Here is a 56,726-nt window from a genome sequence, read left to right on the forward strand (position 1 = left end):
GGGTGAACGGTGTCGTGCGTCTCGGGCTCAGTCCGTTCGTCTGCCGGCGGTTGGTCTCCCGTCGCAGGGCTGTCCCCTGGAGTGTCGGTGGGTGGGACGGGTAGCGCGCGGGTGGCGTCGGTCGGCTCGGGTGGGGGCTGTTCGTTGGCTGGGAGGGGGTGTGCCGGTGCCTGGTCTTTCGCTGGGGTGTCGGCGGGCAGGGCGTCCAGGGTTTGGGTGGGGTCGTTCGGCTCAGGGGTGGGTTGAACGGTGGGGTCGGGTTCGCCTGTTGGGGCTTCGGGCGTGTCCGGGAGGACTGTTAGGGGACGGGTGGTGTCCTCGGGGCGGAGGGACGGAGGGGCGGACGGGACATCGTCCATGGGGGTGAGTGGGCGGGTGGTGTCGGTGGGGGGTTGGGCCGGGGGAGTCGGCTCGGCTGTGGTGGCGTCTGCGGGAGGCGGGGGGGAGGCGGTGTCGTTCGCCGGGGTGGGGGTGTCCTGGGTGGGGAGGGTGAGGTCGTGGCAGAGGGCGGGGGCGGTTGCCAGGCAGCGTCCGAAGGTGCTGTGTTGCAGACGGTCGGTGGCGGTCTCGACCAGGGTGGGGTCGAGGTCCTGGAGGTGGGCGTACTCGGGATGGTCTTCGGCGAGGTGTGGGGGGCGGCCCTGGCCGTCGGCGACCAGGAGCCAGTGGCGGGTGCGGACGGCGCCGATGAGGAGGTCGGCGTCGCCGAGCCGGTCGGCGTCCACGACGATCAGGGTGTCGAAGACGGTGCCCCGGGAGTAGTGGCTGCGGCCGAAGCTCGGCGGGGTGCCGTGGACGAGGTCGGCGGACTCCAGGTCGGCGGCCAGTTCCTCGATCCGGGCCATGGCCTCGGCGCGGTGCCGGGACAGCAGGTCCATGGGGACCTCGTCCAGGTCCGTGCCGCAGATCCGCTGGACGTGCCTGCGGGAGCGGGCCTCCGCCTCGTCGAAGGCGCGCAGCTCGGCTTCGAGGTTGGCGATCTGTGTGGTGGTGTCGGCGCGGTGGCGTTCCAGCTCGGCGTCGAGGGCCGACCGGTGGTTGCGGGCCTCGGCGGCCTCGGCGTCGGCGCGTTCCCTCCCGGCAGTGGCCTCGTCGTGGACGTGCCGGGCGGCGGCGGCGTGCTGCTCGGCCTCGGTGGCGGCCTGACCGGCCTGCCGGGCGGTGGTGGCACTTCGGTCGGCGTGACCGACCGCCTCGGCGGCCTCCCGGGCCAGCCGCTGGGCCTCGGCGTAGGCGGTGTCCCGCTCGGCGGTGAGGGTGGCGAGCCGCCCGCCGAGCCGTTCCTGGGTCTGGGTGAGGGTCACCAGTTCGTGTTCGGCGTCGGCCATGAACCTGGCCAGCCCGGCCCGCAGCGCTTCGGCCTGCTGGTGCGCCTGGACGGCGACGTGGGCGCGCTCGGCGGCGTCCTCGGCCTCGCGGCGGCGCGACTTGACCAGCTGACGGGCCTCCTCGACCTCGGGCGGCGGCGCGGCCACGTGCAGTCGCTGCCCCCAGGTGAGCTTGCGGCGCTGGGCGGCGTAGCCGGACTCGGCGGCGGCCAGCCGGTAGTAGCTGGCGTGCTGGGCGGCGGTGGCGTCGGCGGCGGCGGCCGACAGCTGTTCGGTCTCGCGGGTGGCCACGGGGAGGGTCTCCCGGGCCCGGGTGAGCTCGTCGGTGAGCGTCGCCTCGCGGTCGCGGGCAGCCTGCAGCTCCTGCTCGCAGTGCAGGGTCTGCTGGGCGAGGTCCCGGTGGCGGGCCTCGGCGGTGTCGGCCGCGCGGGTGCGCGCGTCGGCGTCACGGGCCGACGCGTCCGCGATGTCCTGCACCTCGCGCCAGGTGGCCCGGGCGCGGTCGGCCTCTTCGGTGCGCCGGGCGCGGTCCCGTTCCGCCCGTTCCAGCCGCTCGCGGGCCTCCGCCGCCTGCTCGTCGGCGGTCTCGATCCGCCGGTCGACGGCCTCGATCGCCGCCACCAGCCGCTGTTCCTCGGCGGCCAGTTCGGCGCGGCGCCGTACGCCGTGGGCCCGCAGGTCCTCCAGCGCGGTCAGGTCGCGGGGCCACTGCTCCAGCCACAGCAGTTCCCGGCGCAGCCGTTTGAGATCGTCGAGCGGGTCGGGTACGGCGCCGTCGCCGGGCGGCTCGGCCCGGAGCGTCTTGATCTCCGGCATCTCGCGCAGCGCGTCCAGCAGCGCGGCCACGGCCTGCGGATCGGGCGCCAGCAGCAGTGTGCGCCGGCCGTCGGCGGCCAGCCGCCGGACGATCTCTGCGAGCGCCGCCGTCCGCTCCGGCCCGTCCGCCGCCCGCACCAGGCAGGCGTGCGGGCTGTCGAGGGCCGCCTGAACGATCTCCTCAGGGGAGGACGGGACCGGCTCAGTGACCTCCGGCCCGGTCTCGGCGGGAGCGGGCGCGGCGTTGCGGTAGTCCTCGTAGAAGAGGGCGCGCGGGTCGTCGGGGACGGCCGGGGTGGCGATCGTGCCGGTGGGGCCGGTGCGCCGGGTCAGCTCGGCCGGATCGACCAGCAGCCGGGCCAGGTCGGTCCAGTCGCCGACGCCCTGCTCCTCCAGCAGGGCGCGGACGGCCTCCAGCCGGGGCGCCGCCGTCGCGGCCGACGAGCCCACAGCCGAACCCGTCTCCTCCAGCCGTTCCAGCAGCGCGGCCACCGGCAGGTAGGCGGCCATGACACGGTCGCGCAGCGGGGATGACGGGCCCGCGGCCTCCTGTGGTGGCCGGCCGCCGAACGGTCCGTCCGACTCTGCTGGGTGGTGCGCCGTCTCCATGGTTCCCCTCGGCCGCGGGTCGCTTTCCGCATCTGCATTCCCGCCAGGACCAGCGTCTCACGCCTGAGACCCGTCACCGCAGGAAGACCATCATGATCGACTCAGGAACGTCCCGGTGCACGCACCCCGGGCCTTTCCCGCGCCCGGCGCCCGTTCCCTGAGCCGAAGGGCGGGGTTCCACGCTTCCGAAAGCCGATGAACCGGACGGCGTTCTCGGAGCGTCTGACAGGACGATCCGCCGAAGCCGGCGCCGACGACGGTCGGGGGAGAGCCGGTGGCGACAGAGGTGAAGCATGCGCGTTGCGGCAGGCCGTCCGCGGCTCCGTCGTCGTCTTGTGGTGCCCGGTGTGCTCCTCATGGCGCTCACCGGCGCCTGCTCCAGCTTCGCGGCCGACGACCGGCCGGTCTCGCCCTCCGCGTCCGCCCCGGTGGTACGGACCGACAGGGAGCCGATCGCCCGGCGCTTCCCCGCGCTGGGCGACTTCCGGCAGGTTCACTGGCTGGGCGGGGTCGTCGGTGGGGCTCCCAGCGCCCGGGACACCGTCCCCGGCCCGTCCACCTACTGGATCCACGCCGTCGTCGTGCCGGACGAGGCCGGGTACCGGCGCATCGTGACCCGGTTCACCTGGAACGAGGCGCCGCGTCCCGAGGTCGACGAGCCGCTGGCGGCGAAGGTCGATCTCTCCGGCGAGTGGGCCACCGGCCCGGACTACTGGACGCACCTGGCCCCGGGCCCCGGCTACACCGGAACCGTCCACCTCAACCGGACCCACCGCTACCTCTACCTGACGGTCACCATCGACTGACCGCTCCCGGCGGACGCGGCGGGGGACGGGCCGCGGCTCAGCTCAGGTGCTTGAGGCGGGGCCACAGGACGGCCCAGGGTTCGCGCTGGCCGCGGCAGACCCAGACCGGCAGGCCCTGCTCGTCGTTGTCGAGACCGACGCCGTTGTCGATGCGGCCGGCGACCGTGACCTCGGTCCAGTGGCGCTGGAGCGCGGCGGAGCCTTCGGGGCCGACGACGATGACCGGCCCGCCCGTGTCGGCGGGACGGCCGAAGTACCAGTAGCCGTTGTGGGCGCTGTAGGGGCGGGGCAGCCCGAGGTCCGGGCCGTACAGGTCGAGCGCACCCGCTTCCCCGTAGTTGGCCGTGAGGATGATCGCGCGGGAACGTTCGTCCGGGGGCAGTGAACGGTGCACCCGGGCCACCTCGGCGGCGAACCGGGGCCAGCCCACGGTCTCCGAGGCGTCGGCGTTGATGGCGGGCTGGGGAGTGTCGGCGAGTCGGTCGACCGGATAGACGGGCAGCGTCGTCGCCACGGTGACCACCGCAGTGATCGCGTAGGCGGGCACGGAGACCGCCCAGCCCCAGCCGCGCGGCGCCCCCCGGCGTTCGACCTCGACCGCGCCCGCCGCCCACAGGGCCGCCCACAGCCCCGCCAGGTAGTACGGCTTCCCTGCGGTGACCAGGAAGAGGGCGCACAGCAGCAGGTACCCGTAGCCGAGGAAGCGGTGGCGGGCCAGGTCGGGTGAGCGCAGCAGCCGCCACAGCCCGTAGATCCACAGCCAGGACAGCACGACCCCGGTGAGGAGCAGCTGGAAGGGCACGAAACCCGCCCGGCCGCCGAAGTCACCCTCCTCCGCGATCCGCTCGGACATCTCCAGTTGCGGCCAGCCGTGCCGCGCCTGCCACAACAGGCCCGGCACGGCGGCCAGGACGAGCACGGCCGCGCCGGCGAACAGCATCGGGCGGCGCAGGAAGTCGCGGGGACCGGCCAGCAGCAGCCCGGCGACCAGCGCGGCGAGCAGCATCCCGGCCAGGTACTTGACGTTCACCGCCAGCCCGGCCACCGCGCCGATGGCCAGGAGCAGCCGCTGGTCCCGGGTACGGACCCAGCGGACCGCCAGCCAGGCCACCACCGTCGACAGCAGCACGTCGAACGTGGCCGTGGACAGCAGGTGCCCGATGGCGACGGCGAACGGGCACACCGCGTAGGCCCCGGCGGTCAGCAGCTGGGCGCGCTTGGCGCCGCCCAGCTCCCGCGCGGTGAGCGCGGCGACGACCACGCCCGCTGCCGCCGCCAGCGCGGACGGCACGCGCAGCATCACCAGGGAGTCCCCGAAGACGGCGGTGATGGCCCGGGCGAGCAGCGGCACCAGCGGCGGCTGGTCGGGATACCCCCAGTCGAGGTGCCGTGCGGCGACACGGAAGTACAGCTCGTCACGGTGGTAGCCGTACCGGGCGCTGAAGACCAGCAGCACGGCCCCGAGCGTGCCCGCAATGAGCAGGACGGGTCTCCACGCGACCGCGGGCGGAGCGCCGGTGGGCTGGGACTCCTGCTCGGATGAGCCGGACTCCACCGGCGTCGGGGGGATCATGCCCGCACCCTAATCCCGGCCTGGTATCCCGTCACGGCTCCTGCCGGAACCGGCCGGTCCCGGACACCGGCCGGTTGGCGGCCCGTAACTGATGGGGACCGACGTCCTCGGTCCGATACGTTCCCGGTATGTCTCGACCAGCCGAAACCGGTCCGGGTCCGGTGACCGCGGACGATCTCGACCTTGCCGTGCAACTGACCGTGGCCGCTCTGCGGGAGACGCCGCCGGAGGCATGGGAGCGCACGGCCGGTTCGCTGGAGTGGGACTGCTGGGAGACCGTCGAGCATCTCATCGACGACCTGTTCTCTTACGCCGTCCGACTGGGTCCCCGCACTCCGCCCTTGGACGGCCGGGTGCCCTTCGCGCGGGAAAGGCGGCGGCCCGGCGGTCCCGCGAACTCCGTCCACGTTGACCGTACGGCGGATCCCGCCGGGCTGTTGCAGGCGCTGGAGGCCAGCGGCGCGCTGCTGGTCGCTATGGTGCGCACGACGCCACCGCAAACCCGCGCGTATCACGTCTACGGAGTCTCAGACCCCGAGGGCTTCGCGGCGATGGGGATCGTGGAGTCCCTGGTGCACACCCACGACCTGGCCGAGGGGCTCGGGCTCACGTGGGACCCGCCCGCCGACCTGTGCTCGCGGGCGCTCGCCCGGCTGTTCCCGGATGCCCCGCAGACCACCGACCCCTGGCCCACCCTGCTGTGGGCCACCGGACGAGCCGAACTCCCCGGCCACCCCCGCCGCACCACCTGGCGCTGGAACGGCATACCGCACTCAGAGCGCACAGCGCCCTAGCCGTGCTGTCCCGGGACGTCGGTGACGACGTGAGCTAGGTTCCGTCGCGGTCGCCGAGGCGTTTGGCGGCGTCGCCGGCGCGGTGGAGGGCGGACTCGACCTCGGCGGCGTCGTCGCTGAGCTCCTCGATGCGTTCGGTGGCCAGCTCGTGGACGGCGGTGCGGGCGTGCAGTTCCTCGTACGCCTCGTTCCGGCGTTCCAGCTCCATGATCTCGGCGCTGTTGTCCGGAGGAGACGGCACAGGCCGCACCTGCGGAGACGACGCGCCACAGTTGCTTCAGAGCAGGTGAGACAACGACGTCCCCCCAGCATGGGGGCGAAGCAGAGCACAGGGAAAGCCCGGCGAGGCCCCGCCCCAGCACGGGGGTCACACAGGGGCGGGGCCCGGCGCCACGATGTCTCCGTCGAGGACGTGGCGCTCCGGGCACGCCATGGACCGTGCCCAGTACTTCCTACAGCGTCGGATGGCTCCGGTTTGTCACACTCCTGCGCATATCGCCGTACCGTCACCGTTTCGCCGCAGTTCAGAGCCCGTACCGGCCATCCGGGAACGCCGGGAGGAGAGCCCGGTCACTGGGTGACCGGCCGGCCGTCCCCGTTGAGCTTCACCCAGACTTCCTCCCGCCACACCCGCAGCGACCGGGGCGCCTCGATGCCGAGCCGTACCGAGTTTCCGGCGATCTGGAGCACCTGGACGACGATGTCGTCGCCCAGCATGAGCTTCTCGCCTGACTTGCGGGAGAGGACGAGCACGGTGCTTTCTCCTTGAGCGGCCGGTGGAAGCGACGCCCGCCCCGGCCCTGCGGGGCGGACGTTCGTCGGTCCCCTTGAGGATGCCCGTCCACCGGCCCGGCGTCCTGCCCGTCCGGCGATCCCGTCCGGCGGCCGTTCCCGCCACCGGCGAGCTATGTCCCGGTCTGTGGCGATTCGCTGGTTTTGGGGTCCGTCCGGCCCGGGGTCAGTCGCCGCGCCACCAGCGGGTGACGGACGCGACCAGCCGCCGCAGCCCGGACGGCTGCGCCACCGGGGCGTGCGCGGCTCTGGAGTCGGGCATCGGGGTGACGGGCCGCGCGTTGTGCTCCTGCTTCGGGGCCTCGGGGGTGTGGACGGGCGGGAAGCGGACCGGCATGGACACCGGGGCCCGGTGGAACATGCCCGGACGCCACTCCAGCTCCTCCACCGGGACGGCCAGCTCCATGTCGGGAAGGCCGTCGAGCAGCTTCTCCAGCGCGATCGAGGCGATCAGCCGCCCCTCCTCCCGGACCGGGCACAGGTGGGGGCCCGCCCCCCACGCCAGGTGGGCCCGGTTGCCCACGCGCTGCTCGCCGGCCTTGGACGGGTCGGTGTTGGCGGCGGCGAAGCTGATCACCACGGGCCGGTCGGCGGGCAGCAGATGACCGGCCAGCTCCACGTCACGGACCGGGTAGCGGGCCGCGTAGTTGGCGATCGGCGGGTCCGTCCACAGCACCTCGTCCAGCGCGTCCTCGATCGGCACGCTGCCGCCGGACAGGTCACCGGCGAACCGGTCGTCCGACAGCAGCAGCCGCAGCGCGCCCGAGATCAGGTTGCCCGCCGGCTCGATGCCCCCGCCCAGCAGCACCGTCAGCTGGTGCGCCATCTCCTCGTCGGTCAGCCGCGCCGGGTGGGCCATCAGCCAGGAGGTGATGTCCTCACCGGGCCGCGCGCGCTTGTGGGCGACCAGCTCCATGATGCCCTCGGCCAGCTCGGCGTTGGCCTTCTCCGCGTCGATGGCCTCGAAGATGCCGCTCATGCCGGAGACGATCTTCTCGGAGATGTCGGACGGGCAGCCGAACAGCTCCATGAACACCAGCACCGGCAGCGCCATGGCGTACTCGCCCTGGATGTCGGCCTGGCCGTGCGGGCCGATCCACTGCAGCAGGGTGTCGGCGCTGCGCTCGACGTACCGGCGCAGGGTGGCGGTGTCGAGCCGGGCGAACGAGTCGAGAATCGCGCCCCGCAGCCGCGCGTGCACGGTGCCGTCGGCGAACAGCGCGTTGGGCCGGTAGCCCATCATCGGCAGCACCGGGCAGTCCGGCGGCACCGTCTTTTGCCACTCGCTCGGGTTGTTGAGGAACGTGCGGTCGTCGCGCAGCATCTCCAGCACGGCGTCGTACCCGATGGCGAGCGTGGCCGGGACGCCGGGGGCGATCTCCACCGGCGCGAACTGCCCGTGCTCGCGCAGCCGGGCGTAGGTGCCGTGCGGGTCGGCGGCGAACTCGTGCCCGTACATCTTGACGAGGCCGTGCGCGGGACAGCCCGGGGGTGGGGCGGGCTCGGTGGACTCTGCGGTCATGCGTACTCCTGGCCGGGGGTGAGGAGATGGTCGACGAGAGCGATCAGCGCCCGGGTCGCCGAGATCGGATCGCGGGCGTCGCAGGTGACCAGCGGGGTGGAGGGGAGCAGGTCCAGGGCCTCGCGGACCTCCTGCAGCGGGTACACGGGGGCGCTGTCGAACTGGTTGACGGCCACCGCGTACGTCAGGCCATGGGTCTCTAGCAGGTCCATGACCTCGAAGGAGTGCTCCAGGCGGTTGGGATCCACCAGCACCAGCGCGCCCAGCGCGCCCCGGGCCAGGTCCTCCCACAGCCGCTTGAAACGGCTCTGGCCGGGCGTGCCGAACAGGTACAGCACGAGTTCGTCGCTGAGCGTCAGCCGGCCGAAGTCCATGGCCACGGTGGTGGTGGTCTTGTCGGGGGTCCCGGCCAGGTCGTCCACCAGAGCGCCGGCCTGTGTCATCCGCTCCTCGGTGCGCAGCGGCCGGATCTCCGACAGGGTGCCCACGAACGTGGTCTTGCCGACCGCGAAGTGACCCACCACCAGCAGCTTGACCGCGGTGCGCACGGTGTCGCGCACATAACGCCGGTCAGAGGCGAGCACGGAGTCCATCGAGCACCTCCCTCAACAGGCGTTCGTGGGCGGACCGGTCGGCGGGATCGGCCGGGGCGTTCGCCCGGGTGGTGATGTGGCCGCTGTCCACCAGGTCCGACAGCAGCACCTTGGCCACGCTGGGCGGCAGGTCCAGATGCCCGGCGACCTCGGCCACCGACAGCGCGCCGCCCTGGCACAACGTCACGATCCGGCGCTTTTCCGGGGTCAGCGGGCCCACCCCGCCGCTGGTGGCGATCACCAGCGTGACCAGGTCGAAGATGTTGCGGCTCGGCCGTGCCCGGCCGGCGGTCACCACGTGCGGGCGGACCAGCGCCTTGCGGTTGCGCGGCGGGGTCATCGACCGGCGCCTCGCCGCGGCGGGCTGGTCAGCTCCTTGCCCAGCCGCTGGACCAGCTCCTGCAGCCGGAAGGAGACCGCCTCCATGTCCACCTGCGGGGTGGCCGACACCGCCAGGTAGGCGCCGGGCCCGGCGGCGACCAGGAAGACATAGCCGTCGTCGAACTCGGTCACCGTCTGCCGCCAGGCGGAGTCGGCACCCCCGCAGAACTCGGCGGTGCTGCGGGCCAGCGACTGCAGGCCCGACATGCCCGCCGCCTGCCGTTCGGCCTCGTCCCGGCTGATCCGCTCGGAGTGGGCCATCAGCAGCCCGTCGGCCGACAGCAGGATCGCCTGCCGGGTCTCGGGCATGCGCAGCGCGTCGTCGAGCATCCACCCGAGCCTGTTGTCCATCGCTTCGGTCATGACCGCTCGTTCCCTTCGATGTCGGACGCGGGTTCGGTGGCGTTGCCGGGGTCGGCCCCCGCGGCGGCGGCGCGCCCGGACCGGGTGCCGCGCTGCCAGGCGCCCAGCCCTGCGGCCACCTCCTTGGGAGGGCGGGCGGGCCGGGCGGCCGCCGGGCCGGCCGGGTCGGCGGAGGCGTCGCGGGCGGCGTCCATCCGGCGCCGCCGGGGCAGCGGGCCGGGCGCCGAACGGGTCGCCGGGACGGTCTTGGGCTCGGCCGGCGCCGCGGGGGCGGCGTCCTGTCCGTCGTCGACCTTGGTCAGCAGGTCGTTGGGCACGAACACGACCGCGCGGACGCCGCCGTAGGGGGAGCGGGTGTCCACCGACACCGTGAACCCGTAGCGGGCGGCCAGCACGCCCACGGCGGCGAAGCCGATCCGCGGCGGGTCGCCCAGCCTGGCGATGTCCCCCAGGTCGCGGCCGGACAGCAGCGCGGAGGCCCGCTGGATCTCCTCGGAGTTCATCGCGACCCCGGCATCGTCGATCATGATGGCGACCCCGTTGTGCGCGAGCTGGAAGTTCACCTCCACCGGGGTGTTGGGCTGGGAGTGGCGGGCGGCGTTGTCCAGCAGCTCGGCCACGGCCAGCACCACCGGCTCCACGGCCCGGCCGACGATCGCCACGCTCACCTCGGAGCTGACCTGGACCCGCAGGTAGTCGCGGATCCGGGAGGTGGCGCCGCGTACCACGTCCACCACCGGGGCGGCCGAGCGCTGCTGGCCGGGCCAGGAGCCGAACAGCACGGCGGTGGCCTGCGCCCGCCGGCCGAGCTGGGCGTTCATGTGGTCGATCCGCAGCAGGCCGGCCAGCACCTCGGGGTCGTCGTGCCGCTGCTGCATGTCGGAGATCGCCAGCTGCTGCTCGTTGGCCAGGCTCTGCACGGTGCGCATCATCGCCTTGAGGGTGCCCTTGGCCGACTGCTCGGCATTGGCCTTGGCGCTCTCCACGGCCTCGGTGAACAGTCTCATGACCGCGGTCATGGTCTTGTCGAGCCCGGTCGCGGCGATGCGCCGCTCGTCCAGCGGGCCCGACACGGTGACCGGCCGGCCCTCCAGCCGGTCGCGCAGCTGTGGCAGCCGGACGGCGGCCAGATGCCGCAACTCCTCCTCCTGGAGCCGCAGTACGTCGGCCAGTTCGGCGTTCCGCCGCCTGAGACGGTCGGTGACGTTGCGCTGGCGTGCCAGCAGGAGCGCGGTGACGACGAGGCCGGCGCCCAGACAGGCCAGCGTCGCCGACAGCAGGAATTGCCCCATCACATCCTCGCGTACGGGGGAACGGACGATCGCGGTGCGGAGGTCGGTATGGACGATATGGAGATGACTGATGGCATGACTGCCCTCACCTGCCCGTGTGGTGTGGATCACGGACAGTAGGTGGTGATTATGCCGGGTTCTGTGGCCATGGGGGGCTTATCCGCCATGTGTCGCCGGATCGGACCGACGAACCCCTCGCCCGCGGGCCCGCTCCAAGATCCTTTTCCGAGGGTGGGCGCGACGGCTCAGGCCGAGTCGCGCACCACCAGCTCCGTCGGCAGGATCACCGGCTCGCCGGGCCGCTCGTCCCGCGGGGCCAGCAGGATGCGGACGATCTCCTTGGCGACCTCGGCGATCGGGTGATGCACCGTGGTCAGCGGCGGGTCGGCGAACCGGGCCGCCTCGATGTCGTCGAACCCCACCACGGCCACGTCGTCGGGCACCCGGCGGCCCGCCCGGCGCAGCGTGTGCATGGCGCCGATCGCCATCAGGTCCGAGGCGGCGAACACCGCGTCCAGGCCGGGATCGTCCTCCAGCAACTGCCGCATCGCCGCCGCCCCCGACTCGCGGGTGAAGTCGCCCATCGCCACCAGCGACCGGCGGTCGGTGCCGGAGACCACCTCGCGGTAGCCGGCCAGTCGGTCCAGCCCGGCGGTCATGTCGGGCGGCCCGGCGATGGTGGCGATCCGCCGCCGCCCCTGGGCGACCAGGTACCGCACCGCCGCCCGCGCGCCGCCGACGTTGTCGCAGTCGCAGTAGGGCGGCCGCACCGTCGACACCGGGCGGCCGTGCGAGATCACCGGGACGCCGGTCCGTGACAGCGCGGCCGGCAGCGGGTCCGAGCCGTGCAGGGACAGCAGGATGACGCCGTCCACGTGGCCGCCGGCGACGTACCGCTCGACCCGGGTCTGCCCGGCGGGCGAGGAGGCCAGCATCAGCACCAGCTGCTTGCCGGCGTTCTCCAGCTCCTGGCTGACGGTGCGCACGACGATGGAGAAGAACGGGTCGTCGGAGAAGACCCGTGCGGCCGGCTCGGAGACCACCAGGGCGATGGAGTCGGTACGCTGGGTGACCAGGCTGCGGGCCGCTGAGTTCGGTACGTAGCCCAGCTCGTCGATGGCCCGCAGCACGGCGTCGCGGATCTGCGCGTTCACCGTCGCCGAGCCGTTGACCACCCGCGACACCGTGGCCCGGGAGACCCCCGCCCGGGCCGCGACAGCCTCCAGCGTGGGCCGTCTCATGCCGTGTTACCCCCCAGCCCGTTGCGGGCGATGACGTCGCGGAACCAGTGGGCGCTGTCCTTGGGCAGCCGGCGCTGGTCGACGTAGTCCACGTAGACGAGGCCGAACCGCTTGCCGTAGCCCTCGGCCCACTCGAAGTTGTCCAGCAGCGACCATACGAGGTAGCCGCGCAGGTCCACCCCGGCGGCCAGCGCGGCGTGCGCGGCCCGCAGGTGCCCGTCCAGGTAGCCGATCCGGAACGGGTCGCGCACCCGCCCGTCCGGGCCGGGCACGTCGTCGAACGCGGCGCCGTTCTCGGTGACGATGAGGGGGACGCCCGGGTAGTCGCGGTCCAGCCGGACCAGCAGCTCGGTCAGCCCGTCCGGGTCGATCGGCCAGCCCATGGCCGTCAGCGGCGGCTCGGCGGGCAGGAACGCGATGCCCCGCGAACCGGGGAAGGCGGGGTTCTCCGGGGCGCCGGGGGAGGCCGCCACATAGGTGGGGTTGTAGTAGTTGATGCCCAACAGGTCGATCGGCTCGGAGATCACCGCCAGGTCACCGGCGGCGATATGGCCGAGCCCGGCCGCGCGGTCGACCTGCTCCAGCACCGGCCCGGGGTAGCGTCCGCGCAGCACCGGGTCCAGGAACTGCCGGTTGAGCAGCGCGTCCACCAGGTCGGCGGCGGCGTCGGCCGCGTCGCCCGGGGCGCCGGGGGTCGGCACCGGCGCCAGGTTGAGGGTCAGCGAGATCTGGCGGGCACCGCCCTCCCGCAGGACGCCGGTGGCCAGGCCGTGCGCCAGCAGCAGGTGGTGCGCGGCGCGGAAGGCGTCGCGGGCCGAGGTGCGGCCGGGGGCGTGCACACCCGACCCGTAGCCGAGGAACGCCGCCACCCACGGCTCGTTGACCGTCGTCCAGGTGGCGACCCGGTCGGCCAGGAGGTCGTGCACCACGCCAGCGTATTCGGCGAAGCGCAGGGCGGTGTCGCGCTCGGTCCAGCCGCCGCGGTCCTCCAGCGCCTGCGGCAGATCCCAGTGGTAGAGGGTGGCGTACGGGGTGATCCCGGCCTCCAGCAGCTCGTCCACGAGCCGGTCGTAGAAGGCCAGGCCGCGCGGGTTGACCGGGCCCGCGCCGTCCGGCCGCACCCGCGGCCACGACACCGAGAACCGGTAGGCCGGCAGCCCCAACTCGGCCATCAGCGCGATGTCGTCGCGGTGGCGGTGGTAGTGGTCGCAGGCCACGTCGCCGGTGTCCCCGCCGGCGACCGCGCCCGGCCGCCGGGCGAAGGTGTCCCAGATCGACGGTCCCCGGCCGTCCTCGCGCGCCGCGCCCTCGATCTGGTACGCCGCGGTGGCGGCGCCCCACACGAAGCCGGGCGGGAAGAGCAGCGGTCGGTCGCCGGCCTCGATCGTGGTGGCCGTCATGCCTGAGCTCCCTCCGATAGGACGTGCCGGGGCGGTCGCGGGCCGGGGACGCTCACGCCTTGAGGGCGCCGTCCATGATCCCGCCGATGAGCTGCCTGCCGAACAGCAGGAAGATCGCCAGCAGGGGCAGCGTCGCCACCGCGGTCCCGGTGAACATCAGCGAGTAGTCGGTGTAGTAGGCGCCGTTGAGCAGGTTCAGCGAGTACTGCACGGTCGGGTTGTCGGGGTCGAGCACCGCCAGCGGCCAGATGAACTCGTTCCAGGTCTGCATGAACGTGAACAGCCCGAGCACCGCCATGGCCGGCCGCAATACCGGCAGCACCACGCTCCAGTAGATGCGCGGTGTCGAGCAGCCGTCGATGCGGGCCGCCTCGATCAGCTCGTCGGGCAGCGCCTGCAGCGTGTACTGCCGCATCATGAACACGCCGAACCCGGTGACCAGGAACGGCACGATGACCGCCTGCAGCCGGCCGGTCCAGCCGATCTCGGCCATCAGCATGTACAGCGGGATGATGCCCATCTGCACCGGCACCATCATCGTCGCCAGCATCACCAGCAGCGCCGCGTTGCGGCCCCGGAAGCGCAGCTTGGCGAACGCGAACCCGGCCAACGAGGCGAAGAGCAGCGTCGAGACCGTCACGGTCGAGGCGGCGATGGCCGAGTTGACCAGGCCGAGCGTGAAGCGCGCCTGCTCGTCCCCGAACAGCCGGGCCAGGTTGCCGCCCAACTCCCCGCCGGGGACGACCGGCGGGGGCACCGAGCCGACCACGTCGTTGGTGCGGGTGGCGACGACGAACATCCAGTAGATGGGGAACATCGACAGCACGATCGTGGCGGCCAGCATGATCCGGGTCAGCGGCCCGGCGCCCCACAGCGCCGCCACCGTCCCGCCGCGGCGCCGCCCCCGCGGTCCCGTGATGATCATCAGGCCCTCCCTCCGCCGACCCGGCGCAGCCACAGGAAATTCAGCAGCGAACCCAGCAGGATGAGCAGGAACAGCAGCCAGGAGACCGCCGAGGCGTACCCGTAGTCGAACCGGGTGAAGGCGTTCTCGAACATGTACATCGTCACCGTCTGGAACTGCCGCAGCGAGCCGCCGGCCATGTCGCCGTTGCCGAACAGCAGCGGCTCGGTGAACAGCTGGAAGCCGCCGATGGTGGAGATGATCGCGGTGAAGATGATGGTCGGCCGCAGCATCGGCAGTGTGATCGTCCAGAACTGGCGGCGCCGTGAGGCCCCGTCGATCGCCGCCGCCTCGTACAGGTCGCGGGGGATCGACTGCATCGCCGCCAGGTAGATCAGCGCGTTGTAGCCGGTCCACCGCCAGTCGACCATCACGCTGATGGCCAGCCACGCCGACCAGCGCTGCGCCGCCCAGTCCAGGCCCTCCACCCCGAACCAGCCCAGCACCCAGTTCACCAGGCCGAAGTCACGGCTGAACAACTGGCTGAAGACGATGGCCACCGCCGCGATGGAGGTGACCATCGGGGCCAGCACCCCCATCCGCAGCAGCGTCTGCCCGCGCATCCGCCGGTTGAGCGCGTTGGCCAGCAGCAGCGCCATCACCAGTTGCGGAACGGTGGCGACCACGAACATCCCGGCGGTGTTGTACACCGAGTTCCAGAACTGCGGGTCGGTCAGCACCAGCCGGAAGTTCTCCAGGCCGGTGAACTCGCGGGAGCCGATCAGCTCCCAGTCGTGCATCGCCACCCACAGCGTGTAGCCCATCGGGAACAGCCCGAAGAGGGCGAACAACAGGAAGTACGGCGAGATGAACAGGTAGGGCGAGAACCTGATGTCCCAGCGGGACAGCCGGCCGGACCACCCCCCGCCGCCGGCGCGGCCGGACGGCGGGGGAGCGGCCTTCGGCGAGGGCCGGGAGCGGACGTGGACGGGAGCGCTCATCGGCCGGCCTAGCGGGCTTCGCGCTCGGCGTCGGCCAGGGCCTTGCGCCAGGCCGCGTCCGGTGCGAGCTTGCCCTGCTCCAGCGCCAGCAGCGCGTCCTCGAAGCGCTGGCCGACCGGGTTGTTGTCGGCGCCGAGGTACAGCGGCCGGAGCGCCTTGGCGCCGCCGGCGTAGATCTCACCGACCGGGGCGTCGCTGAAGTACTCGTTCCGGAACGACGTGACCGCCGGGTCGCCGAGCGCCTTCGGCGAGGACGGCAGGTTGTTGCGCGCCTTGAACGCGGTGATCTGGCTGTCCGGGCCGGTCAGGAACTTGGCCAGCTCGGCGGCCTCCTTGGGGTGCGCGCTCTGCTTGGGCACCGCCAGGAACGACCCGCCGCGGCTGCCCGCCCCACCGGGGATCGCGGCCACATCCCACTTGCCGGCCGCCTGTGCCCCCGCGTTCTCCTTGATGACCCCGAGCATCCAGGACGGGCAGGCGATGGTGGCGAACCTGGCCTCCTTCAGGCCGGTGCCCCAGCTCGGCTCGAACGACTTCAGCCCCGCCGACAGCCCGGCCTGCTGCATCTTCACCGTGGTGTCCCAGGCGCTCCTGACGGCCGGGTTGGTGCCGGCCACCAGCTTGTCGCCGGTGTCGAAGTAGGTGTGGCCGACGGTCTGGCTGGCCTGCTGGGCCAGGATCGAGTTGTAGAGGTTGACCGCGCCGTCGACGAACTTGGCGTCCTTGACCTTGCCGGTGTACCTGCGGCCGGTGGCGATGTAGTCGTCCCAGGTCCGCCACAGCGCGCCGACCTTCTCCCGGTCGGTCGGCAGGCCCGCCTTGGCGAACAGGTCGGTGCGGTAGCACATGGCCAGCCCGCCGACGTCGGTGCCGAGCCCGACCAGGTGCTTGCCGTCGCGGGTGAGCGCCTGCTTCCACTTCCAGTCCAGGAAGCCGCCCTGCATCGACCCGGCCCCGTGGTCGAGCAGGTTCACGAACCGGTCCGGCTGCGCCATGAACTTGGTGAGGATGCCCTCCTCCAGGGCGACCACGTCACCGGCGCCGCGGCCGGCGGCGATCCACCGCTCCAGCCTCGGCAGGTACTCGTCGAGCTGCACCACGTTGCGGTGCTTGATCTTGATGCCGGGGTGGTCGGCCTCGTACCTGGCGAACAGCTCCTCGTAGCCGAAGGTGCTGAAGGTGTCGACGGTGAGGGTGATCGTCCCGTTGGAGCTCTCGCTCCCGCCGCCTCCGCAGGCGGCGGCGCCCAGGGCCAGGGCGGCGGCGGTGACCAGGCTGGAGATGGTGCGGAAGCGGCGGGGCGCCCGGGGGTGGGGTCTGCGCATGAGTGTCCTCGGGGGTGTAGGCAGGCTCGCTCCGGAGCCTGATCGGACTCAGAGAGCGCTCTCTCAGAGGGTGGGGTTCGGGTGTTCTCCTGTCAACCCCGCGGCGGTACGGACCTGATGACGGGTGGCGGGGAGAGTCGCCGCCCATACCCATGACTACTGCGTTTTACCTGCTGAATCGGTTCTCCAGAGGTTTGGAAGCACCCTCTGCCGGGCCGGTGGCTACGGCCTGAGGCACCCGTCGGCGTGAGTGTCGCTCTTGAAAGAGCGCTCTCACAAATCTTGCGAGAACTCTTGACAGGCCGCTGTGGGCGGGTGAGATTGACCGGCACGCGAGCCGCCTGGCAGCAGGCGCCCGCCGGATGTCGTCCCTTCGCGTGGAAGGCCCCGCCATGCCCCACCCGCCCCCGCAACCCGCCCACCCCGTCCAGGACCCGGGCGCGTCCCCGCACCGCGCCCGGGTCCTCCGCCCGCCGTCCCCCGTCCGCGCCGGCCTGTCCCGGCTCCGTGCTCTGCGCTCGTCATCCCTCGTTCGCGCCGGGCGGCCGTCCGCGCCGGGCAGGTGGCGGGCCGTCCTCGCAGCGGTGGCCGCCATGGCGCTCCCGGCGGCGGCCGTCATGGCCCTGCCGTCCCCCGCCGGCGCGTCGCTGCCCCCGCCGCCGAGCGGCTGGAGCCTGGTGTGGGCCGACGACTTCACCGGGTCGGCCGGCGCGCTTCCCTCCTCGGACAACTGGCTGATCAGCACCGGCCACAACTACCCCGGAGGCCCGGCCAACTGGGGCACCGGCGAGATCCAGCGCTATACCGCCGATCCCGCCAACGTCAGCCTGGACGGCGGCGGCAACCTCCGGATCACCCCGCTGCGGAGTGCGTCCGGGGAGTGGACCTCGTCCCGGATCGAGACTCGCCGCACGGACTTCAAACCGGCCGACGGTCGGATCCTGCGCATCGAGGGCCGGATCCAGATGCCCGACGTCACCGGCTCGCAGGCGCTGGGATATTGGCCCGCGTTCTGGGCCCTGGGCTCCCCCTACCGGGGCAATTACCAGAACTGGCCGGCGGTCGGCGAGTTCGACATCATGGAGAACGTCAACGGCCTCAACACGGTGTGGGGCGTGCTGCACTGCGGCGTCAATCCGGGTGGAGCCTGCAACGAGACCTCCGGAATCGGCGCCAGCCGGGCCTGCCCGGGCACCTCATGCCAGGCCGGAATGCACACCTACCGCTTTGAGTGGGACCGCAGCGTCACGCCCAACCAACTGCGCTGGTACGTGGACGGCCAGCAGTTCCACAGCGTCAGCCAGAGTCAGCTCGACGCCACCACCTGGGCGAACATGACCGGGCACAACGGCTACTTCCTGCTGCTCAACGTGGCGATGGGCGGGGCGTTCCCCAACGGCGTCGCCGGGTTCGGCACCCCCACCGCCGGCACGGTCTCCGGACGCCCGATGCTGGTGGACTACGTCGCCGTCTGGCAGAGCGGCGGGGGCACCACGACACCGCCGCCGACCGACCCGCCGCCCGGTTCGGGCTTCGACGCCCGCTCGACCATCCAGGCCGAGAGCCGCTCGGCGCAGTCCGGCGTCCAGTGGGAGACCACCACCGACACCGGGGGCGGCCAGAACGCCTCGCACATCGCCAACGGCGACTGGCTGCGCTTCGACGGCGTGCGGTTCGGCGGCGAGGCGGCCCGCCAGTTCAGGGCCCGCGTCGCCTCGGGCGCCGCGGCCGGAGTCAGCGGCCTGATCCGGGTGCGGCTCGACAGTCCCACCGCACCGCCGATCGGTGACTTCGCCGTCGGCAACACCGGCGGCTGGCAGAGCTGGCGGACGGTGCCCGCCAACATCACCCCCGTCACCGGAACCCACACCGTCTATCTCACCTTCGAAAGCGGCCAGCCGGCCGACTTCGTCAACCTCAACTGGTTCACCTTCTCGACCGGGTGACGTCGCGGGCGGCGTCCCGGGGAACCCCGGGGCGCCGCCCCTCGGCCGAACTCCGTTCCCGGCCCTCGCGGACAGTGCCCGTTCGTGATGCGCAAACGTCCGGCGCCGCCCTGCGCCGCAGGCGCCCGCACCGGCCCCGGTTCCTGCGTCTACCAGCAGGTTTATTTCAGAGACGACCGGGGAAGCGAGCGACGTTGGGGATAAGTCCGCACAGGAGGGAGAGCCGTCATGGCCGCTCGTACTCCGGGGGCTCGTACCGCGGGCCTGGAGACACATCCCGACCTTCGTGAAATGCGGGCCCGCTACGATGTCGCCGCCGAGCGGACCGTCGCCCAGATCGTCAATGGGCTGATCATGTTGACTGGCCTCTATCTGGCCATCTCACCGTGGGTGGTCGGGTTCAGAGGCAGGACCGACCTGGCCGTCAACAACCTGATCACCGGGATAGCGCTGACGATCCTGGGGGCCGGTCTCGCCGCGGCCTTCGCCCGGACCCACGGCCTCACCTGGGTCGTGCCGGTCATCGGCATCTGGACCATCATCGCCCCTTGGGTGATCTACGGCAGTGCGGTCACCAGGTCGATGATCTGGAACAACGTCGTGACGGGTGTCGTGACGGTCCTCTTCGGGGCCGCGGCGATGGCCGCCATGGCACTGCGCCGGAAGTGATCCGGAAAGAGTGATCCGCAAGGTGGGCCGACCGGGTGGACGCCTCCGGCCGAGATCGGACGCGCCCCCGGCCGAGGGCCCGGCGACCTGACGGCGGTGGCCCCGCCGTCATGTCGTCACCGGGCCACCGAGCCACTACCGGCCGGTCCGGCGCGCGGCCGGATGTCCCGGCCGTGGTGATTGAACGCGGTATGGCAGGGTATTGCGGTCTGGCCCTGCCTTGATCAAGGTTGCGAAGGAGACCGCTCACCGATGTGGCGTACCGTAGGCCGACCGAGTCGCGGCACGGCGAGGACGAACGGGTGATCCTCGCTCATCGGCCGCCGACCGGGACCGCCGGGTGCCGCACGCGGCCGCGCACGTCCACCGGGACCTCGCCTCCGGCCGCCCGCGCCGGCCCGCCCATGCCGACCGGCGTGTCCTAAACTCCCGGCACCACGTACCGGCGGTCGCCGGCATCGCTTCAACCGTCGAGGGGTGCCCCCTGTCCGGGCAGAGGTCCACGGCGGCTGAGCTGTGTTCGCCGGAGCCCTGTCGGTTCGTCGGGAGCCCTGCCGGCGAACGGATCCGCCTACCCGGTGTACGGTGAGCCGCCCGGAAGACATTAATGTCTTGGCAACAAGCACTTTACGGAACCAGGGCCGCCCCTTTGGGAGGCTTTTCAGACGTTCCGCGTTAAATCGGAGGAACACGCCGCAATACCGCGGACACATCCATCCAGGAGGTAACAAGCACAATGAACGCGTCACTGGCCAACCCCCGTCGTACGAGGATCGACGCCTGGCCCAAGCCGCCGCAGGCCGAGGACCCCGCGACGCGGCGCCCCGACTGGCTCAACGGCTCCGTCCCGCACACCCCGGCCGAGCCGATCAACGGTGTGCCAGTGGCCGACCGGTCGTAGTACGGCGGCCGGGCACGTCGACCAGCACGTGCTCGACTGAGCCTCTCGACTGGAACATGTGCGCGGGCGGCGGCTGGTCCAAGCCTCGCCGCCGCCCGCTCTCCTCCGAAAGGGAGGAGTCCGTGATGCTCCGGACCGGCACCGTTATCCTTCCCACCCCATCGGCCGAGTTCACGTACTCGCGACCGAAGACCTCGCGCCGGCCCGCACCCGTCATTGCGGGAACCGGCCGAATCGTCACGCGGTGAGGGTGGCGCCGAGTCACCGGTCCTGAGGTGAGCCGAGCAGGGTGCCGGCCCCGCCCGACGATGCGCGGCCGGATCTACGTACCGCCGGGGGCACGCCGCTGGGTGGCCGGTCCGGCCCCGGGCGTGGGGCCGGGCGGATCAGCGGGTGGACGGGTTCGGGGTGTCGATCAGTTCGTCGTCCGGGTCGTGGGGGAGGAAAGAGGTCCCCAGCTTCGCCGTCCAGCCGACCGTCAGCAGTCTGCCGTAGTGGTCGGCCGGGTCCTGCGGGAGGAAGCCGATGTTGACCGGCGCCCCGTAGGCGACGGTGAGGAAGGGGGAGGGAACGTTGAGACTCACTGCAGCGCCTTCCTAATGTCCTCCTCGCCGAGGAGCGGGTCGTTGCTGGGGCCGCTCTCGGTCTCGGCCGTCATGGAGCGCTGCCTGGGCGCCGCGGAGGCCGGCGGCGGCGTGGGGTCGGCCGGGGTCGCGTTGTGATGCTCCGGATGACGCGCCTGGTAGTCGATCATCGCCTGGGTGATCTCGGCCTCGGCGAAGCGCGGCCCCCAGAACTGCGCGGACACCGGCAGGCCCTGCACCTGGCCGACCGGGAAGCTGACCATCGGCCAGCCGAGCGCGTTCGGCACCTGGTAGTACGCGCGGTAGACCGGGAAGCCGGTCCCGCCCGACCGCAGCCCGATCACGTCCCCGAGAGACAGTACGAGCATGAAGTCGACGTCGTGGTCGCGCAGCGCCTTGGTGTAGTTGGCGATCAGGGTCCGGCGCCGCTGCTCGCCCTCGTACCGCACGGCGGCCGGGATGCCGCCGTAGAACCGGTCGGCGCTGGCCAGGCTGGCGCTCGACTCGCCTGGCCCCCGCCGGCCGTACTGACTGGTCAACGTGGCCACCGCCGACTCGGCCGGGATGCCGCTCTCGCAGAAGTCGGCGACCGCCTTCGCGTAGCGGACCTCGTACCGGTTGGCGTTGACCACCGCGGCGGACGGCGACACGGGCGAGCCGTCCACGGTGGCCAGCACGTCGGAGGAGGAGAAGTACGGGTTCTGCTTAGGGTCGGTCATGTCCAGGCCGGGGAACTCCTTGACCGTGGCGCCCAGCGCGCGCAACTCGCCGACGAGCCGGTTGAAGACCGCCAAATGGCCGGCGCCGTACGTGGACTGCGGGCTGACTCCGGTCTTGATGCCGGAGCCGACCCGCATCCAGTCGGTCTGCGGGATGCCGATGGTCAGGCCCCGCAGCGGCTTCGACCCGGGGCGCGGGCCGAACGGAATCTGCGGGAACGGGTTCGGCGCCGCGAGGGTCTGCGGGTCGTTGACCGCGTCCGGTCCGAGGATGGTGGCCAGGATCAGCGCGACGTCGCGCGCGCTGCGCCCCATCGGGCCGAGCACGTCGTAGGCGGGCGACAGCGGCATGACCCCGGCGATCGACACGGTGCCGAGCGAGGGTTTGATGCCGGTGGCCCCGTTGGCCGCCGACGGCATGATGATGCTGCCGCCGGTCTCCTCCCCGAGGCAGGCCGCCGCGAGCCGGGCGACGGGTGCGACGCCCGACCCCTGGCTCGATCCGCCGGGGACGTGCGCGACGTTCCAGGCGTTGCCCGCGAAGGTCCCGGTGATGGATCCGGAGAAGGCCGAGCAGATCGTGTGGCCGAGCAGGACCACCCCGGCCGCGCGCAGCCGGGCCACCGCGGTCGCGTCCTGGAGGGCGACGTTCCCGGTGAAGGCCTGGCTCCCGTTCTTGGTTTGGAAGCCCTTGATGCCGACCGAGTCCTTGATGCCCATCGGGATGCCGCACAGCAGCGACAGGGGAGTGCGGGAGCGGCGGTAGGCGGCGATCCGCTTGTCGGCCGCCCGCGCGGCGGCGAGCGCCGCCTCCTCATCGACGCGGACGAAGGCGTTGTAGAACCCGGTGTTGGCATAGGTCTCGAACGGGCCGTTGAGCTTGTCGATCCGGTCCAGATACGCCCGGGTCAGCTCGACGCTCGACACCTTGCCGGCCCGCAGCAGCGCCGCCAGCTCGAAGATCTCGTAGTCGACCAGCCGCGGGCGCTTCGGGATGCCCTTCAGCGCGGGCGGGCCGGCCACCCCCGCGCCCGTCCCCGTCCCCGTGCCGGACGGCTTCGGTGCCGGTGCCGCCTCCGCCGCCCTGGCGCCGAAGGTCATGGCCAGTGCCGTCCCCGCGGCCGTGGCGCCCGCACCGCCGATCAAGGCCCGCCGGCTCAGCCCGGCCGGAACGGTGTCCCGCACGCCCGGTTCGACCTTCGTCACGGACCCGTGTTCGTCTCCCACGCACCTACCTCGTCTCTGCCAGGTGGGATGGGGCACTACCGGAAGATCCGAAATGCCCCGTATGCACGGGTGACGGTAAGGATGGGTCGTTTCCTCCGTGTTCGAAGATCGTGACGAAGGCATTTCGGACTACCCGATATGACTACAAGTGTTGATCCGTGACAGCCCGAGGCCGCTGCGTCCGCCCCTCGCACGTCTCCCGGCGCACGCCGCACCACCACCGCCCGCCCGCGACCGGCGGCACACGTCTGCATGGACGAACCTGCATGGCGAACCCGCCCCGCATTGCAGACCGGCCAGACGAGCCTGGACGACCGCCAGGAGAGAAGAGGCCACGGTCACCCCACCGACGCGAACACCGGCGAAGCGGACGCGGCGGCCGGTGGTCCTGTCCCGGCACGCCTTCGCCGGTGAGCTCCACGCGGGAGCCGCCCCCGGAACATCACGGACGATCCAGCCGAAAGAAAACAAAGAATTCGGTGAGGTCGGGGAGGGTGAGACCCGGTGGGGGGAATTTTGCCTAAATTGCTTCGCTGAATGTTTCACATGTCCAGCTGATGCCCATACCTCAATGGTGTTGAACTGAACCCAGGAGTTTGGGCATGAAATATGGGCTGAATATCGGCGATTCTGCATGGGTGCTCGTCAGTTTCGCCATGATACTGCTCATGACACCGGGCCTCGCCCTGTGCTACGGCGGCTCGATCTCCCTGCTGGGCAAACAGATCGTCGCCATCCTCGCCGTCGGCCGCTACGGCTGCGTGCTCACTTACCTCATCGGCAAGGCCGTGGGCGTCCTGTTCGCCTTCCGCCCGAGCGTCCGTGAGGAGGCCGCGGGCCTCGACACCGAACTGCGCATCGGATGAACTCCGTCGGCACGGGGCCGTGACCGGCGGCGGCACGCGGGACGGCGGCCAGACCGACGGGCCCCTGCCGCGCCTGTTCGTCGCGCTCGCCTTCACGACGGGCATGATCGACGCGGTGAGCTTCCTGGATCTCGGTCAGGTCTTCGTCGCCGCCATGACCGGGAACATCATCATCCTCGGCCTCGGCCTGGCCGGCGACGGTACGCCGCTGCCCTCCGCGCTGTCGCTCATGTCTTTCGCGGCGGGAGCGGGCGGCGGTGGCCGCGCCGTCCTGTCGTGGCCCGGGAACCGGCACCGCGGCCTGCTGCTGGCGGTGGGCATCGCGGTCCAGACGGTGCTGGTCTGCGGCGCCTCGGTGCTGGCCTCCCGGTACGGATTCGCCGAACCCTGGGCGCGGTGGCCGATCATCGTGATGCTCGCCTTCTCCCTGGGCTGGGGATACGCGATCGTGCGCGGAATGAAGGTGCTCGACCTGAACACGACGGTCGTCACGACCACGCTCACCGCGCTGTTCGCCGAGCCCGTCGTGCCCGCCAAGCAGAGCCGCAGACTCGTCTCGATCTGCGCGTTGCTGGCCGGCGCCCTGGTCTCGGGCGCACTGCGGCGGGTGCTCTTCCCGGCGGCCCCGCTGTGGACGGCCGTTCTCGTTCTCACCGGATGCACCGTGATCACGTGCGTCGCCGCCAGGCGTTCCGATGCGGAGCGCTGGCGCTGAGGACGCCTTCCCACGGCGGACTCCGGAGACCGAGGACGTCGTGCTCTCCACACCGCAGGGGATCTCGCGTGTCACCGCCTGAGCCGGTCGGGCGCAGGCACCCCCAGCAGCAGTCTGCGGACGGCGTCCCACACCTGCCTGAAGGCGGTTTCGACCTCAGGTGACCGCTCTCCGAGGACACGGGCCCAGGCACCCCGCTCTCCCGGTAGGACACTGGCTCCGGCCCGCAGCCCGGTACGTGCGCATGGCGCTGGGCCGGCTCGCGGACTACAGCAGCCTCCTGCCACCTGCGGTGCGCGCCATCCTGCTCCCCGAGCGGCCCAAGCGGGCAGACCTCATCGCGCCGGCCCACAGTCAAGGGGTTGCCGTCCTCTGGCCGGAGGGCACCGGCTACGGCAGTAGCGACCCCGCCATCCGGCTCTAACCCCTGGCCGCCCAGGCTCGCAGGCGCCGCCAGCTTCGGCACGTATTCGGCACAGGTGGCCGTACGCCGCCGTAGACAGCCGTAGATCACCGGGCACGGCCACGACAGCGCCCTACCGCGTTCCCGCAGGTAGGGCGCTGCTTCGTGCTGCTGGTGAGAGTGCCCCCGGCAGGATTCGAACCTGCGGCACACGGTTTAGGAAACCGTTGCTCTATCCCCTGAGCTACGGGGGCTCGACGCTGGTCAGAGCCTAGCGGACTCGTCCGGCCGTCCGCTGCGTGCGGTGATCATTCCGCACATGGTGCACTGCGCCCGGCCGAGCGCTCCGACGGCTGTCCGTCGTCCTGGTACAGGGTACGCGGTCCACGTCGCTTCCTGCGCAGGGTTATCGGTGTGTCTGCCCTGGCCTGGATGGGCTGAAAGCAGCGTGGTGGCCTGCTGCCCGGCTCCGGCACTGCCTGGCATGACGCCTTCTGATCCGTAGCCACTGGCCACCCTCTGCTCGCGCGCTCTACCCAGCTGGACCCGTGTGCCTCTGTACGGTCAGGTGAGCCGGTGTTGCTGGTACTTCCCGGCTGTACGGCACCTGTGTACACCGCATGCGTCTGGGGGTGTGGCGGGACCGGGCACATGTGAGTTCGGTGCCTAGTCCAGGGCTGCGGAGGAAGCCGTTCCCTGGGCGGTGGACGTGTCTGCGAGGTGGGTCGTGCCGCCGCCGACGACGCGGAATCCGTACGGTCCGCTGGGGCGCCACAGTTCGGTGACGGTGCAGTTGGGGATGTCGCAGGCGCCGTTGAAGTGGCGGAAGCCGCTCATCGCCGTGGCGTCGGGGTCGGTGACCCCGGTGAACAGCGACCAGATCACGGCCTTCATGAAGATGCCGTGCGTGAACACCGCGATCGTGCCCTCCTCGGGGCGGTCGGCGAGCCGGTCCAGGAAGGCGCGGACGCGAGTGATGAGCGCGGTGAAGGACTCGCCGTCGCCGCCGTTGACGTAGGCGGGGTCGGCGCGTTGCCAGTAGGCCTCGGCGAACGGCCGCCGTTGCGCCGTCGTGGTCTGCGCCCCATGCAACCGGCCCAGATAGGTGAACTCCTGAACCGGCCACTCTTCGTAGGGCACCTCGGGAAACCGCTCGACGGTCGGCTCGGCGGTCTGCCGTGCGCGTACGAATGAGGAGCTGACGATCAGCTCGGGCGGCGCGGTGAACGCCGCCGCCGTCCGCGCCGCCTGCTGTCGTCCGAGCGCCGTGAGCGGAGACGCGCCCGGCCCGTTCGTCGGCAACCCGGCGTTCGACTCGCTCTGCCCATGCCGGATCAGCCACACCCGCCGCACGTTGATCATGCTGACAGGCTGACACGTGGGCGCGGCATCGCGAAAGGCCCGGTAGGTGGGGCGAGGACGGCGGGCCGGCCACGGTGAGGGCGTGCTGTGGAAGGCGTACGGGGTGCATCGACGGTGAGCCCATTCCAACCAGGTTCGTGAGCCCTGCGTGGCCGGCGCCGGGACGCCTGGCCTGGCCGTGGAAGCGGCCGGATCCGCAGGCGACGGTGTCGGCCCGGGCGTGTTCGGCGGCCCGTTGACCGGCTAGGGCGGCAAGTGGGAAAGAGCCCAGTGACGGGGCTCGGGTGAACCGGTCGATTTTCAGCTGACCCGCGAAACGAGATCGGTTACGCTGACGCCGCCCATGGAAACCGGTATCCACGGCCAGGCGAAAGCTCCGGCGAGCTTGCGAGTCGAGGCCCGGCATACCGGTTTCGGTCGCCTGCGGACGACGAGCCGGAACACCTGTCACGCGGCTGTCCCAGCGGCTATGGCGAACGAAGCGCGTATCAGTCGCGGTGGCACAAGGGGAGCCTCGTATGCGGAAGATCCCGACCATTTTCGTGCGTGACTGGGACGGTGACCCGAAGCACGTCACTTCCGTCCGCAACCCTGAGTGCGCGTGGGTGTTCGCCGGAGAGGGCATCGCCACCCGGAAGTACGACGGTACTTGCGTGATGTTCGACGGTGAGCGGTGGTGGGCACGGCGGGAGGTCAAGCCCGGAAAGGCCACCCCGGCCGGATTCGTGCTCGTGGAAGAGGACGGCGAGACCGGGAAGAGGGTCGGCTGGGAGCCGATTGCGCAGTCGGGGTTCGCCAAGTTCCACGCCGAAGCCCTCGCAGCCGCCGACCGGCCTGGGGAGGCTCCTTCCGTGTGGGCGCCCGGGACGTACGAGCTGTGCGGCCCGAAGATCAACCGGAACCCGGAGCGCGCCGAGACTCACGTACTGATCAGGCATGCCCTTGCCGAACGGGTGGAGGTGCCCTCGCCGACTTTCGATGGCATCTGCGAGGTCGTGCGGCGGTTGGCCGCAGAGGCGGGCGCCGAAGGGATCGTCTGGCACCACCCGGACGGGCGCATGGCCAAGATCAAGGCCCGTGACTTCCCGGGGAACGGCCACTGATCCGTCGGCTGTGTCGTTTCTGCGCCCATGCCGCGTACGAGTTGCTGAATTGTCGCGGCGGTCTGTTGACCGGCCGGGACGACAAGTCGGAAAGAGTTCACTGAAGCGTTCGTTCAGATAAGCCTGTGCCGCTTGGTCCTGGCCATCGATGTTTCCATCGGCCGTGAGGATCCGGTCCGGGGACTCGGGCTGTGCGTGCACGGGGCGAGTGACCAGGCGCTGGTGGTGATCCATCGCATTGCCGGGATGCTCGGGTGCGTGGTGCACGACTGCTCTTCGGGGGAGATTCTGCGTCCGGGGGACATGGGGACCTGGCATGAGTACCAGCAGTGGCGTGACCGCGCGCTCGGAACTTCCGACAATCGTGAGCCCGGCACCTGACCAGCACAGGTGGGTCTGGGGCGCTGTCGGAGGATTGGGAGCGGTCACAGGGGCGCACAGGAGCGGGCGGGCTGGGCTGGGGTCCTGCTGCAGGAGAACGCGGCGTCATGTGACCGGTGACAGCGGCGGGATGCCGGAGGTGGGGACGCAGGCTGTTTCTTGACGAAGGGCGTCGATACGCTTCCGTGCCGTGACAGGTCGGCATGCGAAAGGTGTGGATCAGCGACGGTTCCCGTCCGCGCGGAGGACGGCGCTGCTCGTCGGGGCCCTGGCCGTCCCCGGGCTGCTGGTCGGGGGAGCGGTGGTGCTGGGGCCGGACTCGGAGCCGCAGGGCGGGCCGCCGCGTGCCATCGCGGAGGCGCAGGTGAAGTCGGCTGGGCCGCGGCCGACGCCGCGGGAGCATCCGACGTTCGGGGAGTACGTCCCGCCGCGGCCGGTGGTGAAGAAGCAGCCGGTGCGGAAGGTGCCGCGGCGGGCGACGAGTCCCCGGCCGCGGCGGTCGGTGCGGCCGCCGCATCCCGAGTGCCCGAAAAGTTGGCGTTACAACCCGTTCCTGCGTCGTTGGTGTGAACGCCGGGGTTACCACGCTGATTGAGTCCGTTACACCCGGTCCATGCTCGAACCTGTAGTAGCGTTCCTGCGATCGACTTCTTGGCTCCCGGAGGACACGTAGGTGCTGATCCCGCGATCAGCGGCGCTGGGCGCGGCTTTCCTGGCGGTGACGCTGCTGGCGCTGGTCTACGCCCCACAGGGCTGGGTACATCGGGCGGCCGCCTGGAGCGTGGCCGATCCCGTCGACGACCTCCGCCGCGAGGCGGACAAGGCGCGTGACGATCTGGAGAAGGCCACCAAGCAGTGGGAGAGCCGTAAGAAGGAGCTGGCCGAGTCTCAGACGAAGCTGCAGGACACTCTCAAGGAGCTGGGCAAGGCCGAGGCGGAGCTGAACCGGATCCGGGCTCCGCTCGCGCGGCTGGCGAACACGGTCTACCAGCATCCGGGAGCCGCCGGATCGCTGGGGATCCTCAACAACGGCGGCTCGGACGCGGCGCTGCGCATGACGGCCGATCTGACCCATATCGCCAGGGGGCAGGAGGCGCTGATCCGGCGGGCCGACGAGCTGCAGGAGCGGTACGAGCGGCTGGCTTCCACCGCGCAGGAGCTGCAGTCGCGCAACGCTGTCGAGCAGACCAGGCTGCAACGGCAGATCCAGACGCTGAAGCAGCGCTCCGCCGAGCTGACCGCACAGCTGACCACCATGCTCGACAAGCTGGAGGTGAGCCGGGAGAAGCGGCTGCTGATGAGCTGCTCGGCAGATCTGGTCGCCGACGCGCGCAAGTATCCCAACGGGCTGGTCCCCTCCAAGTACCTGTGCGATCTGCCACAGAAGGGGGAGCAGCTCCGGGCGGATGCCGCCCGAGGCTTCTACAAGCTGAACGTGGCCTACAAGAAGCAGTTCGGGCGGGACATCTGCGTCACGGACTCGTACCGGAGCCTGGCCGACCAGCAGCGGGTCTACTACCAGCGCCCCGGGTTCGCCGCCGTTCCCGGGCGCAGCAACCACGGGCTGGGTACGGCGGTGGACCTGTGCGGTGGTGTGCAGACCTCCGGATCGACGCAGTTCAACTGGATGGAGGCCAACTCGCGCAAGTACGGGTGGTTCCATCCGAGCTGGGCCTACAGCAATCCGTTCGAGCCCTGGCACTGGGAGTACGGCTCCGAGGGCTGACACGCGGGGCACCGGGCGAAGGCGCGCCGTCCGCCGAAGGCATGCCGGGTGCGGCCCGTCGTGTCCGGGGTTCACAGGACCACTGGTTCGACCTCCGAGGTGCAGAAGCGGCAGCGGGTGGCCTTGTTGGGGATCTCGCCGAAGCAGTACGGGCAGTCGCGCGTGATCGCCTCCTCCTTGCGCTGCAGCAGCGTCAGCAGCTTGGCCACCGGCAGGACGACGAGGAAGTAGACCACCGTGGCGATGATCAGGAAGGAGATCGCCGAGGTGAGGAACACCCCGTAGGGGAACGCGGTGCCGTTGACCGTGAAGCTGAGGGACCGGTAGTCGGGCTGTCCGCCCACCAGCGCGATGAGCGGCGTGATGAAGGCGGTGACGAAGTTGGTGACCAGCGTCCCGAATGCGGCGCCGATGACGACCGCCACCGCCAGCTCGACCAGGTTCCCTCTGAGCAGGAACTTCTTGAAGCCTTCCACCGATGCCTCCAGGAGGTTGATGACCGAAGGGGGTTGAACTATTACCACGCGCGACCACCCCTGTTGATCAATCTCCGACGATCGTGACGGAGAGCCGGGTGCCGGCGGCCCCGGCCAGCGCGGCGGCCTGCTCCCGGCTGGTCGCCAGCACGACCAGCCCTCCCTGCCCACCGGTCTCGGAGTCGTCCCGGAGCACCGCGATCACCGGTACGGCCGCCGCCACCACCCGTGCGTCCGGGAACCTCACGGTGACCGGTGGAAGTCCCCGGACCGCGCGGAAGACCCGATCGCCGACGGGACCGGCCCGCCCGGTGACGCGTTCTCCCAGGTGAACCCGTGCCGCTAGGCCCCAGCCACCGACGCTCTCACCGGTTGCCGGACACGCCCGGCGAGGAAGGCCAAGGCCGGAGGACCTGATGCCGGACTGCTGATATGCGACGGCCCGTCCCAGACCAGATGCGGGGCGAGACGCGCCGACCGGCTGGACGTGGTGATCGCCTGAGCGGACATGGAGCCGACCTCGATCCGGAACGGCCGATGCCTGCGGTGGAGTCTTGGTCCGGTCCGGGGGTGGACCGGCCGGTGTTCGTGGCGGGGCCTCAGTCTGGCCGGGGGAGGGGGTGGCTGGTGTTTGCGGTAGGGCGGCCTCTGGCCGAGGGGTGGATGTGCCGGGGATGTCCGGGACGAAACCGTCCGTGCCGAGGTCGGGCGCGGTGCCGTTGGTGAGGACGTCGACACGGTCTCCGGGGCGCAGGAGCCGGATGGTGGCGGCGTCGGCCACGCGCACCGGGGCGGCGACCACGCCGGGGCCGTACCCCTTCAGAAGGCCGCCGCTGACCAGGCGCGCATCGGTGATGACCTCGCCTCGCCGGATCGGCCCGGTGAGGACCCGCCCGGCGACGCGATCCCGTAGCGCTCCGTCCGGAACGGCGGTGGGCGGGAGCACGACGGAACGTACGTCCTGCCTGCGCAGCGCCGTTCCTCCCGGCAGGTCACGGGCCGCGGCGAGGACCTGGACGCCCGCCGGATCGAGCGGGCGGACGGAGGCCAGGCCGAACGCCACAGAGAGGGCGGCGAGGATCGCTGCGACCGGGCGGCGATGACGTTTTAAACGCGGCAGGCCTTTGCCCGAGGCGGTGCGCTGTTTCACTGCCGTGCTCCCTTCATGGCTTCATGGGTCGGGCGTCGTACGGGTCGTTCGAACCGTCCGGTCGGGGCAGCGCATCCGGCCAGTGGCCGAGACGGCAAGGCGCACGGGCCAGGGTCGACAAGGCGCACGGCCAGGGACGGCAAGGTGCATGGCCAGGGACGGCAAGGTGCGCGGCCGGGCCGGAATCGGGCGCGGGCAGGCCACGCCCTGGGGCGTCACAGTGGTCCGGTCAGGGGAGTTGCAGGGGAAGTTCCATGTCGTCCAGTGCATGCGGGCAGGGGCAGGCGCGGTCGGCGGGGAGGCTCTCGACCAGGGTGGTGACGAGGGTGCGCAGCCGGTCGACGTTGCCGGCGAAGACCCGGAAGACCTCCTCCATGGTGACCCCCTCGCCCTCCTCGATGCCCGCGTCCAGGTCGGTGACGAGGCAGAGCGGGGTGTAGCAGAGGGCCAGCTCGCGGGCGAGGACGGCCTCGGGATGGCCGGTCATGCCGACCAGCGTCCAGCCCTGCGCCGCGTACCACTGTGACTCGGCGCGGGTGGAGAAGCGGGGGCCCTCGATGACGACGAGGGTGCCTCCGTCGACGGGCTCCCAGCCGGCCTTGTGCGCGGTGTCGAGCGCGGTGCGCCGCCCCACCGGGCAGTAGGGGTCGGCGAAGGACAGGTGGATCGCGCCGCCCTCGTCATAGAAGGTCTGCGCCCGGCCGTACGTGCGGTCGACGAGTTGGTCCGGGACGGCCAGCGTGCCGGGGCCGTAGGCGGGCGTCAGCGAGCCGACCGCGCTGGGGGCGATCACCTGGCGGACGCCGAGCGAGCGCAGGGCCCACAGGTTGGCGCGGTAGGGGATCTTGTGCGGGGGATACCGGTGGTCGCGCCCGTGCCGGGGCAGGAAGGCGACCCTGCGGCCGGCGACCGTACCGACCGCGATCGGATCGCTGGGCGGGCCGTAGGGGGTGTCGACGCGCACCTCGTCGAGGCCGTCCAGGAACGAGTAGAAGCCGGAGCCGCCGATGACCCCGATTTCGGCGTTTGCGGTAGTCATGGCGCCGACCCTAGCCAGCGCCCGCACACCCCCGGCAGCCCCGGCGCAAATTGTGGATAACCGTAGGTTCCTACCGCCGGTCTTCGGAGCCCACCCGGTATCCCGGTATGGAGGGCCAGCGCACCGTGAGGACGACGGACTCCTCCTCCGCGTACCAGGAGTGGTCCACGCCCTTGCCCCACACGACGTAGTCGCCCTGCTCGGACAAGGTCACGGTGCGGTGGGGGAACTCCAGGCGGAAGCGTCCGCTGATGAGCACCAGCAGGGCCGTGCGCTCTTCTCCGGTCGTCCACTCCGCACGCTCGTCACCGGGCGGATGCACGCCCCACTTGATCTCGACGGCGTCGCTGTGGCGAAGATCCGAGGGGTCCTTGAAATGCCCCAGCAGCCATCCTCGGTCCAGGGCCGCGTCCGGCCCCGCCTTGCCCACGTACACGCCGTCGTCCATGGATCCGGACGGTAGCAGCCCGCAGCTCACGAGGCCGCCGGGGCCGCCGGGGCCGTGACAAGGGCGACCTCGCAGCGGCGCCGGGCCGCTGCGAGGTCGCCGGGACGCGGGATCAGCCGACGGGTTCGAGGGTCCGCTGACGGCCGTCCTCGTCGAGGCCGGCGGGGGGCTCCCGGCGGGCCAGACGGCTCGGGGCCCAGATGCGGTGGCCCAGGTCGTAGGACAGGGCGGGCAGCAGCAGGGAACGGACGACGATGGTGTCGACCAGCACCCCGAACGCCACTACGAAGCCCATCTCCACCATGCTCACCAGCGGCAGGGTGGCCAGCGCGGCGAACGTGGCGGCCAGCACCAGCCCGGCCGAGGTGATCACGCCGCCGGTGACGGTGAGGCCGCGCAGCACGCCGCGGCGGGTGCCGAGGGCCTGCGACTCCTCGCGCACCCGGTGCATCAGGAAGATGTTGTAGTCCACGCCCAGCGCCACCAGGAAGATGAACGCCAGCAGCGGGAATCCGGCGTCGGCGCCCTCGAAGCCGAAGACGTGCTGGAAGACCAGCCCGCTGGCGCCCAGGGTGGCCAGGAACGACAGCACCACGGTGGCCATCATCAGCAGCGGCGCCACCAGCGCCCGCAGCAGCGCGACCAGGATGGCGAACACCACCACCAGCACGATCGGGATGATCACCAGGTTGTCGCGGGAGGCGGCCCGGTTGATGTCCAGGTTCGTGGCGGTGGTGCCGCCGACCTTGGCGTCGGCGCCGGGGACGGCGTGCACGGCCTCGCGCAGCCGGTCGATGGTGCGCTGGGCGGCCTTGCTGTCGGCGCGGTCGCCCAGCGTCGCCTCGTACTGGACCAGGCCGCCGGCGGTGACCGGCCTGCCGACCTCGGCGACGCCCCGGGTCCCGGAGATCGCCGCGGCCAGCTGCCCGGAGGCGGAGGCGTTGCCGATGACGACGGCCGGGGAGCCGGAGCCTGCCGCGTAGTGCCGGGCGAGGATCTCGCCGCCGACGATCGAGTCCGGCTTGTCGACGAACTGGCCGGCGTCCGACAGGCCCTCGGCCTTGAGCGAGCCGAGGCCGAGCGTCATGCCCACCAGGACGAGCGCGACCACCGCCGCCAGCGTCCGGGGCCGCCGGCCGACCAGGCGGGCGATCCGCGCCCAGACGCCGTGCTCGCGCTCGTAGGCCTCGGGGTCGAGGTACCTGGCGTCGTAGCGGGGCACCAGCGGCCAGAAGACCCACCGGCCGAGAATCACCAGCAGCGCGGGCAGCAGCGTGGTCATCGCCAGCAGCGCGGTGACCACGCCGGCGGCGGCGACCGGGCCCAGCCCCGCGGTGGAGTTCAGGTCGGCGGCCAGCAGGCACAGCAGCCCGAGGCTGACGGTGCCGGCGGAGGCGAGGATCGCCGGGCCGGCGCGGTGCAGCGCGAACGCCATGGCCTCATGCCGGTCGGTGTGGCGGTGCAGTTCCTCGCGGTACCGGGCGACCAGCAGCAGCGCGTAGTCGGTGGCCACCCCGAAGACCAGGACGGTCAGGATGCCGGCGCTCTGCCCGTTGACGGTCAGGTCGGCGTACCGGGCGAGCAGGTAGACCAGGCCTTGCGCCAGGCCCAGCGCGGCGACCGCGCTCAGCACCGGCACCAGCCACAGCACCGGGCTGCGGTAGATGAACAGCAGCAGCACGATCACGACGATCCCGGCGGCCATCAGCAGGAAGCCGTCGAGGGTATCGAACACCTTGAACATGTCGGTGCCGGCGCCGGCCGGGCCGGTGACGTGCGCCTCCAGGCCGGGCGGGCCCCGCTTGACCAGATCGCGGGCGTCGTCGACGGCCTTGATGGGGTCCACGTCCTTGAGCGGGACGATGGTCTGCAGCGCCTGGCCGTCCTTGGCCAGGATCGGTCCCTGGGGCTGCTCGGCGCCCGGCAGCCGGCTCAGCGGCACCAGGTCGGCCTGTGCCTTGGCGCGGTCCTGCGCGGTGATCCCGCCGGGCCGCTGGTAAACGATCACCGCTGGCGTGGTCTCCTCGGCGCGGAACCGTTCCTGCAGCTCGACGACCCGGGTGGACTCGGCGCCGCCGGGCAGCCAGGCGGCGGCGTCGTTCTCCTCCACATCGCCGAGCTTGCCGGCCAGCGGGCCGATCAGGGCCAGCAGGACAAGCCACAGGGCCAGCACGGCCCACTTGGTCCGGCGGCCCGCGGGCAGCCCGGCGAGCCGGGCCCACCGTCCACCCGGGGGCGCCTGGCCTGGAGCGGTCATGATCTCTCCTGACTTGAGATATGTCGCGTGTTGATGGGAGATTCTCTCTGTATCAGAGATTTGTCAAGTACTATCGCGAGTAACCGAGGTCGGTGACGGCGCCGTGCTCAGCTTCTGTGGTGCGGCCCGCCGTGGTCATCGGGGGAGCACCCTGAACTCATCTGGGGTGACCCTGACCGCGTATCAGGGACTACGGCGCTGTGGACGGACCATGGCGCCGGGTGCCGCACATGAGCCGATGGTGCAGGCAGGACGTGCGGGTACGTGTCGTCTAAGGGGAGTGGATGTGGTCTCCGCCTCGCGAAGTAGGCGAAGGGGACGGGATACGGCGTACGTGTCACTGCGGCCGAATCCCGGGCCGGGCCGACGCGAAGAGGCCGGTGACCGGATCCGGCCGGTGCCGCAGCCGCGTACGTCATCGGCGTGCGGCGGCCGCCAGGGGCGCGCCCTCAAGAGGGAAGAGTTCCGCATAGGACACCGCCGCTCACCTGGGTCGCCCTTACCGCTGCTTACAGGACAACTCTGTACGGAACGGGGAGCGAGCACAGTGGTGCCTGAACCCGAAGCAGGGGTGTACCTATCTCCACCTTGGAGGAAGCCTCCGCTCAGGCGGTAAGACCGAGCACCGCGGACGGGCATGACAAAGCCCCGGTGACCCGTGCAGGGTCACCGGGGCTGAAGCAGAACCAGACCGAACGACCGCAGCGGATCGCCCGGCACTTTGAGGTCCGCTCCCCGAAGGAACAGGCTCAGGCGGCCTCGGCGAAGTGCGGATCGTGCCCACCCCGGCCCGCCGCGGGTCGTCCCAGAGGAACGGGTCGATGCTCGGGGCACTAGAGCTCGACGACGTGATCGGCCGGAGCCTCGCGATGGCTGCCGTGCGGGTTGGCCACCCTGGAGCGGGAGCCGGCCGGGCTTTCGGCGCGGCCACCGTACGAACCAGGCGGCCCAGGCGGCCGGTCCCGGGTCTCGGCGGTGGCCGCCGTACCGGTCAGGCGACCTTGGAATCCGAGCCCGAACCCGAGCTGGAGGAGGCCGCCGCGGTGGAGCCGCCGGACGAGGAGTCGGACTTGGTCGCCGACTCGGACTTGGTGTCGGCGGACTTGTCGGAGGAGCCGTTGCTCGACGTGGTCGAGCCGACCGAGGACTTGCCGCCGCCCCGGCTGTCGGTGCGGTAGAAACCCGAGCCCTTGAAGATGATCCCGGCCGCGGAGAAGACCTTGCGCAGCCGGCCGCTGCACGCCGGGCACTCGGTCAGCGCGTCGTCGCTGAACTTCTGCACGACCTCGAGGGGCTCGCCGCATTCGGTGCAAACGTACTGATACGTCGGCACGGTCTCCTCCTTGCCGCCACAGTCTCGCGGAAGTCCCGCAGACTGGCACTCTCATGACACGACTGCTAATAGTACTGCTCGCGTGGTACCGCTCACCCCACCGGACCGTCCGCCTACCGCCCGGTCCGGGGTCCCCCTTGCGGCGCCTTCCCCACAACACCGCCATGACCTGCCCAATTCCGCCAAGAGCGGGTCGAACGGGACAGCTCACTCGCCCCGTTCGCCGAACCAGCCGGCCAGCCTGCCGCGCCGGCTGACGGCGCGCAGCCGGCGCTCGGTCGCCTCGCGGACGTCGGCGGTGGTGACGACCAGCAGGATGTCGCCGCCGCGCAGCGCGGTCGTCGGCTCGGGGACGAAGCTGCGGCCCTCTCGCACGATCAGGGTGATGGACGCCCCGGCGGGCAGCCGCAGCTCGAAGATCTCCACTCCGCCGAGCGCCGAGTCCGCCGGGATGCGGACTTCCAGCAGGTCCGCCTTCAGCTCCTCCAGCGGGGCCGCCTCCACGTCGAGGTCCTTGGCCTCGCCCTCGACCGGCAGCCGCAGCACCCCGGCCACCGGCGGCAGGGTGGGGCCCTGCAGCAGCGTGAACACCACGACGATCACGAAGACCAGGGAGAACAGCCGGTCGGAGCCGGGCACGTCCGCCGACATCGGCACGGTGGCGAACACCACCGGGACGGCTCCGCGCAGCCCCGCCCAGGACAGGAAGACCTTCTCCCGCAGGCCCAGCCCGAAGCCCAGCGTGGAGGCCCACACCGACAGCGGACGGGCGACGAGCACCAGTATCGAGCCCGCGACCAGCGCCGGGATCACCTGGGCGGGCAGCTCGGACGGGGAGGCCAGCATCCCCAGCATCACGAACAGCCCGATCTGCGCCAGCCACGCCAGGCCCTCGGCGAACCCCCGGGTGGCCGGCCGGTGCGGCAGGCGGGCGTTGCCCAGCAGCAGCGCGCACAGGTAGCACGCCATGAAGCCGCTGGCGTGGACCAGTGTGGCCACGCCGTACGAGCCGACCGCCAGCGACAGCACCGCGATGGGGTACAGGCCCGAGGCGGGCAGCGCCGCCCGGCGCAGCGCGAAGATCCCCAGCCAGGCCAGCAGCAGCCCCAGCGCCGCCCCGGCCGCCAGCTCGTAGACCACCAGCGGGACCAGCAGCCACGGCCCGGGCCCGTGCGCCTCCACCGAGCTCAACAGCACGACGATGATCACGACCGGGGCGTCGTTGAAGCCGGATTCGGCCTCCAGGATCCCGGCCAGCCGGCGCGGGATCGGCAGCCGCCGCAGCACCGAGAACACCGCCGCCGCGTCGGTGGGGGCCAGCACCGCGCCCAGCAGGAACGCCAGCCGCCAGTTCAGCGCCAGCAGCCAGTGCGCGGCCACGGCCACCACCACGATGCTGACCGCGATCCCCAGGGTGGCCAGCGCCAGCGCGACCGGTACGGCGGATCTGACGTTGCGCCAGTTGGTGGTCAGGCCGCCCTCGACCAGGATCACGACGAGCGCGGCCCAGCCCAGCGTCTGCGCGAGTTCGGCGTTGTCGAAGTTGATCCCGAACCCCGACTCGCCGATGAGCAGCCCCAGGCCCAGATAGGCCAGCAGGCTCGGCAGCCCGAGCCGGTGGGACAGCCGTACGGCGAGGATCGCCGAGAGCACTAGTGCGGCTCCGGCCAGTAGCCATATGTCGAGCCGCACATCCCCACCCTTCGGGCTGATCGTTCAATTGATGTAGAGATCCTACAGAGATGCGTCCGTTACCGCGCACATGTGGTTAATCCATCCCTGTTCACCGGCGTCTGACCAGCGGCTCCACTCCGTTCACCACGTTGCGCACCGGACGTCCCGCGACGGCGGCGGCGACGTTGTCGCGCACCAGCGACACGATGTTGAGCTGCGCCTCCAGCGTCGCGCCCGCCACATGCGGCGACAGCAGGACGTTCTCGTGCCGCCGGAGCGGATGGTCGACGCCGAGGGGCTCGTCCTCGAACACGTCCAGGGCCGCCCCGCCCAGCCGCCCGGAGTCCAGCGCCGCCAGCACCGCCTCGTCCGGGACGATCCCGCCGCGTGCCACATTGATCAGCAGGGCGCCCGGCGGCAGCGTCGCCAGCCGTTCCGGGCCGATCAGCCCGGCCGTCTCGGGGGTGAGCGGAAGCGCCAGCACCAGGATGTCCGAGGTGGCCAGCAGATCGTCCAGCTCCCGGTACGTGGCGGACGCGTCGGGGCGGCGGCTCCTGCTCCAGTACGACACCGCGCAGCCCAGCGCGGCGAACAGCCCGGCCGCCTCGGCGCCGATCGCCCCGTGGCCCAGCACTCCGACCCGCCGGGAGTGGATCTCCCGGGTGCCTCGGCCGAGCAGCGCCGACTGCGACCACTCGCCGGCCCGCATCCGCCGGTCGCCCCACGCCAGCTGCCGGCACAGCGCGAACGCCGCGCCCACCGCCCACTCGGCCACCGAACGCGCGTTGGCGCCCGCGGTGTTGGCGACGGGCACGCCCGCCCCGGTCAGCGCGTCCAGGTCGCAGCTGTCCACGCCGACCTGCGGCATCTGGACGAACGCCAGCCGAGGCGCGGCCCGCACCGCCGCCCCGTCCAGGGCCAGCGCCCCGGTGAAGTCGCCCACCACCAGTTCGGCGTCGGCCAGCGCCGCGTGCAGCCCCGGTACGTCGCGGGTGGCGGGGACGGACACCTCGACCGCCTCGCTCAGCGGCGCGAACATCCCCCGGATGATGTTCTCACCCAGCGGGGGCAACGCCAGGACCCGCCATGGCCGCCTGTCGTCCACCAAAACCTCCCCTGTCGGTTTTTTCGGGGGAGGTTAACCCGATCCTCGCATTCCGCCCGTCCGGGTCGACCCGCGACCGGCCGGAAACGCCGGTTCGGAACCGACGTTCCCGGCGGTCCTGCCGCAGGTCAGCCGCGCCAGCGCGGGAGGTCGTTGACGATCAGGGCCCGGATCAGGAGACCGGGACCCGCCGAGGCCGCGGGGGTGGCGGTCAGCCGGATCATCCCGTCGCCGGCTTGTTCCACGGTCGCCTCGGGCAGCAGCCGCTGCCACGCCGTGCCGGTCCGCGACGATCCCTCGCGGAGGGTCCGCTGCAGCGTCCGGACGGCCGCGGCGGCATCCCCGTCGACCTGGACGCACATGATCTGGCGCAGGTCACCGGCCGAGGCACCGGACGTGACGCCCACCCCGACCAGGTTCGGCGGATGCGGCTGAGGCTCGTCCACCAGGAGTACGGCCGCGATCGCCGTGCCCAGGCAGCCGGCCACCGCCCGGTGCGCGGGCTCGTCCGCCAGCGAACCGCTCCCGCGCTCGGCGGGGATGCGGCGCAGCGCGTCCCTCTGCCGGGCGTAGGTGATGCCCTCGCCGGAGTCCACCCGGACCACGTTGAGGCCGTGAGAGGCCGTCACTCCCAGCTTGACCAGCGGGTCGTCGGCATCGAGGCCGTCTTCCGACGCCCCGGCCCACGCGTTCGGGACGCCCGGCACCGGCGTGTATCCGAGGCCGGTGAGCTTCGCGCCGATCGTCTTCGCGTCGAAGGGCCCGTTGATCCGGCCCGCGTCGCCGGACGTCGACCCGGTCACCAAGGCGTCGGTCGCCTGGGACAGGTCGATGCCGGTCGGCTGCGCGATGCGCTCGGCGAACCCGGCGAGCTCACCGGCGCCCACGGCCAGCAGGCCGAAACGGCGGTCGAAGGGCCTGCCGTTCGACACCCGGCGCAGCGCGGCCAGGTCGGTGAACTCCACATGCCGCTTGTTCTCCTCGGTGGCGGTCACCTGCGAGAGCGCGTACAGCAGCCGGGTCGTGGGAGGGCCCGGCACAGTGGGACGGCCGGACGCCTGCGGACCCGGCTCCTCGTTCGTGCAGGCGGCGGTGCTCAGCAACGCCACCGCGCCGAGCACGCTGACGAAACGCCGGACGGTCGATCTCATGGCAGCCTCCATCAGCCGGTGGCGGGGGGCGGACGCGGTAGCGGGGCACCCCATGGAGTGGATCCGCCGCCGGAGGGCTGCGGTGGGAGCACCATGATCTTCCCGCAGGTTGGACGCCCGGGGAAGAGGAGCGGTTCGGCCGGTGGGACGCCGGCGGTACTAGACGAGCCGGCTGTACTAGGCGAGCCGGCTGTACTAGGCGAGCCGGCGGTATTGGGCGAGCCGGCGGTATTGGGCGAGCTGGGCGGGACTAGGCGAAGCGCACCAGCCCCCGTGAGGGCGTGACGACGGCCCTCAGCCGCTGGTCGTGCGGCTCGGCCGGGACCGTGTCGACCAGTTCGTGGTCGTACACCAGCCCCACCGTGAGGATCCCCGAGCCGACCCGGGCCAGCGCTCGGTCATAGGAGCCGCCGCCCCGGCCCAGCCGCAGCCCGGTGCCGTCCACCGCCAGCGCCGGGACGAGCACCACGTCGGCCGCCCTGATCGCGTCGGGTCCCCGGGGCGGCTCCGTCGGCTCCAGCATCCCGATCGCCCCGGACCCTCCCGGCGGCCTCGCCTCGGACGCCTCCTGCGGCGTCGGCTGGAGCCCTGGACCGGGTGTGATGTGCGTCTCTGTGTCGGACGCTCCCGGGAATCCGGGCTCTGCCTGCGTCCCCGCTCCGGGCGATTCCGGCGTTCCGGCCCCGGGCGTCCGAAGCCCCGGCCCGGCCGGGCCGGAACCGAAGCGGGGCGCCGGGGCCAGCGAGTCCGGCCCCTCGTAGGACGCCCAGTCCAGGTCGCCGTCCGGCAACAGCCGCGGCAGCAACACGTAGGTCCCCCGCTTCCACAGCGCAAAGAGCAGGCTGCGGGTCTCCGGCTCGGCGCCGAACGAGACATAGGCGGCCACCGAGGCGGCCATCTCCAGTTCGGGCAGCCCGAGCAACGTGTCGCGCAGCGCCCGTCCGGCGGCGGCCCGCTCCCGCGCGTCCATCGAGGCACGGGCGCTCAGCAGCCGTCGGCGGAGGTCGGACTTGGAGTCGGCAACTTGCACGCTTGGGTCCTCGCAGAGTGGTTAGGGTCTGGTCATGACTGACGCGAAACCTGTGACGAAGGCGGTCGTCCCCGCGGCCGGCCTTGGTACTCGATTCTTGCCCGCCACCAAGGCCACCCCCAAGGAGATGCTGCCGATCGTCGACAAACCGGCGATCCAGTACGTGGTGGAGGAGGCGGTCTCCGCCGGGCTCACCGACGTGTTGATGATCACAGGTCGCAGCAAGCGGTCCATCGAGGACCACTTCGACCGCGCCTACGAGCTGGAGGAGGCGCTGCGGGCCAAGGGCGACGACGAGCGGCTGGCCGCCGTCCGCGAGTCCAGCGAGCTGGCCACCATGCACTACGTGCGGCAGGGGGACCCCAAGGGCCTGGGTCACGCGGTGTCCTGCGCCCGCCGGCACGTGGGCGACGAGCCGTTCGCGGTGCTGCTCGGCGACGACATGATCGACGAGCGGGACGCGCTGCTGACCCGCATGATCGAGACCCGGCAGCGGTTCGGCGGCAGCGTGGTGGCGCTGATGGAGGTCGAGCCCGACCAGGTCTCCGCCTACGGGTGCGCGGCCATCGAGCCGACCGACACCGACGACATCGTGCGGATCACCGACCTGGTCGAGAAGCCGCCGCCCGAGGAGGCCCCCAGCCGGTGGATCATCATCGGCCGGTACATCTGCGACCCGGCCGTGTTCGGCGTGCTGGAGCGGACCCCGCCGGGCCGCGGCGGCGAGATCCAGTTGACCGACGCGCTGCGCACCCTGGCCGGGACGCCGGCGGAGCAGGGCGGCGGAGTGTACGGGGTGCTGTTCCGCGGCCGGCGCTACGACACCGGCAACAAGCTGGAGTACTTGCGCACCCTCGTGCAGTTCGCCTCCGAGCGCCCGGACCTGGCGCCGGAGTTCATGCCCTGGCTGCGCGAGTTCGTCGACAAGCACGCCTCATGAGCGGACCCCACCCTGGCGCGGGCGGCACCGGCGCCCCGCCCGCCGCCGACCGGTTGCGGACGGTGGACGAGCACCTGGCCGAGATCCTCGGCGCGGTGCCGCTGCTCGCGCCGATCGACCTGGCGCTGCTGGAGGCGGAGGGCGCGCTGCTGGCCGAGCCGGTGTCCGCGCCGATCCCGCTGCCGCCGTTCGACAACTCCGCCATGGACGGCTACGCGGTGGTCTCGACGGACGTGGCGAGCGCCTCCGAGGACAGCCCGGTCACGCTGCCGGTGGTCGGGGACGTGGCCGCCGGGGACACCGGCGTCTCGGCGATCCGCCCCGGCCTGTGCCTGCGCATCATGACCGGCGCCCCCATGCCCGCCGGCGCGGACGCCGTCATCCCGGTGGAGTGGACCGACGGCGGCACCGTCTCGGTCCGGATCACCCGCCCCGCCCCACCGGGCCACTACATCCGGCGGGCCGGGGAGGACGTGCAGGCCGGCCAGGTGGTGCTGGAGCCGGGCGTACGGCTGCGCGCGCCACAGCTGGGCATGCTCGCCGCGGTCGGCCGCGCCCGGGTCAGCGTGCGTCCCAGGCCGCGGGTCGTGGTGCTGTCCACCGGCGACGAACTGCGCGAGCCCGGCAGCGAGCCGGCCTTCGGCCAGATCTGGGACTCCAACAGCTTCATGCTGACCGGCGCCGTGAACGAATCCGAGGGGGTCGGGATCCGGGCGGGCGCCCTGACGGACGCGCCCGAGAAGGTGCGGGAGGCGCTGGAGGACCAGCTGATCCGCGCCGACGCGATCATCACCACCGGCGGGGTCTCGATGGGCGCCCGGGACGCGGTCAAGGAAGCCCTGACCGGCACCCTGACGTTCACCAAGGTGGCGATGCGGCCCGGCAAGCCGCAGGGCTTCGGGCTACTGCACGGCATCCCGATCTTCACGCTGCCCGGCAACCCGGTCAGCGCCTACGTCTCGTTCCAGGTGTTCGTGCGTCCCGCCCTGCTGGCCATGCAGGGCCTGCCGCCGGAGCCGCCGGGGGCCGGCACCGCCGTCCTCACCGAGGAGGTCAGGTCACCGGCCGGGCTGCGCCACTACCTGCGCGGCCGGCTGTCGTCCGGCGAGGACGGCGACCTCGCGGTCACCCCGGCCGGCGCGCAGGGATCGCACCAGATGGGCGCGCTGGCCGCCGCCGACGCGCTGATCGTGGTGCCCGAGGAACGCGACATCGTGCCGGCCGGTGAACGGGTCGAGATTTGGCGCCTGCCACGATGACACTCCAGCAGAACCCGCCGCCCGCAGCCGTGGCGGCGGGACCGTCCCCGGAAGGTGGCTGCCCCTGATGGCCGGGTCTCCGCAGTTCTCGCATCTGGACGAGTCGGGCCGGGCACGGATGGTCGACGTGTCGGCCAAGGACGTGTCGGTGCGCACCGCGACGGCGACCGGGTTCGTCCGGCTGTCGACCGAGTGCGTGGGGGCCCTGCGCGCCGGAGACGTCCCCAAGGGGGACGCGCTCGCGGTGGCCCGCATCGCCGGGATCCAGGCCGCCAAGCGCACCCCCGACCTGGTGCCGCTGTGCCACCCCATCGCGATCCACGCCGTCCAGGTCGACCTGGACGTCCGGGACGAGGGCGTGGCGATCGAGGCGCGGGTCCGTACCGCAGACCGGACCGGTGTGGAGATGGAGGCGCTCACCTCGGTCGCCGTGGCCGGGCTGACGCTGATCGACATGGTCAAGGCCCTGGACCCGGCCGCGGTGATCACCGACGTCCGGGTCGAGGAGAAACTCGGCGGCAAGAGCGGACCGTGGCGGAGGCCGGCGTGATCCGGGCGATGGCGGTGACGGTCTCCAACCGGGCCGCGGCCGGGATCTACCCCGACCGGTCCGGGCCCGTCCTGGCCGGCCTGCTCGCCGATCTCGGCTGCCGGGTCGACGGCCCCGTGGTGGTGCCGGACGGCGAGCCGGTCGCCGCGGCCCTCGCCGAGGCGGTGGCCGCCGGGTACGACGTCGTCGTCACCACCGGCGGCACCGGGCTGACCCCCACCGACCAGACCCCCGAGATGACCCGCCGGGTGATCGAACGGGAGGTGCCCGGCATCGCCGAGGCCATCCGGTCGCAGGGCCGCGACAAGGTCCCCACCGCGATCCTGTCGCGCGGGCTGGCCGGGATCGCCGGACGCACCCTGATCGTCAACCTGCCGGGCTCCACCGGCGGGGTCCGGGACGGGATGGCCGTGCTCGGAACGGTGCTGGCGCACGCCGTCGACCAGATCGGCGGCGGAGATCATTCGCCTCCCGGCGGCAACTGATGGCGTCGAGACGCCCGTGCGGGGGATTATGAAGACGTGGAACGCTTGCGGGGTTGGCCGGTCACCCTGACCGACGGTCCGGTCGGACTGCGACCGTTGCGGATGCGTGACGCGGCGATATGGCGGGACACGCGGGTCAGAAATGCCGACTGGCTGCGTCCCTGGGAGCCGACCAATCCGGAGACCCCGCTGTTCCGCACCGGACTGGGGCCCTATCTGAGCATGGTGCACCTGATGCGCCGGGAGGCACGGCAGGGGCTCGCCCTGCCCTGGGTGGTCACCTACGAGGGCCGCTTCGCCGGCCAGCTCACCATCGGCGCCATCGTGTGGGGCTCGGCCAGGTCGGCGCAGATCGGCTACTGGGTGGACCGGCGGGTCGCCGGGCGCGGGGTGATCCCCACCGCGGTGGCCATGGCCGTCGACCACTGTTTCTTCACCGTGGGGCTGCACCGCATCGAGGCCAATATCCGTCCGGAGAACACCGCCAGCCGCCGGGTGGTGGAAAAGCTGGGCTTCCGCGAAGAGGGAATTCGCCGCCGCCAACTCCACATCGACGGGGCCTGGCGCGACCACATCTGTTACGCGCTGACCGTGGAAGACGTTCCCGGCGGCCTGCGTTCCCGCTGGCGGGCGGCGGCCGAGCGAACATTCCCCGGCCCGCCTTCCTGACCGTTGGATTCCTTCGAGCAAGAAAGCCCGGGTAAACAGCGGGTAACCGCGATCACGATCTCGCGACACACCGCCCCGTATGCTCGTCAACCGCTGACACCGGGTCCTACCGTGCGGGACGTGAACATGCGCGCGCCGACGGTCAGCCCACGTCCTTGGCGTGCCGCCGGGGAGGGCCCTTGAGCAGTACCCTCCTCTACCTCGCCATCGTCGCGGTCTGGGCCGTGGTCCTCGTCCCCATGTGGCTGCGCCGCGACAACGACGGCTTCTCCCGCCTGCTGTCCAAGCGCTCCGGCTCGCCCGAGGAGCTCGACCTGGAGGAGGACCCCGCTCTCGACGACCGGGAGCCCACAGCCTACGACGAGCCCGTCGAGGCCCCGCCCACACCCCCGCCCCCACCGCGCCGCCGCTCCAGCCGCGCCGCGGTGATCGCCCGGCGCCGCCGCCGCACGTTCGGCCTCACCCTCCTCCTGCTGGCCTCCGTGACCGTCGTGGCCACCGGCCTGGCCCCCTGGTGGGCCGCCCTGCCCTCCGTCCTCCTCCTCGCCGGCCACCTGTCCCTCCTGCGGGTCGCCGCCGCCATGGACACCGCCCGCCGCCAGGCCGAGGCCCAGGCCCGCGCCGCCGCCCGCCGCGCCGCCCGCGAGGCCGAACGGCCCGAACGGCCCGCCAAGGCCGAGATCATCGAACTCGTCCTCCCCGACGAGGTCTTCGACCAGTACGCCGACGACCGCCGCGCCGTCGGCGACTGACCCACCTCTCCCCGGACCGCTCGCCACCCCACCCCACCGCTCCCGATGCGCGAACCACCCCCGAAGTTTGCTAACCTTGCGGAGTCCTCGGGGCTGTAGCGCAGTCCGGTAGCGCACCTCGTTCGCATCGAGGGGGTCAGGGGTTCAAATCCCCTCAGCTCCACCCAGGTCAAAGGCCGGTTCCGATCTTGGAACCGGCCCTTTTGATCTTTGTACAGCAGCGATGTACAGCTACGCCGTCAGGCGAGCTGCTTGCCGAGCTTGCGCAGCGCCTTGCGGGTGGCCGCTGTGCTGACCTCGCTGTAGATGTCCATGGTCACGGCGATCTGGCTGTGTCTGAGGATCTGCATCACCACGCGGGGATGGATGTCGAGCGCCACCAGGAGCGAGGCACAGGTCTTGCGCGTCACGTGAACGGGCACCCGCCGCACGCCCGCCCGATCGCAGGCGGTGGCGAAGCTGCGGTTGAAGTTGCGCGGCTCCACCGGTTGGCCGGTACGGGTGGTGAAGACGAAGCCCGTGTCCGTCCACTCTGCGGCAGCCTCACGGGCCGTGTCCTGCTCCTTCTGTCGCTCCCGTAGCGCGGTGGTGCAGATGCCGACGAGGGGGAGCGCCGCGTCGGAGGCTTCGGTCTTGGTCTCGCGGTGCAGGAGCCTGCCCTTGACCCGCTGGAGCTGCCAGCCGACCCGGACCTCTTCCGCGTCCAGGTCCACATCCGCCCACCGCAGGCCCAGCACCTCACCGCGCCGCAGGCCCAGAGCGAGGATGAGCACGTACGCGGCGTACATCGGGTCACGCCGCTTGCGGGCCGACTCCAGGAACTTCCGAGCCTCGTCCACCGTCCAGGGCTTCACGCGCCGCTTGCGCGGCTTGGAGACCCGCAGCAGCGCAGCCGCGTTGCGGGGAAGGATCTCCTCCCGGACGGCGTTGCCCAGCGCCGCCCGGAGCGTGGTCCACGCGTCCCGGCAGGTGCGCTCGGAGGCGAGCTGCTTGCAGCACTTGCCGACCGCGCAGCACCGGCGCGCCTTCTCCTCCCGCCGGGCGTCCTTGCCCTGGGCGCAGCACTGGCAGGTCTCGCGCAGCTTGTTCAACCAGGTCCGCACGTCCGCCACGGTGAGCTTGTCGAGCCGCTTACGGCCGAGCGTGGGGACGATGTAGAGCCGGACGAACATCTCGTAGTTGGCCGCCGTCGCGGGGGCAAGCTCAGGCTGAACGACGTCGGCCAGCCAGCGCTGTAGGTACGCCTCCAAGGTGGGGGACTTGGTGGCCACCGGTCCCTTGCGCGCGGCGTCGTGGAGCTTGAGCCATTTGTCGTGGGTCTCCTCACGCGTCTTGCCGTAGGCCCACTTCCGCGTGCGCTTGCCGTCTGGGGTGGTGACCCAGACGTAGGCGGCGTAGCCGTTGCGGTAGGGGAAGACGGAGCCTTCCCCGTTGGCGCGGCCACGGCCGCGGGTCTTGCGGGTGGTCTTGGTGTCGGTGGGGGGCGTGGCCGTCATGCTGCTTCTCCCATGAGCCGGTTGACCAGGTCATCGATGGCGGTGCGGGGGATGAGGCGGCGCCGGCCGAGGTGGAAGGAGGCCAGTTCGCCGTTGCGGAGCAGGTCATACAGCTTCCAGCGGCTGATCTTGAGCAGTGCTGCCGTCTCGTCGACGGTCAGGAAGTCGCCGGGAGCATCGGTCACGCGCAGCCCTCCTCACCACGCTCGGCCTGTTCGGCGCGTTCGGCCGCGATGCGCCGGGCGGTGCGGGCACGCGCGCCGATGGCATCGGCGAGGATCTGTTCCTTGTCGGTATAGCCCTGTCCGGCGAATCGCCAGTGCGCCAGCACGAGCGTGCTGCCGGGATCGGGCAGGCCGTTGCGTTGGCGGGATTCGGCCGTGCGGTGGTCGGCGCGGTCCTGGCGCAGGGTGCCGAGGTTGACCGAGTAGCGGCGGGACTTGGTGGCGAAGTGCCCCCGGAACCCCAGCATGTGAGCCCAGGGACGTAGCCGCAGGTCGGCCAGTTCCGGCAGCGCGCCCAGGTCCCAGCAGGTGCGGATCATGCGCCGGGCGTGCGGGGTGACGGGAAGGCTGTCCGGGGCCAGGCCGCCGTTGGTGCCCAGCCCGCCGCACCGCTTGCACACCGCCGTTCCGGCCCGCCCGGTGGTCCGGCCGAGGCCCGCGCAGGGGCGGCAGGCCAGCCGCCGGTCCACGGTGCCAGAGGTCTCGGCGCCCTTGGTGGCGTACTTGGCGATGTAGCCCGCCACCGCCTGATCACTGAGCCCGTCCCCGTCCGAGCGGACCAGGATCGGCCGGACGTCGATCTGGTCACCCCACTCGAACACCCGCTCACCACCGCCCGGAGCAGGGGAGGCGACCGCCACCCGCCGGGCCGCTTCAGGGATCGCGGCGGCCAGCAGGTCAGCGGTGGCCCAGCCGGGCGGAGCGTCGTCGGGGCCGCCCGCGCCGTCGAGGCGGATCACGGCGTGAAAGTGGACCAGGCCGCGTTGTTGGTACTCGGCGACCTTGGCGAACGCGGGCCGCACCAGCGCCGCGAACCGACGCCGGGACAGGCCCGCCTGCCGGGCCAGTTCCCGCCGCAACTCCAGGGTGAACCGGTGCCACAGCCGACCCGCGTGCGCCTGCCACAGCACCGCCCCGACGTAGTCGTAGCAGTCCGGGCAGATCGGCTGACCGGCCAGCACATCCCCCACCTCATGCCGCAGCCCGCAATGCTCCGCCGCCCCGTGGACACACACCGGCCGATCCCGCCGGGGACGACAGGCCACGGTCTTGCCGTCGCGTTCCCGCCGGACATGCACCGGCCCGAACGAGGGGGCCGTCAGGGTGGCGAACACTCGCGGATGCTCGCTGACCGCCTCGCCGATGCCCTTGCCGCCGGACAGGCCCGCCCGGATGAGCTGGAACACGTCCCGCCGGTAGACCTCCGAGCACGCCGGGCACACCGACGCCCGCCGGTTCCCGCACGCCACCAGCAGCCGCCCCGTCGGCTCATCGGCCGTTCGGTAGACGTGCAGCACCTCACCGGTCGCCGGATCGATGATCTGCGACTCACCCACCAGATGCACCGGCGCCGAACACCCACCCGTCGAGGCCACCTGCCGGGTCCACCGCTCGAAACCGGGCGCCGAAGCCACCTCGACCACCGCCCGCGCCCATGGCGGCAACACCACCCCCGCACCTGCCGTGTCGTCGTTCCTGCCGTCGTCGCTGGTCGCCGTCACACGCACCACCTCCACAGCTAGGCCAAGACGTAGCCTCACACGTGCTACATCTCATCCCACGGCGGACACGTTACCATCACACGTGCTACGTCTTGTCAGATCGAGAACGGCCCGGAGGCCCTAGATGAGCGACAGCCCCAGCCGCGCACGCTGGCGCGAGCTGACCGACTTCATGCGCACCGACATCCTCGACGGCCACTACCAGCCCGGACAGGCGTTGCCCGGAGAGGCGCACCTGGCCGACACCTACGCCACCTCACGCCCCACCGTCCGCAAGGCCATCGCCCAACTGGCCGCCGAAGGACTGCTGACCGTCTCCCACGGACGCGGCACCTTCGTCCGCCCCCGCCCCGACCGCCGCCTCATCGTCATCGGCCAAGGCCCCCACCTGGACCTACTGGCCCCCAACTCCGACCTGGCCGCCCAGGGCTGGGAACCGGTCACCGTCCCTAGCGACGCCGAGCGCCAAGACCCTGAGTTCGCCCACGGCCAGCCCATCCCCAACCCCTGCGGCCTGGAGGAGGCCGAGGCCCTGGGCATCCGCACCGGCACCAAGGTCATCCACCGCTACGCCTTCTGGCAGCACACCAAGACCCGCACCCGCATCTACCTCGACAGCAACATCCCCCGCGACCTACTCACCACGGACGACCAAGACGCCGAGATCCAGCCGCAGGACTACTACGCTCACTTGGCCGACCGGTACGGCCCCGTCCGCTGGACCACCACCGTTCACGCCACCATGCCCACCGGCCACATGACCGAAGACCTCAACATGGAGGCCACCGGCACCCCCACCCTGGTCATCCGCCGCATCATGCTCAACACCCAAGGTCGGCCCCTGGAAGTCACCGAGATCCACGCCCCCGCCGACCGCTTCGAAGCCACCAGCGCCACCGACCACGACCCCACAGCACTGGCAGATATCACCGCCCTACACCTGTGACCAGCATAAATATTGAGGTGGGCTCAAACTTTCTTTACTGCGTCAAGGGCGCCCGCTACGCGGTCGCCGGAGCGGACACGCTCGGCTCTGCGCGCCGGGTATGCGGCCTCTTTGGTCTGCTCCCGCCGAGCAGCCCGCGCGCCCGCCCAGAGCCGCCCGCGATGAGCTGACCGACTCACAAGGAAACTTCCCCAGGCCCCCGACTATGTCAACGTTCCTGAACCCGGTGCAGAGGTCCGAGGAGCGAACTCACGGAAGTGGTCGGTGTTGAAGATCTTTTCTTCTAGGATCAGGTGCCCTGGTCCATCTGCGGCCGTGGGCCTCCTATTGCTGGACAGGCACCGAAACTGCTTTCAGCGTAGCCTCGGCCTTCGCCAACAGGTGGTCGTATGTAATAACCGACACGCCGTGGAGTCTAGAGTTCAACCCATGCAAGGCTCGCTGCTGCGCCGACTCCCATTCGTCCGAGCGGCCAATTACCACGGTTGCCCTTGGGTGGTATGCCGCCAAATCGGGAAAGTCTTGCACAAGAAGACCTGCCTGCTCATGCAGCTTGTCCAAGTACCTGTGGCATTGGCCAATGGCTTGGCTAACCTCCTGGGACCAGTACCAACTCTTGTGCGCTCTATCGAAACGAAGGACCTTCTTGTCGGGTCTTTTGAGCTCAATGATATCTCGCAGTCGATTTAGTGTTGAAGCCATCATTATGTCGACAGTGTCTCCGACAGATATATGGCGAAGCTCATCTCTGGAAATGTAGGAATTGCCAAAAGCCCAGGAGTGTTGTTCGCACCATTCTTGATACTTGGCCTCTTCGTTGACTCCGGAATGGAGATAGCTCTTGAGTTCTGCAACTGCCTTTCTTAGCTCCTGAACCCGCAGGGCGGCGAAAAAAGTGCTCCTCACGTCGCTAGCGATATCAATCAATGAAAACTGTTGAATTATTTCCGGCTGAGTCAAAGCCGCAGCGATCTGATGAGCAACATCTGAGCTGTCGCGCCCTCTGTCTGTCGTGCTTATCGAGTCAACTCGAAGATCCATTGTACGGTCACTATCGAACAAGGCAGTGCGATTTTGCTGGAAGCTCAAGCCGCTGATTTGGCGAAGTCGCAGCAGGGGTATCTTTACTTCCTGCTTCTCTCTACGCCCAAACAATCCAGTCTTTGCTCGGATGTCGCTAAACCACTCCTCAACAGGCTTGTTGTCGTCGATTACAAATTCTCCAATGTAGACACACTTCTGCGCTTGAGTCTCGAATACTCGAACAGGATATCCCCGCCAGTGATGACTTAGAACGCTCAAGTTTTCCGATGTTACTTGATCCCAAGGTTCAGGGTGGCCAGGACATATAAGAAGATCGTCTTTCCATAGGTACCCTTTCCTTTGGTCTTTGGGTGGCATGGAAATGAAAACAAATACATTTGGTGTTCTCGCGCTCGCCCCCACCCTGTTGCTCGTGCTTCCACCATAGATGGAAGTAAGCTTACTTCTGTCCACGAGCCCCCCTTCTGGGATAACCCAGGCGGCTGGCCATTCAGGAGAAATCTCCTTCTCATTGGCAGCTGCAATCAAATTGCTCCATTGCCGCTCCGAAATTTCAACCTCAATTGCCTTAAATGTTGATGTGGAGCCAGGGCTTTTGTGGGCCACTGCCGCCAACTCACTGCATCCCATTTCTGTGAGTCGCTGGGGCGTGATCGGCCTGCTGAAGCAGTAGTGGTCGAGCGACACGTGGGCACTCTTGGCGACCTTAGGTGTTTGCATAACATGACGCGGTCCACTTGGAGAGTTCAAGTGCCTGATAGACCTTAGTGAACGCTCTTCTTTTTCGACAAGCTTACTCACTTTACCTATCGCTACGATGCCACTTGCTCTGCCGCGTCGCCACAAAATAACTTGATCGCCAACCTTAACTGACTTAGGCGACAGGAGAATCCGACTATCCCAACGTTCGATTCGAGCTTCCGCATAGCTCGTCCTGTCGAGCTTCGAAGGTGTATCTGGCGCGACGATCAGCCATCGCTTCATGAGCGTCTCCGGGGGTGAGTCAATGGATGTCTACCGAGCACACATCATGCAAGATGCGTACGACATCTGGAGGGTGATTCGGTTCATCACAGGTCATGGAGCCCTGAGATTGCGATCGAGCATCCTGTGGGATGGGCCAGCAGCGGTGCAGGTTCAGTCGCACTCCGTGCCGGAGGCGCTACCACAAACACGCTACTGTCTTTAGCCTCGCTTCTAGAAGCGATGGCGAGCAGGGCCCCTGGGCAGGTCATGGGACGGATCTGGACCGGTGTGGATCTTTTGACCGGGCTACGGATCAGATGGTGGATGCGTGTGGGGTTGTGGCTGGTCCCGCCCACCGGGGGCTGTGGACGGCCGCCGCGCTTTGCGCGTGCGGCCTGGGGGCCGTTCGCAGCGCGGCCCCGCCCACAACCCCCCGTGGACGGTGCGCCCACCAGCCGCACACCCCAAACGGGCACGCCCACACGCAAGACCCACCCCGCCAGGGTGCCGGGCAGCGGCTTGCAGGCCCGGCGGTCAGCCCGCGTGGAAGGTGCCACCGGCGCCGGCTGACTCCCTCCGGCCGCCCCTTGCGGGGTGCCCTTCGGGCATCCGCCGGCCCCGACCCTGCCAGCACGGAGCCCAAGTCGCGGCCCTGGGTCCGGCGGCAGATCAGCCGTGGTGGTGGTGTTGGTGGATCAGGCCCGCCGCCACCAGGACCCCAAGAAGTTGCTCGGTGCCGCCAGGTCCCAGGTTCTTGACGAATCGAAGCCTGTCGTGCTCCCACAGCCGGACCACATCCCCCACGGTCGGCTCCCGGACGCCCTCACCGGCCAGGTAGTCCCGCAGGGGGTTGACGATGCGCGGGGACGGCGTGAGGCACGCCAGCGGGCAATCCCGCATCAGCGGCGGACTCTGCGACTGCATATCTGTAGACCTCCCGAAACGAAGAAGACGGGTCGATATCGTGCAGCGGCGTTCCCGACCGGGGCGGGAAGTGCTGCCGCCCCTGCTTCCGTTCCTCGCGGCCTAGCGGCCACTGCGGTACGGGTCAGGGTTGCCCCCGAACCGGCGGTGGTGCGGTGTGGCGGACACCGGCCAAAACCCCAGCGCTCCGCGGATCTGCGTGCGCAGGTCATCGGGCTGGGCCGATTCCAGCAGCCGCCAGCCACCGGCCGCCGGGACCATCGCCCGCCACCGGCCGGAGGTCAGCCCGAACCACACCATCACGCCGGGGAACTCCTGCCCGAACTCGCGACGGGCCAGCAGCCACGCCAGCCGCAGATCCTCACTGCGCGGGACCGCCCAGCGGCCCAGCCGATCCGTGGCGGGGGCCGTCATCGGGCCGCCCGCCGTTGCCGGGCCGCCATCACCCACGGCCCCAGCAGCCAGGCGATCTGGCCGACCGCGCCCGCCACGTCCGCGCACGGGGTCAGGCGGACGTGCGGCAGCATCACGTACCACCACACGGCCGCCTGGCGGGTGCCCGCCGGGCCGGGTCGGACGCCGACTGACAGACCGAGGACCTCCAGGTCCGGATGCCACACCCGCAGGAACGGCGGATCGTGGTCATAACGCGGCAGGACCTGCCAGCCGTCATCGAGCAACGCCGCCGCCAGCCGGTCCAGGTGGCCGATCACCATGAGGAGTCAGCCCCGCCGGGCCAGCGCGCCCTTGACCGCCACCACCGCGTCCTGCAGATGGTCACCGTCGGCCGCCGCCAGCGGCCCGCCACCGGTCAGGAAGAACCACGGCTCACCGCCGCAGTCCTGCCGGTAGTCACACCGCACCTGGACCGGGGAGCCGGAGGAGACCGCCACCACCAGCAACGGCTCGGACTCGGCCACCTCCACCCCGTACCCGTGCGCCTTGAGCACCTGGGCCAGCGCCCAGACCTGGGCGCGCCGGGTGTCCGTCTCACGGGGAGCGTCCCAAGCGCGTCCCGTATGTCTTCCGCTGCGACGATCAGGCATGTTTTCCACCGCCTATCGAATGCCGTTGACTGTTGCCTTCGCTTCGGCGAGCCTCCCTTTTCGGGGCATCTCTCAGAGGTGCCGGCCAGGGGGCCGGGGAGGGGCCAGACTGGACCCAAGGGAGGGGCCAGCGTGAGCGACGACAGGCGTAAGCGGTTCGGCGCATACCTGGCGCGTATGCGCCGGAAGGCGAACAAGAGTCAGCGGCAACTGGCCGAGATGTTGTGCCGCATCTCCGGAACGGCATCCGTGACGCGCAACGAGGTCAGCCGGTGGGAGCGCGGGGAACGTGTCCCCACGGTGTGGCTTCCGGCGCTTGCGACGGCGCTGGGCATCCACCTGGACGAGCTTGAACGTGCGGCAGAGCACGCCCGAGGAGACGACATACAGAACGGAACACCGAGCCCTGCGGAAACCCTGGCGATCCTGCTTCCCGACCATGGGGAACACCTCGGCCCGCTCGCCAGCCACGTGGGCCGCCGCATAGGCATGTCCACGGCGGATGGTCTGGCCGCCCGTGCGCACGGGCTACGGCTGGCCGACGACGTGATAGCGGGCGGGGACCTGATAGCCCCGGCATTCCGCGAACTGAACGCGGCCATCAGGCTCTACCGCGAGACGACGCACACTGAGGAAGTCGGCCGCGCCCTCCTTGCGAGCATCGCCGAAATGGCCCAGATCGCCGGATGGATCGCCAGCGACGCTGGCCAGCACGACCAGGCCGAGCGCGCATACCGGCTGGGCGTCTCAGCGGCACGCGAAGCCCAGGACTCCACCCTTGCCGGAAACCTCGCGGGCAGCCTCGCCTACCAGCTCTCCAACACCGGCCAGGAGGACACCGGCCTCAGCCTCGCCCAGGCCGCACTAGAGGAGGCAGGCCCCGACGCGCCGGGGAAGACCAGAGCCCTCTACCTGGACCGCGTGGCATGGGCTCACACCAAGAAGGGCCAGAACCAGCAGGCCATGCGCGCCTTGGGCGAGGCACACGAGGCCCTGACCGAGGACGGTGCAGACGAGGCCCCCACCTGGGCTTACTGGGTCTCCGCCGAAGAACTCGACGTCATGGACGCGCGGGTCTACACCGAACTGCACAAGCCGCTGAGAGCCGTTCCGCTCCTGCAAGAAGTGCTGAGCCGGTACGACGCAACACACGCCCGCGAACTGGCCCTCTACCTGTCATGGCTCGCCGTCGCCCTGGCCGACGCCAACGAGCCCGAAGAAGCCGCCAACACCACCCGCCGCATACTCGACCTGACCAGCGACCTCACCAGCGACCGCACCAACCAACGAACCCGCGTCGTCCTGGCCAAGCTGGAACCGTTCCGGCACGTACCGGAAGTACGCGAGATCCTGGACGAACACGCCGCCTGACGGACACCACCTCAGCCGACGAGCGGCCTCCACGGCTCATGGCCTACAGCACCACCGACGCTCCGGAGAGGCCGTGACCAGCCGCGTCGCGGGTGCTGCTGTACAGCACGGAAGTACAGCAACGTACCCACACGGCAGTACCCGCGCCCACCCCTCACCACACGGTTGACCAGGGCGAAGCCCAAACGACCATGGCCGGGCAGGTAGTTCGCATCGAGGGGGTCAGGGGTTCAAATCCCCTCAGCTCCACCGCAGGTCAGGCCCGCTTTCTGGGCCTCGGCCGAAGTCCCACGACCCGGGGGTTGTGGGAATCCTGTGGGACGATCTTGCGATCGTCCCCTTCTTTTTTGGCCGCGCGGGCGGTCAGCAACTCCTCCAGCACCGCCACCGGCGAGTGCGGGTGCATCCGGAGCCGGGCGTCCAGCGCGGAGTTCCACCGCTGGGTGAGCGCCTCGATCAGTTCGGCCCGCATGGCGTCGGTCACATGGGTGTAGCGGGCCGCGATCCCGCCCATCTCGTGGCCGAGGCGCTCATGGGCCAGGATCTCGGGGATGCGGTCCTCGGTCATCCAGGTGCGGTGCGTGTGCCGTAGCAGGTGGGGGGTCAGGCCGTCGCGGATCGCCGTCCAGCACCAGTCGGAGCGTTCCACGTAGTTGCGGCCCCGGACCGGCGTTCCGGGGAACGGGTCGGCCAGCAGCGGTACGGGCCGGCGGGGGAGCGGCGCCTTCTTGGGGTACCAGCCCTCGGCGGCGGGCTTGAAGATCATGCTTTCGAACCCCGAACGCCGCCAGTGAGCGGCGGTGACCGGCGTCAGCCTCTTGTCCACGCGCCGCCGGGTGGTGCGGCCGGTGAAGATGTACCCGCCGCCCGCGTGCGGCGCTGTGGGACGCTGTGGGCGGTAGCAGGGGCACACCTGCGCGCGCTCGGCCTGGGTCGCCTTGATCTGGCGGCTGAGCAGCCCGGACAGGAACGGCGGCAGGTCGATCGTGCGGCGGCTGTCCTCCTTCGGCGGGCACTTGAGCCAGGTGCTGTCGTCGAGTTCCTCGAGCTGGTGCTCGATCCTCAGCTTCGACATCCGGAAGTACGGACGCTCCAGGCCGACCAGTTCACCCCAGCGGGCGCCTGTCCACGCCTTCGTCACGACCAGGATGAACTCGTCGTCGCGTCCGCTGAGAATCGCGCAGCGCTCGGCCAGCAGCAGCGCGCCGAGCGGGTCGACGACGGGCTTTTCCGGTCTGCGGTGTTTGGCCTTTCCCGCCCGCCGGCCCCGTCCGCGTGGCCGGGTCACCGGGTTGACGTCGATCTTTCCCTCGGTGGCCGCGTCGCCCATGCTGACGTGCAGCACTCCCCGGTAGGTGCGGATGCTTTCCTCGGCGTACCCTGCGGTCCGCAGCCGACGTTCCCACTCGGTGACCCGGACGGTGGTGATGTTGCGGAGCGGGTCGGTCTCGAATTCGGGAAGCAGGATCGTCTCGATGGTCAGCCGGTAGTTCCCCATCGTCCGAGGACTGAGATCCTGGCGCGCGTACCAGCCGTTCACGTAGGCG

At 70.9% G+C, this 56,726-nt stretch carries 53 protein-coding genes, 2 tRNA genes and 1 pseudogene (1 of these 56 running past the window's edge); 19 read left to right on the top strand and 37 right to left on the bottom strand.

Going from position 1 to position 56,726, the window contains the following annotated elements:
• Positions 1-2,753: pseudogene (locus C4U03_RS42735) on the bottom strand (hypothetical protein); the annotation flags it as partial.
• Between the two features lie 338 nt (positions 2,754-3,091).
• On the opposite strand from C4U03_RS42735, the gene C4U03_RS36330 reads away from it, so the two are divergent.
• Entirely contained in the window at positions 3,092-3,559 is a 468-nt protein-coding gene (locus C4U03_RS36330) for a hypothetical protein (protein ID WP_146087657.1), read from the top strand.
• Between the two features lie 37 nt (positions 3,560-3,596).
• On the opposite strand, the gene C4U03_RS36335 is transcribed toward C4U03_RS36330, so the two are convergent.
• Positions 3,597-5,132, bottom strand: coding sequence for an ArnT family glycosyltransferase (locus tag C4U03_RS36335; protein ID WP_200827711.1), 1,536 nt, complete (start codon positions 5,130-5,132; stop codon positions 3,597-3,599).
• A 128-nt stretch (positions 5,133-5,260) separates the two neighbouring features.
• On the opposite strand from C4U03_RS36335, the gene C4U03_RS36340 reads away from it, so the two are divergent.
• Entirely contained in the window at positions 5,261-5,926 is a 666-nt protein-coding gene (locus C4U03_RS36340) for a DinB family protein (RefSeq protein WP_103944345.1), read from the top strand.
• A 34-nt stretch (positions 5,927-5,960) separates the two neighbouring features.
• Here the strand turns inward: C4U03_RS36340 and C4U03_RS36345 are convergent, their stop codons facing one another.
• The 12 genes from C4U03_RS36345 to C4U03_RS36400 form a co-directional block, all read right to left on the bottom strand.
• Entirely contained in the window at positions 5,961-6,167 is a 207-nt protein-coding gene (locus C4U03_RS36345; RefSeq protein WP_103944346.1) for a hypothetical protein, read from the bottom strand.
• Positions 6,168-6,496: 329 nt separating this feature from the next.
• Positions 6,497-6,679, bottom strand: a complete 183-nt coding sequence (csrA, locus tag C4U03_RS36350) for a carbon storage regulator CsrA (RefSeq protein WP_103944347.1) — start codon at positions 6,677-6,679, stop codon at positions 6,497-6,499.
• A 205-nt stretch (positions 6,680-6,884) separates the two neighbouring features.
• Positions 6,885-8,240 (bottom strand): cytochrome P450, encoded by a 1,356-nt coding sequence (locus tag C4U03_RS36355; RefSeq protein WP_103944348.1) that lies wholly within the window; start codon positions 8,238-8,240, stop codon positions 6,885-6,887.
• A complete protein-coding gene (locus tag C4U03_RS36360) occupies positions 8,237-8,833 on the bottom strand; it encodes a GTP-binding protein (protein WP_103944349.1) in 597 nt (198 codons plus the stop codon). Before C4U03_RS36360 ends, C4U03_RS36355 begins: the two co-directional genes overlap by 4 nt.
• A complete protein-coding gene (locus tag C4U03_RS36365) occupies positions 8,811-9,173 on the bottom strand; it encodes a DUF742 domain-containing protein (protein WP_103944350.1) in 363 nt (120 codons plus the stop codon). The genes C4U03_RS36360 and C4U03_RS36365 overlap by 23 nt, the downstream gene beginning before the upstream one ends.
• The gene (locus tag C4U03_RS36370) at positions 9,170-9,577 is read right to left on the bottom strand and encodes a roadblock/LC7 domain-containing protein (protein WP_103944351.1); all 408 of its coding nucleotides are present in this window, start codon (positions 9,575-9,577) and stop codon (positions 9,170-9,172) included. The genes C4U03_RS36365 and C4U03_RS36370 overlap by 4 nt, the downstream gene beginning before the upstream one ends.
• A complete protein-coding gene (locus tag C4U03_RS36375) occupies positions 9,574-10,869 on the bottom strand; it encodes an ATP-binding protein (RefSeq protein WP_200827712.1) in 1,296 nt (431 codons plus the stop codon). The genes C4U03_RS36370 and C4U03_RS36375 overlap by 4 nt, the downstream gene beginning before the upstream one ends.
• Before the next feature lie 245 nt (positions 10,870-11,114).
• Entirely contained in the window at positions 11,115-12,110 is a 996-nt protein-coding gene (locus C4U03_RS36380) for a LacI family DNA-binding transcriptional regulator (RefSeq protein ID WP_103944352.1), read from the bottom strand.
• Complete coding sequence (locus tag C4U03_RS36385) at positions 12,107-13,510, bottom strand: GH1 family beta-glucosidase (protein ID WP_103944353.1); 1,404 nt, start codon at positions 13,508-13,510, stop codon at positions 12,107-12,109. The genes C4U03_RS36380 and C4U03_RS36385 overlap by 4 nt, the downstream gene beginning before the upstream one ends.
• 52 nt (positions 13,511-13,562) lie before the next feature.
• Positions 13,563-14,435, bottom strand: coding sequence for a carbohydrate ABC transporter permease (locus tag C4U03_RS36390; protein ID WP_200827713.1), 873 nt, complete (start codon positions 14,433-14,435; stop codon positions 13,563-13,565).
• A complete protein-coding gene (locus tag C4U03_RS36395; RefSeq protein ID WP_103944354.1) occupies positions 14,435-15,415 on the bottom strand; it encodes a carbohydrate ABC transporter permease in 981 nt (326 codons plus the stop codon). Before C4U03_RS36395 ends, C4U03_RS36390 begins: the two co-directional genes overlap by 1 nt.
• Positions 15,416-15,423: 8 nt before the next feature.
• A complete protein-coding gene (locus C4U03_RS36400) occupies positions 15,424-16,740 on the bottom strand; it encodes an extracellular solute-binding protein (protein ID WP_103944355.1) in 1,317 nt (438 codons plus the stop codon).
• A gap of 593 nt (positions 16,741-17,333) precedes the next feature.
• On the opposite strand from C4U03_RS36400, the gene C4U03_RS36405 reads away from it, so the two are divergent.
• The 3 genes from C4U03_RS36405 to C4U03_RS40830 all read left to right on the top strand — a co-directional run bounded on the left by C4U03_RS36405 (position 17,334) and on the right by C4U03_RS40830 (position 20,256).
• A complete protein-coding gene (locus C4U03_RS36405) occupies positions 17,334-18,686 on the top strand; it encodes a carbohydrate-binding protein (protein WP_103944389.1) in 1,353 nt (450 codons plus the stop codon).
• Positions 18,687-18,914: 228 nt separating this feature from the next.
• Positions 18,915-19,355, top strand: a complete 441-nt coding sequence (locus C4U03_RS36410) for an SPW repeat protein (protein ID WP_103944356.1) — start codon at positions 18,915-18,917, stop codon at positions 19,353-19,355.
• Positions 19,356-20,091: 736 nt separating this feature from the next.
• Positions 20,092-20,256: a hypothetical protein gene (locus C4U03_RS40830; RefSeq protein ID WP_160147220.1), complete on the top strand. Its 165-nt coding sequence runs from the start codon at positions 20,092-20,094 to the stop codon at positions 20,254-20,256.
• 386 nt (positions 20,257-20,642) lie between these two features.
• On the opposite strand, the gene C4U03_RS36415 is transcribed toward C4U03_RS40830, so the two are convergent.
• Together C4U03_RS36415 and C4U03_RS36420 are read right to left on the bottom strand one after the other, a co-directional pair.
• Positions 20,643-20,840: a hypothetical protein gene (locus C4U03_RS36415; protein ID WP_103944357.1), complete on the bottom strand. Its 198-nt coding sequence runs from the start codon at positions 20,838-20,840 to the stop codon at positions 20,643-20,645.
• Positions 20,837-22,765, bottom strand: coding sequence for an amidase (locus C4U03_RS36420; RefSeq protein WP_146087658.1), 1,929 nt, complete (start codon positions 22,763-22,765; stop codon positions 20,837-20,839). Before C4U03_RS36420 ends, C4U03_RS36415 begins: the two co-directional genes overlap by 4 nt.
• Before the next feature lie 623 nt (positions 22,766-23,388).
• Between C4U03_RS36420 and C4U03_RS36425 the strand changes: the two genes are divergently transcribed.
• Positions 23,389-23,652 carry an ammonium transporter gene (locus C4U03_RS36425; RefSeq protein ID WP_103944359.1) on the top strand — a complete coding sequence of 88 codons (264 nt, stop codon included), beginning with the start codon at positions 23,389-23,391 and terminating at the stop codon, positions 23,650-23,652.
• A gap of 19 nt (positions 23,653-23,671) precedes the next feature.
• Positions 23,672-24,367: a YoaK family protein gene (locus tag C4U03_RS36430; protein ID WP_103944360.1), complete on the top strand. Its 696-nt coding sequence runs from the start codon at positions 23,672-23,674 to the stop codon at positions 24,365-24,367.
• Positions 24,368-24,951: 584 nt separating this feature from the next.
• On the opposite strand, the gene C4U03_RS36440 is transcribed toward C4U03_RS36430, so the two are convergent.
• Together C4U03_RS36440 and C4U03_RS36445 are read right to left on the bottom strand one after the other, a co-directional pair.
• A tRNA-Arg gene (locus C4U03_RS36440) sits at positions 24,952-25,024 on the bottom strand.
• A gap of 412 nt (positions 25,025-25,436) precedes the next feature.
• A complete protein-coding gene (locus tag C4U03_RS36445) occupies positions 25,437-26,132 on the bottom strand; it encodes a histidine phosphatase family protein (protein WP_200827714.1) in 696 nt (231 codons plus the stop codon).
• A 518-nt stretch (positions 26,133-26,650) separates the two neighbouring features.
• Here C4U03_RS36445 and C4U03_RS36450 point away from each other — a divergent pair.
• The 3 genes from C4U03_RS36450 to C4U03_RS36460 all read left to right on the top strand — a co-directional run bounded on the left by C4U03_RS36450 (position 26,651) and on the right by C4U03_RS36460 (position 29,342).
• Entirely contained in the window at positions 26,651-27,235 is a 585-nt protein-coding gene (locus tag C4U03_RS36450) for a hypothetical protein (RefSeq protein WP_103944361.1), read from the top strand.
• A gap of 132 nt (positions 27,236-27,367) precedes the next feature.
• Entirely contained in the window at positions 27,368-27,616 is a 249-nt protein-coding gene (locus C4U03_RS40835) for a hotdog family protein (protein ID WP_160147221.1), read from the top strand.
• Positions 27,617-28,289: 673 nt separating this feature from the next.
• The gene (locus C4U03_RS36460; RefSeq protein ID WP_103944362.1) at positions 28,290-29,342 is read left to right on the top strand and encodes a M15 family metallopeptidase; all 1,053 of its coding nucleotides are present in this window, start codon (positions 28,290-28,292) and stop codon (positions 29,340-29,342) included.
• A 71-nt stretch (positions 29,343-29,413) separates the two neighbouring features.
• Here C4U03_RS36460 and mscL read toward each other — a convergent pair whose 3' ends face one another.
• The 10 genes from mscL to C4U03_RS42295 form a co-directional block, all read right to left on the bottom strand.
• Positions 29,414-29,818: a large conductance mechanosensitive channel protein MscL gene (mscL, locus tag C4U03_RS36465; protein ID WP_103944363.1), complete on the bottom strand. Its 405-nt coding sequence runs from the start codon at positions 29,816-29,818 to the stop codon at positions 29,414-29,416.
• A 67-nt stretch (positions 29,819-29,885) separates the two neighbouring features.
• Positions 29,886-30,968, bottom strand: coding sequence for an SAF domain-containing protein (locus C4U03_RS36470; protein WP_103944364.1), 1,083 nt, complete (start codon positions 30,966-30,968; stop codon positions 29,886-29,888).
• Positions 30,969-31,197: 229 nt separating this feature from the next.
• Positions 31,198-32,007, bottom strand: a complete 810-nt coding sequence (locus C4U03_RS36475) for an S-methyl-5'-thioadenosine phosphorylase (protein ID WP_103944365.1) — start codon at positions 32,005-32,007, stop codon at positions 31,198-31,200.
• A gap of 70 nt (positions 32,008-32,077) precedes the next feature.
• Positions 32,078-32,455 carry a cupin domain-containing protein gene (locus C4U03_RS36480; RefSeq protein ID WP_103944366.1) on the bottom strand — a complete coding sequence of 126 codons (378 nt, stop codon included), beginning with the start codon at positions 32,453-32,455 and terminating at the stop codon, positions 32,078-32,080.
• Positions 32,456-32,567: 112 nt separating this feature from the next.
• Positions 32,568-34,712, bottom strand: a complete 2,145-nt coding sequence (locus C4U03_RS36485) for an MMPL family transporter (protein WP_103944367.1) — start codon at positions 34,710-34,712, stop codon at positions 32,568-32,570.
• Positions 34,713-35,703: 991 nt separating this feature from the next.
• The gene (locus tag C4U03_RS36490) at positions 35,704-36,045 is read right to left on the bottom strand and encodes an FmdB family zinc ribbon protein (RefSeq protein ID WP_103944368.1); all 342 of its coding nucleotides are present in this window, start codon (positions 36,043-36,045) and stop codon (positions 35,704-35,706) included.
• A 207-nt stretch (positions 36,046-36,252) separates the two neighbouring features.
• Positions 36,253-37,737, bottom strand: coding sequence for a potassium/proton antiporter (locus C4U03_RS36495; protein ID WP_103944369.1), 1,485 nt, complete (start codon positions 37,735-37,737; stop codon positions 36,253-36,255).
• Positions 37,738-37,828: 91 nt separating this feature from the next.
• Entirely contained in the window at positions 37,829-38,824 is a 996-nt protein-coding gene (locus C4U03_RS36500) for an NAD(P)-dependent oxidoreductase (protein ID WP_235018352.1), read from the bottom strand.
• A gap of 128 nt (positions 38,825-38,952) precedes the next feature.
• The gene (locus C4U03_RS36505) at positions 38,953-39,975 is read right to left on the bottom strand and encodes a hypothetical protein (protein ID WP_103944370.1); all 1,023 of its coding nucleotides are present in this window, start codon (positions 39,973-39,975) and stop codon (positions 38,953-38,955) included.
• Between the two features lie 250 nt (positions 39,976-40,225).
• Positions 40,226-41,005 (bottom strand): 5-formyltetrahydrofolate cyclo-ligase, encoded by a 780-nt coding sequence (locus tag C4U03_RS42295; RefSeq protein WP_235018353.1) that lies wholly within the window; start codon positions 41,003-41,005, stop codon positions 40,226-40,228.
• Positions 41,006-41,039: 34 nt separating this feature from the next.
• Here C4U03_RS42295 and galU point away from each other — a divergent pair, with 34 nt between their 5' ends.
• The 7 genes from galU to C4U03_RS36545 all read left to right on the top strand — a co-directional run bounded on the left by galU (position 41,040) and on the right by C4U03_RS36545 (position 45,823).
• Positions 41,040-41,945, top strand: coding sequence for a UTP--glucose-1-phosphate uridylyltransferase GalU (galU, locus tag C4U03_RS36515; RefSeq protein WP_103944371.1), 906 nt, complete (start codon positions 41,040-41,042; stop codon positions 41,943-41,945).
• Positions 41,946-41,998: 53 nt separating this feature from the next.
• The gene (glp, locus tag C4U03_RS36520) at positions 41,999-43,204 is read left to right on the top strand and encodes a molybdotransferase-like divisome protein Glp (protein WP_103944393.1); all 1,206 of its coding nucleotides are present in this window, start codon (positions 41,999-42,001) and stop codon (positions 43,202-43,204) included.
• Between the two features lie 67 nt (positions 43,205-43,271).
• Entirely contained in the window at positions 43,272-43,754 is a 483-nt protein-coding gene (gene moaC / locus C4U03_RS36525) for a cyclic pyranopterin monophosphate synthase MoaC (protein ID WP_103944372.1), read from the top strand.
• Between the two features lie 8 nt (positions 43,755-43,762).
• Positions 43,763-44,239, top strand: coding sequence for a MogA/MoaB family molybdenum cofactor biosynthesis protein (locus tag C4U03_RS36530; protein WP_103944394.1), 477 nt, complete (start codon positions 43,763-43,765; stop codon positions 44,237-44,239).
• 36 nt (positions 44,240-44,275) lie between these two features.
• Positions 44,276-44,908, top strand: coding sequence for a GNAT family N-acetyltransferase (locus C4U03_RS36535; protein WP_103944373.1), 633 nt, complete (start codon positions 44,276-44,278; stop codon positions 44,906-44,908).
• A 179-nt stretch (positions 44,909-45,087) separates the two neighbouring features.
• Positions 45,088-45,660 carry a divisome protein SepX/GlpR gene (gene sepX / locus C4U03_RS36540; RefSeq protein WP_103944374.1) on the top strand — a complete coding sequence of 191 codons (573 nt, stop codon included), beginning with the start codon at positions 45,088-45,090 and terminating at the stop codon, positions 45,658-45,660.
• An 89-nt stretch (positions 45,661-45,749) separates the two neighbouring features.
• Positions 45,750-45,823 (top strand) — tRNA-Ala (locus C4U03_RS36545).
• Between the two features lie 76 nt (positions 45,824-45,899).
• Here the strand turns inward: C4U03_RS36545 and C4U03_RS36550 are convergent.
• From C4U03_RS36550 to C4U03_RS36560, 3 genes are read right to left on the bottom strand one after another with little or no spacing between them, the layout of a single operon-like run.
• Positions 45,900-47,156: a site-specific integrase gene (locus C4U03_RS36550; RefSeq protein WP_103944375.1), complete on the bottom strand. Its 1,257-nt coding sequence runs from the start codon at positions 47,154-47,156 to the stop codon at positions 45,900-45,902.
• Positions 47,153-47,341, bottom strand: a complete 189-nt coding sequence (locus C4U03_RS36555; protein WP_103944376.1) for a helix-turn-helix domain-containing protein — start codon at positions 47,339-47,341, stop codon at positions 47,153-47,155. Before C4U03_RS36555 ends, C4U03_RS36550 begins: the two co-directional genes overlap by 4 nt.
• Positions 47,338-48,882: a replication initiator gene (locus C4U03_RS36560; RefSeq protein WP_200827715.1), complete on the bottom strand. Its 1,545-nt coding sequence runs from the start codon at positions 48,880-48,882 to the stop codon at positions 47,338-47,340. The genes C4U03_RS36555 and C4U03_RS36560 overlap by 4 nt, the downstream gene beginning before the upstream one ends.
• Before the next feature lie 124 nt (positions 48,883-49,006).
• On the opposite strand from C4U03_RS36560, the gene C4U03_RS36565 reads away from it, so the two are divergent.
• On the top strand, positions 49,007-49,828 hold the full coding sequence (locus C4U03_RS36565) for a GntR family transcriptional regulator (RefSeq protein ID WP_103944377.1): 822 nt from the start codon (positions 49,007-49,009) through the stop codon (positions 49,826-49,828).
• Between the two features lie 324 nt (positions 49,829-50,152).
• Here the strand turns inward: C4U03_RS36565 and C4U03_RS36570 are convergent, their stop codons facing one another.
• From C4U03_RS36570 to C4U03_RS36590, 5 genes are all read right to left on the bottom strand, one after another.
• Entirely contained in the window at positions 50,153-51,856 is a 1,704-nt protein-coding gene (locus C4U03_RS36570) for a Shedu anti-phage system protein SduA domain-containing protein (RefSeq protein WP_103944378.1), read from the bottom strand.
• A gap of 651 nt (positions 51,857-52,507) precedes the next feature.
• Positions 52,508-52,762: a hypothetical protein gene (locus C4U03_RS36575; protein WP_103944379.1), complete on the bottom strand. Its 255-nt coding sequence runs from the start codon at positions 52,760-52,762 to the stop codon at positions 52,508-52,510.
• A 102-nt stretch (positions 52,763-52,864) separates the two neighbouring features.
• Positions 52,865-53,176 carry a hypothetical protein gene (locus C4U03_RS36580; RefSeq protein ID WP_103944380.1) on the bottom strand — a complete coding sequence of 104 codons (312 nt, stop codon included), beginning with the start codon at positions 53,174-53,176 and terminating at the stop codon, positions 52,865-52,867.
• Complete coding sequence (locus C4U03_RS36585; RefSeq protein WP_103944381.1) at positions 53,173-53,478, bottom strand: hypothetical protein; 306 nt, start codon at positions 53,476-53,478, stop codon at positions 53,173-53,175. The genes C4U03_RS36580 and C4U03_RS36585 overlap by 4 nt, the downstream gene beginning before the upstream one ends.
• A 6-nt stretch (positions 53,479-53,484) precedes the next feature.
• Positions 53,485-53,808, bottom strand: a complete 324-nt coding sequence (locus tag C4U03_RS36590) for a hypothetical protein (RefSeq protein WP_103944382.1) — start codon at positions 53,806-53,808, stop codon at positions 53,485-53,487.
• Positions 53,809-53,940: 132 nt separating this feature from the next.
• On the opposite strand from C4U03_RS36590, the gene C4U03_RS36595 reads away from it, so the two are divergent.
• A complete protein-coding gene (locus tag C4U03_RS36595) occupies positions 53,941-55,179 on the top strand; it encodes a helix-turn-helix domain-containing protein (RefSeq protein ID WP_235018354.1) in 1,239 nt (412 codons plus the stop codon).
• Between the two features lie 256 nt (positions 55,180-55,435).
• On the opposite strand, the gene C4U03_RS36600 is transcribed toward C4U03_RS36595, so the two are convergent.
• A protein-coding gene (locus C4U03_RS36600) for a tyrosine-type recombinase/integrase (RefSeq protein ID WP_146087659.1) crosses the window boundary here: on the bottom strand, positions 55,436-56,726 show its 3' portion. 215 nt of this gene lie beyond the right edge of the window; 1,291 of the gene's 1,506 nt are visible here — the last part of the coding sequence; its start codon lies off the right edge, out of view; the stop codon is at positions 55,436-55,438.

The organism is Thermomonospora echinospora (assembly GCF_900108175.1).
GTDB lineage: Bacteria > Actinomycetota > Actinomycetes > Streptosporangiales > Streptosporangiaceae > Thermomonospora > Thermomonospora echinospora.

Bases quoted from the DNA above. Each gene is read 5' to 3' on its own strand.
- C4U03_RS36335 (WP_200827711.1), bottom strand. From the start codon at position 5,132: ATGATCCCCCCGACGCCGGTGGAGTCCGGCTCATCCGAGCAGGAGTCC.
- C4U03_RS36340 (WP_103944345.1), top strand. From the start codon at position 5,261: ATGTCTCGACCAGCCGAAACCGGTCCGGGTCCGGTGACCGCGGACGAT.
- C4U03_RS36355 (WP_103944348.1), bottom strand. From the start codon at position 8,240: ATGACCGCAGAGTCCACCGAGCCCGCCCCACCCCCGGGCTGTCCCGCG.
- C4U03_RS36360 (WP_103944349.1), bottom strand. From the start codon at position 8,833: ATGGACTCCGTGCTCGCCTCTGACCGGCGTTATGTGCGCGACACCGTG.
- C4U03_RS36365 (WP_103944350.1), bottom strand. From the start codon at position 9,173: ATGACCCCGCCGCGCAACCGCAAGGCGCTGGTCCGCCCGCACGTGGTG.
- C4U03_RS36370 (WP_103944351.1), bottom strand. From the start codon at position 9,577: ATGACCGAAGCGATGGACAACAGGCTCGGGTGGATGCTCGACGACGCG.
- C4U03_RS36375 (WP_200827712.1), bottom strand. From the start codon at position 10,869: ATGGGGCAATTCCTGCTGTCGGCGACGCTGGCCTGTCTGGGCGCCGGC.
- C4U03_RS36380 (WP_103944352.1), bottom strand. From the start codon at position 12,110: ATGAGACGGCCCACGCTGGAGGCTGTCGCGGCCCGGGCGGGGGTCTCC.
- C4U03_RS36385 (WP_103944353.1), bottom strand. From the start codon at position 13,510: ATGACGGCCACCACGATCGAGGCCGGCGACCGACCGCTGCTCTTCCCG.
- C4U03_RS36390 (WP_200827713.1), bottom strand. From the start codon at position 14,435: ATGATCATCACGGGACCGCGGGGGCGGCGCCGCGGCGGGACGGTGGCG.
- C4U03_RS36395 (WP_103944354.1), bottom strand. From the start codon at position 15,415: ATGAGCGCTCCCGTCCACGTCCGCTCCCGGCCCTCGCCGAAGGCCGCT.
- C4U03_RS36400 (WP_103944355.1), bottom strand. From the start codon at position 16,740: ATGCGCAGACCCCACCCCCGGGCGCCCCGCCGCTTCCGCACCATCTCC.
- C4U03_RS36405 (WP_103944389.1), top strand. From the start codon at position 17,334: ATGGCGCTCCCGGCGGCGGCCGTCATGGCCCTGCCGTCCCCCGCCGGC.
- C4U03_RS36410 (WP_103944356.1), top strand. From the start codon at position 18,915: ATGGCCGCTCGTACTCCGGGGGCTCGTACCGCGGGCCTGGAGACACAT.
- C4U03_RS40830 (WP_160147220.1), top strand. From the start codon at position 20,092: ATGAACGCGTCACTGGCCAACCCCCGTCGTACGAGGATCGACGCCTGG.
- C4U03_RS36425 (WP_103944359.1), top strand. From the start codon at position 23,389: ATGAAATATGGGCTGAATATCGGCGATTCTGCATGGGTGCTCGTCAGT.
- C4U03_RS36445 (WP_200827714.1), bottom strand. From the start codon at position 26,132: ATGATCAACGTGCGGCGGGTGTGGCTGATCCGGCATGGGCAGAGCGAG.
- C4U03_RS36450 (WP_103944361.1), top strand. From the start codon at position 26,651: ATGCGGAAGATCCCGACCATTTTCGTGCGTGACTGGGACGGTGACCCG.
- C4U03_RS36475 (WP_103944365.1), bottom strand. From the start codon at position 32,007: ATGACTACCGCAAACGCCGAAATCGGGGTCATCGGCGGCTCCGGCTTC.
- C4U03_RS36480 (WP_103944366.1), bottom strand. From the start codon at position 32,455: ATGGACGACGGCGTGTACGTGGGCAAGGCGGGGCCGGACGCGGCCCTG.
- C4U03_RS36485 (WP_103944367.1), bottom strand. From the start codon at position 34,712: ATGACCGCTCCAGGCCAGGCGCCCCCGGGTGGACGGTGGGCCCGGCTC.
- C4U03_RS36505 (WP_103944370.1), bottom strand. From the start codon at position 39,975: ATGAGATCGACCGTCCGGCGTTTCGTCAGCGTGCTCGGCGCGGTGGCG.
- galU (WP_103944371.1), top strand. From the start codon at position 41,040: ATGACTGACGCGAAACCTGTGACGAAGGCGGTCGTCCCCGCGGCCGGC.
- moaC (WP_103944372.1), top strand. From the start codon at position 43,272: ATGGCCGGGTCTCCGCAGTTCTCGCATCTGGACGAGTCGGGCCGGGCA.
- C4U03_RS36530 (WP_103944394.1), top strand. From the start codon at position 43,763: ATGGCGGTGACGGTCTCCAACCGGGCCGCGGCCGGGATCTACCCCGAC.
- C4U03_RS36550 (WP_103944375.1), bottom strand. From the start codon at position 47,156: ATGACGGCCACGCCCCCCACCGACACCAAGACCACCCGCAAGACCCGC.
- C4U03_RS36565 (WP_103944377.1), top strand. From the start codon at position 49,007: ATGAGCGACAGCCCCAGCCGCGCACGCTGGCGCGAGCTGACCGACTTC.
- C4U03_RS36570 (WP_103944378.1), bottom strand. From the start codon at position 51,856: ATGAAGCGATGGCTGATCGTCGCGCCAGATACACCTTCGAAGCTCGAC.
- C4U03_RS36575 (WP_103944379.1), bottom strand. From the start codon at position 52,762: ATGCAGTCGCAGAGTCCGCCGCTGATGCGGGATTGCCCGCTGGCGTGC.
- C4U03_RS36580 (WP_103944380.1), bottom strand. From the start codon at position 53,176: ATGACGGCCCCCGCCACGGATCGGCTGGGCCGCTGGGCGGTCCCGCGC.
- C4U03_RS36585 (WP_103944381.1), bottom strand. From the start codon at position 53,478: ATGGTGATCGGCCACCTGGACCGGCTGGCGGCGGCGTTGCTCGATGAC.
- C4U03_RS36590 (WP_103944382.1), bottom strand. From the start codon at position 53,808: ATGCCTGATCGTCGCAGCGGAAGACATACGGGACGCGCTTGGGACGCT.